Annotated in this window: 51 protein-coding genes and 20 tRNA genes (2 of these 71 only partly in view); 25 read left to right on the top strand and 46 right to left on the bottom strand. The window is 46.0% G+C overall.

Annotated features, from left to right (window positions below; genetic code table 11):
- The 3 genes from flgK to GT360_RS10560 form a co-directional block, all read left to right on the top strand.
- On the top strand, positions 1-1,220 hold the 3' portion of the coding sequence (gene flgK, locus GT360_RS10570) for a flagellar hook-associated protein FlgK (RefSeq protein ID WP_164648817.1). Its footprint begins 655 nt before the window's first position; 1,220 of the gene's 1,875 nt are visible here — the last part of the coding sequence; the start codon falls outside the window, past its left edge; its stop codon occupies positions 1,218-1,220.
- Positions 1,221-1,232: 12 nt separating this feature from the next.
- Positions 1,233-2,426: a flagellar hook-associated protein FlgL gene (flgL, locus tag GT360_RS10565; protein ID WP_164648816.1), complete on the top strand. Its 1,194-nt coding sequence runs from the start codon at positions 1,233-1,235 to the stop codon at positions 2,424-2,426.
- A 310-nt stretch (positions 2,427-2,736) separates the two neighbouring features.
- A complete protein-coding gene (locus GT360_RS10560) occupies positions 2,737-3,882 on the top strand; it encodes a flagellin (RefSeq protein ID WP_164648815.1) in 1,146 nt (381 codons plus the stop codon).
- Between the two features lie 680 nt (positions 3,883-4,562).
- Here the strand turns inward: GT360_RS10560 and GT360_RS10555 are convergent.
- The 22 genes from GT360_RS10555 to fur form a co-directional block, all read right to left on the bottom strand.
- Positions 4,563-4,647 (bottom strand) — tRNA-Leu (locus GT360_RS10555).
- A 50-nt stretch (positions 4,648-4,697) separates the two neighbouring features.
- Positions 4,698-4,772, bottom strand: a tRNA-Gln gene (locus tag GT360_RS10550).
- Between the two features lie 52 nt (positions 4,773-4,824).
- Positions 4,825-4,909 (bottom strand) — tRNA-Leu (locus GT360_RS10545).
- A 50-nt stretch (positions 4,910-4,959) separates the two neighbouring features.
- Positions 4,960-5,034 (bottom strand) — tRNA-Gln (locus GT360_RS10540).
- A gap of 36 nt (positions 5,035-5,070) precedes the next feature.
- Positions 5,071-5,155 (bottom strand) — tRNA-Leu (locus GT360_RS10535).
- A gap of 54 nt (positions 5,156-5,209) precedes the next feature.
- Positions 5,210-5,286, bottom strand: a tRNA-Met gene (locus tag GT360_RS10530).
- Between the two features lie 29 nt (positions 5,287-5,315).
- Positions 5,316-5,400: transfer RNA gene (locus GT360_RS10525), tRNA-Leu, on the bottom strand.
- A gap of 81 nt (positions 5,401-5,481) precedes the next feature.
- Positions 5,482-5,556: transfer RNA gene (locus GT360_RS10520), tRNA-Gln, on the bottom strand.
- A 36-nt stretch (positions 5,557-5,592) separates the two neighbouring features.
- A tRNA-Leu gene (locus GT360_RS10515) sits at positions 5,593-5,677 on the bottom strand.
- A gap of 54 nt (positions 5,678-5,731) precedes the next feature.
- Positions 5,732-5,808 (bottom strand) — tRNA-Met (locus GT360_RS10510).
- 29 nt (positions 5,809-5,837) lie between these two features.
- Positions 5,838-5,922 (bottom strand) — tRNA-Leu (locus GT360_RS10505).
- Positions 5,923-6,003: 81 nt separating this feature from the next.
- Positions 6,004-6,078, bottom strand: a tRNA-Gln gene (locus GT360_RS10500).
- Positions 6,079-6,130: 52 nt separating this feature from the next.
- Positions 6,131-6,215 (bottom strand) — tRNA-Leu (locus GT360_RS10495).
- An 82-nt stretch (positions 6,216-6,297) separates the two neighbouring features.
- Positions 6,298-6,372: transfer RNA gene (locus tag GT360_RS10490), tRNA-Gln, on the bottom strand.
- A 36-nt stretch (positions 6,373-6,408) separates the two neighbouring features.
- Positions 6,409-6,493: transfer RNA gene (locus GT360_RS10485), tRNA-Leu, on the bottom strand.
- Positions 6,494-6,547: 54 nt separating this feature from the next.
- Positions 6,548-6,624, bottom strand: a tRNA-Met gene (locus GT360_RS10480).
- A gap of 79 nt (positions 6,625-6,703) precedes the next feature.
- Positions 6,704-6,778 (bottom strand) — tRNA-Gln (locus tag GT360_RS10475).
- 52 nt (positions 6,779-6,830) lie between these two features.
- Positions 6,831-6,915 (bottom strand) — tRNA-Leu (locus tag GT360_RS10470).
- Between the two features lie 102 nt (positions 6,916-7,017).
- Positions 7,018-7,094, bottom strand: a tRNA-Met gene (locus tag GT360_RS10465).
- A gap of 276 nt (positions 7,095-7,370) precedes the next feature.
- Positions 7,371-8,462, bottom strand: a complete 1,092-nt coding sequence (gene ychF, locus GT360_RS10460; protein ID WP_164648814.1) for a redox-regulated ATPase YchF — start codon at positions 8,460-8,462, stop codon at positions 7,371-7,373.
- Positions 8,463-8,472: 10 nt separating this feature from the next.
- Positions 8,473-9,063 (bottom strand): aminoacyl-tRNA hydrolase, encoded by a 591-nt coding sequence (gene pth / locus GT360_RS10455; protein ID WP_164648813.1) that lies wholly within the window; start codon positions 9,061-9,063, stop codon positions 8,473-8,475.
- Positions 9,064-9,252: 189 nt separating this feature from the next.
- A complete protein-coding gene (fur, locus tag GT360_RS10450; protein ID WP_164648812.1) occupies positions 9,253-9,699 on the bottom strand; it encodes a ferric iron uptake transcriptional regulator in 447 nt (148 codons plus the stop codon).
- Between the two features lie 196 nt (positions 9,700-9,895).
- Here fur and GT360_RS10445 point away from each other — a divergent pair, with 196 nt between their 5' ends.
- Complete coding sequence (locus GT360_RS10445; RefSeq protein WP_164648811.1) at positions 9,896-10,369, top strand: DUF4442 domain-containing protein; 474 nt, start codon at positions 9,896-9,898, stop codon at positions 10,367-10,369.
- A gap of 89 nt (positions 10,370-10,458) precedes the next feature.
- On the opposite strand, the gene fldA is transcribed toward GT360_RS10445, so the two are convergent.
- The 3 genes from fldA to GT360_RS10430 all read right to left on the bottom strand — a co-directional run bounded on the left by fldA (position 10,459) and on the right by GT360_RS10430 (position 12,165).
- Positions 10,459-10,992: a flavodoxin FldA gene (gene fldA, locus GT360_RS10440; protein WP_164648810.1), complete on the bottom strand. Its 534-nt coding sequence runs from the start codon at positions 10,990-10,992 to the stop codon at positions 10,459-10,461.
- Between the two features lie 76 nt (positions 10,993-11,068).
- Complete coding sequence (locus GT360_RS10435; RefSeq protein WP_164648809.1) at positions 11,069-11,287, bottom strand: DUF2788 domain-containing protein; 219 nt, start codon at positions 11,285-11,287, stop codon at positions 11,069-11,071.
- A 104-nt stretch (positions 11,288-11,391) separates the two neighbouring features.
- Positions 11,392-12,165 (bottom strand): alpha/beta fold hydrolase, encoded by a 774-nt coding sequence (locus GT360_RS10430; RefSeq protein ID WP_164648808.1) that lies wholly within the window; start codon positions 12,163-12,165, stop codon positions 11,392-11,394.
- A gap of 104 nt (positions 12,166-12,269) precedes the next feature.
- Between GT360_RS10430 and seqA the strand changes: the two genes are divergently transcribed.
- Together seqA and pgm are read left to right on the top strand one after the other, a co-directional pair.
- Positions 12,270-12,824 (top strand): replication initiation negative regulator SeqA, encoded by a 555-nt coding sequence (seqA, locus tag GT360_RS10425; RefSeq protein WP_164648807.1) that lies wholly within the window; start codon positions 12,270-12,272, stop codon positions 12,822-12,824.
- Positions 12,825-12,913: 89 nt separating this feature from the next.
- On the top strand, positions 12,914-14,560 hold the full coding sequence (pgm, locus tag GT360_RS10420) for a phosphoglucomutase (alpha-D-glucose-1,6-bisphosphate-dependent) (RefSeq protein WP_164648806.1): 1,647 nt from the start codon (positions 12,914-12,916) through the stop codon (positions 14,558-14,560).
- Positions 14,561-14,700: 140 nt separating this feature from the next.
- Here the strand turns inward: pgm and GT360_RS10415 are convergent, their stop codons facing one another.
- From GT360_RS10415 to GT360_RS10380, 8 genes are all read right to left on the bottom strand, one after another.
- Positions 14,701-15,672, bottom strand: a complete 972-nt coding sequence (locus tag GT360_RS10415; protein ID WP_164648805.1) for a D-2-hydroxyacid dehydrogenase — start codon at positions 15,670-15,672, stop codon at positions 14,701-14,703.
- A 9-nt stretch (positions 15,673-15,681) separates the two neighbouring features.
- Positions 15,682-17,211: a tripartite tricarboxylate transporter permease gene (locus tag GT360_RS10410; RefSeq protein ID WP_164648804.1), complete on the bottom strand. Its 1,530-nt coding sequence runs from the start codon at positions 17,209-17,211 to the stop codon at positions 15,682-15,684.
- A gap of 12 nt (positions 17,212-17,223) precedes the next feature.
- Entirely contained in the window at positions 17,224-18,075 is an 852-nt protein-coding gene (locus tag GT360_RS10405; RefSeq protein ID WP_164648803.1) for a hypothetical protein, read from the bottom strand.
- Positions 18,076-18,150: 75 nt separating this feature from the next.
- Positions 18,151-19,164, bottom strand: a complete 1,014-nt coding sequence (locus GT360_RS10400; RefSeq protein ID WP_164648802.1) for a Bug family tripartite tricarboxylate transporter substrate binding protein — start codon at positions 19,162-19,164, stop codon at positions 18,151-18,153.
- 70 nt (positions 19,165-19,234) lie between these two features.
- Positions 19,235-20,203, bottom strand: coding sequence for a sugar phosphate isomerase/epimerase family protein (locus GT360_RS10395; RefSeq protein ID WP_164648801.1), 969 nt, complete (start codon positions 20,201-20,203; stop codon positions 19,235-19,237).
- A gap of 33 nt (positions 20,204-20,236) precedes the next feature.
- Entirely contained in the window at positions 20,237-21,202 is a 966-nt protein-coding gene (locus tag GT360_RS10390) for a transketolase family protein (protein ID WP_164648800.1), read from the bottom strand.
- A gap of 19 nt (positions 21,203-21,221) precedes the next feature.
- The gene (locus tag GT360_RS10385; protein ID WP_164648799.1) at positions 21,222-22,046 is read right to left on the bottom strand and encodes a transketolase; all 825 of its coding nucleotides are present in this window, start codon (positions 22,044-22,046) and stop codon (positions 21,222-21,224) included.
- Between the two features lie 54 nt (positions 22,047-22,100).
- Positions 22,101-22,754, bottom strand: coding sequence for a GntR family transcriptional regulator (locus GT360_RS10380; RefSeq protein ID WP_164648798.1), 654 nt, complete (start codon positions 22,752-22,754; stop codon positions 22,101-22,103).
- A 417-nt stretch (positions 22,755-23,171) separates the two neighbouring features.
- Between GT360_RS10380 and GT360_RS10375 the strand changes: the two genes are divergently transcribed.
- Genes GT360_RS10375 through GT360_RS10355 form a run of 5 tightly spaced genes read left to right on the top strand, consistent with a single transcriptional unit; the run spans position 23,172 to position 26,925 of the window.
- Complete coding sequence (locus tag GT360_RS10375; protein WP_164648797.1) at positions 23,172-23,627, top strand: RpiB/LacA/LacB family sugar-phosphate isomerase; 456 nt, start codon at positions 23,172-23,174, stop codon at positions 23,625-23,627.
- Positions 23,628-23,644: 17 nt separating this feature from the next.
- Positions 23,645-24,646, top strand: coding sequence for a dihydroxyacetone kinase subunit DhaK (locus GT360_RS10370; RefSeq protein ID WP_164648796.1), 1,002 nt, complete (start codon positions 23,645-23,647; stop codon positions 24,644-24,646).
- Positions 24,647-24,648: 2 nt separating this feature from the next.
- Positions 24,649-25,284, top strand: a complete 636-nt coding sequence (gene dhaL / locus GT360_RS10365; RefSeq protein ID WP_164648795.1) for a dihydroxyacetone kinase subunit DhaL — start codon at positions 24,649-24,651, stop codon at positions 25,282-25,284.
- Positions 25,281-26,069, top strand: a complete 789-nt coding sequence (locus GT360_RS10360) for a triose-phosphate isomerase (RefSeq protein WP_164648794.1) — start codon at positions 25,281-25,283, stop codon at positions 26,067-26,069. The genes dhaL and GT360_RS10360 overlap by 4 nt, the downstream gene beginning before the upstream one ends.
- Complete coding sequence (locus GT360_RS10355; protein WP_164648793.1) at positions 26,062-26,925, top strand: sugar phosphate isomerase/epimerase family protein; 864 nt, start codon at positions 26,062-26,064, stop codon at positions 26,923-26,925. The genes GT360_RS10360 and GT360_RS10355 overlap by 8 nt, the downstream gene beginning before the upstream one ends.
- A gap of 67 nt (positions 26,926-26,992) precedes the next feature.
- Here GT360_RS10355 and GT360_RS10350 read toward each other — a convergent pair whose 3' ends face one another.
- Positions 26,993-27,742 (bottom strand): DUF1853 family protein, encoded by a 750-nt coding sequence (locus GT360_RS10350; protein ID WP_164648792.1) that lies wholly within the window; start codon positions 27,740-27,742, stop codon positions 26,993-26,995.
- An 88-nt stretch (positions 27,743-27,830) separates the two neighbouring features.
- Between GT360_RS10350 and GT360_RS10345 the strand changes: the two genes are divergently transcribed.
- Complete coding sequence (locus GT360_RS10345; protein WP_164648791.1) at positions 27,831-28,589, top strand: Nif3-like dinuclear metal center hexameric protein; 759 nt, start codon at positions 27,831-27,833, stop codon at positions 28,587-28,589.
- An 84-nt stretch (positions 28,590-28,673) separates the two neighbouring features.
- On the opposite strand, the gene GT360_RS10340 is transcribed toward GT360_RS10345, so the two are convergent.
- A complete protein-coding gene (locus GT360_RS10340; protein ID WP_164648790.1) occupies positions 28,674-29,963 on the bottom strand; it encodes a citrate synthase in 1,290 nt (429 codons plus the stop codon).
- A 397-nt stretch (positions 29,964-30,360) separates the two neighbouring features.
- Here GT360_RS10340 and sdhC point away from each other — a divergent pair, with 397 nt between their 5' ends.
- From sdhC to sucD, 8 genes are all read left to right on the top strand, one after another.
- A complete protein-coding gene (gene sdhC, locus GT360_RS10335; protein ID WP_164648789.1) occupies positions 30,361-30,753 on the top strand; it encodes a succinate dehydrogenase cytochrome b556 subunit in 393 nt (130 codons plus the stop codon).
- Complete coding sequence (gene sdhD / locus GT360_RS10330) at positions 30,747-31,094, top strand: succinate dehydrogenase, hydrophobic membrane anchor protein (protein WP_164648788.1); 348 nt, start codon at positions 30,747-30,749, stop codon at positions 31,092-31,094. Before sdhC ends, sdhD begins: the two co-directional genes overlap by 7 nt.
- A complete protein-coding gene (gene sdhA / locus GT360_RS10325) occupies positions 31,095-32,861 on the top strand; it encodes a succinate dehydrogenase flavoprotein subunit (protein WP_164648787.1) in 1,767 nt (588 codons plus the stop codon).
- Positions 32,862-32,874: 13 nt separating this feature from the next.
- Positions 32,875-33,585, top strand: a complete 711-nt coding sequence (locus tag GT360_RS10320; protein ID WP_164648786.1) for a succinate dehydrogenase iron-sulfur subunit — start codon at positions 32,875-32,877, stop codon at positions 33,583-33,585.
- 96 nt (positions 33,586-33,681) lie between these two features.
- Positions 33,682-36,507: a 2-oxoglutarate dehydrogenase E1 component gene (sucA, locus tag GT360_RS10315; protein ID WP_164648785.1), complete on the top strand. Its 2,826-nt coding sequence runs from the start codon at positions 33,682-33,684 to the stop codon at positions 36,505-36,507.
- Positions 36,508-36,534: 27 nt separating this feature from the next.
- Positions 36,535-37,740: a 2-oxoglutarate dehydrogenase complex dihydrolipoyllysine-residue succinyltransferase gene (gene odhB / locus GT360_RS10310; RefSeq protein WP_164648784.1), complete on the top strand. Its 1,206-nt coding sequence runs from the start codon at positions 36,535-36,537 to the stop codon at positions 37,738-37,740.
- A gap of 216 nt (positions 37,741-37,956) precedes the next feature.
- On the top strand, positions 37,957-39,123 hold the full coding sequence (gene sucC, locus GT360_RS10305; protein WP_164648783.1) for an ADP-forming succinate--CoA ligase subunit beta: 1,167 nt from the start codon (positions 37,957-37,959) through the stop codon (positions 39,121-39,123).
- The gene (sucD, locus tag GT360_RS10300) at positions 39,123-39,995 is read left to right on the top strand and encodes a succinate--CoA ligase subunit alpha (protein ID WP_164648782.1); all 873 of its coding nucleotides are present in this window, start codon (positions 39,123-39,125) and stop codon (positions 39,993-39,995) included. The genes sucC and sucD overlap by 1 nt, the downstream gene beginning before the upstream one ends.
- A 98-nt stretch (positions 39,996-40,093) precedes the next feature.
- On the opposite strand, the gene GT360_RS10295 is transcribed toward sucD, so the two are convergent.
- Together GT360_RS10295 and rnt are read right to left on the bottom strand one after the other, a co-directional pair.
- Positions 40,094-41,419, bottom strand: a complete 1,326-nt coding sequence (locus GT360_RS10295; protein WP_164648781.1) for a Na+/H+ antiporter family protein — start codon at positions 41,417-41,419, stop codon at positions 40,094-40,096.
- 23 nt (positions 41,420-41,442) lie between these two features.
- Positions 41,443-42,084 (bottom strand): ribonuclease T, encoded by a 642-nt coding sequence (gene rnt / locus GT360_RS10290; RefSeq protein ID WP_164648780.1) that lies wholly within the window; start codon positions 42,082-42,084, stop codon positions 41,443-41,445.
- Between the two features lie 269 nt (positions 42,085-42,353).
- On the opposite strand from rnt, the gene motY reads away from it, so the two are divergent.
- A complete protein-coding gene (gene motY, locus GT360_RS10285; protein ID WP_164648779.1) occupies positions 42,354-43,235 on the top strand; it encodes a flagellar protein MotY in 882 nt (293 codons plus the stop codon).
- A gap of 52 nt (positions 43,236-43,287) precedes the next feature.
- Here motY and gloA read toward each other — a convergent pair whose 3' ends face one another.
- Positions 43,288-43,704, bottom strand: coding sequence for a lactoylglutathione lyase (gloA, locus tag GT360_RS10280; protein ID WP_164648778.1), 417 nt, complete (start codon positions 43,702-43,704; stop codon positions 43,288-43,290).
- Between the two features lie 883 nt (positions 43,705-44,587).
- Between gloA and GT360_RS10275 the strand changes: the two genes are divergently transcribed.
- The 3 genes from GT360_RS10275 (at position 44,588) to GT360_RS10265 (ending at position 49,830) form a co-directional block, all read left to right on the top strand.
- Positions 44,588-47,296 carry a cation-translocating P-type ATPase gene (locus GT360_RS10275; RefSeq protein WP_420825447.1) on the top strand — a complete coding sequence of 903 codons (2,709 nt, stop codon included), beginning with the start codon at positions 44,588-44,590 and terminating at the stop codon, positions 47,294-47,296.
- Positions 47,297-47,502: 206 nt separating this feature from the next.
- Positions 47,503-49,116: a methyl-accepting chemotaxis protein gene (locus tag GT360_RS10270; protein ID WP_164648776.1), complete on the top strand. Its 1,614-nt coding sequence runs from the start codon at positions 47,503-47,505 to the stop codon at positions 49,114-49,116.
- A gap of 117 nt (positions 49,117-49,233) precedes the next feature.
- Complete coding sequence (locus tag GT360_RS10265; protein ID WP_164648775.1) at positions 49,234-49,830, top strand: glutathione S-transferase family protein; 597 nt, start codon at positions 49,234-49,236, stop codon at positions 49,828-49,830.
- Positions 49,831-49,880: 50 nt separating this feature from the next.
- Here the strand turns inward: GT360_RS10265 and nth are convergent, their stop codons facing one another.
- The 8 genes from nth to GT360_RS10225 all read right to left on the bottom strand — a co-directional run bounded on the left by nth (position 49,881) and on the right by GT360_RS10225 (position 56,796).
- Entirely contained in the window at positions 49,881-50,516 is a 636-nt protein-coding gene (gene nth / locus GT360_RS10260) for an endonuclease III (protein WP_164648774.1), read from the bottom strand.
- A gap of 25 nt (positions 50,517-50,541) precedes the next feature.
- A complete protein-coding gene (locus GT360_RS10255) occupies positions 50,542-51,231 on the bottom strand; it encodes an electron transport complex subunit E (protein ID WP_164648773.1) in 690 nt (229 codons plus the stop codon).
- Positions 51,224-51,859 (bottom strand): electron transport complex subunit RsxG, encoded by a 636-nt coding sequence (rsxG, locus tag GT360_RS10250; RefSeq protein WP_164648772.1) that lies wholly within the window; start codon positions 51,857-51,859, stop codon positions 51,224-51,226. The genes GT360_RS10255 and rsxG overlap by 8 nt, the downstream gene beginning before the upstream one ends.
- Before the next feature lie 2 nt (positions 51,860-51,861).
- Positions 51,862-52,914 (bottom strand): electron transport complex subunit RsxD, encoded by a 1,053-nt coding sequence (gene rsxD / locus GT360_RS10245; RefSeq protein ID WP_164648771.1) that lies wholly within the window; start codon positions 52,912-52,914, stop codon positions 51,862-51,864.
- Positions 52,914-55,352: an electron transport complex subunit RsxC gene (gene rsxC / locus GT360_RS10240; RefSeq protein ID WP_164648770.1), complete on the bottom strand. Its 2,439-nt coding sequence runs from the start codon at positions 55,350-55,352 to the stop codon at positions 52,914-52,916. The genes rsxD and rsxC overlap by 1 nt, the downstream gene beginning before the upstream one ends.
- Positions 55,353-55,361: 9 nt before the next feature.
- Entirely contained in the window at positions 55,362-55,949 is a 588-nt protein-coding gene (gene rsxB, locus GT360_RS10235) for an electron transport complex subunit RsxB (RefSeq protein WP_164648769.1), read from the bottom strand.
- Entirely contained in the window at positions 55,949-56,530 is a 582-nt protein-coding gene (gene rsxA / locus GT360_RS10230) for an electron transport complex subunit RsxA (protein WP_164648768.1), read from the bottom strand. The genes rsxB and rsxA overlap by 1 nt, the downstream gene beginning before the upstream one ends.
- Before the next feature lie 190 nt (positions 56,531-56,720).
- A tRNA-Asn gene (locus GT360_RS10225) sits at positions 56,721-56,796 on the bottom strand.
- 520 nt (positions 56,797-57,316) lie between these two features.
- Between GT360_RS10225 and uvrB the strand changes: the two genes are divergently transcribed.
- On the top strand, positions 57,317-57,671 hold the beginning of the coding sequence (gene uvrB / locus GT360_RS10220; protein WP_164648767.1) for an excinuclease ABC subunit UvrB. 1,676 nt of this gene lie beyond the right edge of the window; only the first 355 of its 2,031 coding nucleotides appear in the window; it begins with the start codon at positions 57,317-57,319; its stop codon lies beyond the right edge, outside the window.

The following is a 57,671-nucleotide window of genomic DNA, read 5'->3' as shown; positions in this document are numbered from 1 at the left end:
ATGGCGAAGGCTTCAACGTGCTGATTGGCAACGGCCACACCCTAGTTTCTGGCACGGAAGCCAGCGAATTGAAAGTGATTGATGGTCATCCCGATGTGCATCAACGTCGACTTGCTATGGTGGAAGGAAAAGGCATTAAAGCCATTTCTGAAAAAGATATTGATGGCAAAATTGGCGCGATCTTAACCTCTCGAGATGAGCACATTCCTTTGCTACTCGATGAAATTGGTCGTGTCGCAGCCGCATTTTCATATCAAGTTAATGATCTACAAAGCCAAGGCTTAGATCTGAAAGGGCAAGTCGGTAAACCTTTGTTCACTGATGTGAACAGTGAGGCAGCAGCCAAAGCTCGTGTGGTGGCTGCAAAGGATACGCAATCAGAGCTGGTGGTGTTTATAGACGATATCTCGCAGCTGCGAGGTGGTGAGTATTCGGTGCAGTTCAGTAATGGACAATACCATGTGATTAACCCGCTAGGAGAAGAGGCAGTCATCGCTCCTATCGGTCAAGAGTTACACTTTGATGGATTGAGAGTGGAAGTGAGGCAGGGCATGGCACAGGGTGAAAAGTTGTTCATTCGACCAACACGTCATGCTGCGGGTGAAATCAAGATGACCACCTCGGATCCTGGTGATATTGCCGCACAGAGTTTCCAAGCATCAACGACGAATGCACAGGGTCAAGCTGACTTCAAAATTGTCAACGTGGGCACGATAAAAGAATTTGAAGTTGTCGTCTCACCACAAGGTAATGAGTTTGCCGTGACAGACACGAGAGGGCATATTTTGCTGCCTCCACAGGCTTATCCGCCAGGTGGTCAAGTGACGGTAGGCGGAACCGTGTTTGAACTTACAGAAGGAGCTTTACCGAATGATAAGTTCACCGCGAATTTGAACGCTGCGGAAGGTGACAACGGCAACTTGCGTAAAATCCAGAATCTACAGACAGAAAAGGTGATGGATGATGGAGAGACAACGCTGATTGGTCTTTATCACAACCTGAACACAGATTTGGCGATGAAGAGCTCGATGGCATCAAGTGAAACGGATATGGCGCGAATGGAAAAGCAGGCAGCTGAAGAGCGTATTGCAGCGATTTCTGGGGTAAACCTGGATGAAGAGGCGGCAAATATGATGAAGTTTCAGCAAGCCTATATGGCTTCATCACGCGTTATGCAGACCGCAAACGACACCTTTAATACCATTTTGGCATTGCGCTGATAGGAGAGAGTCATGTTGAATCGAATTTCAAGCTTTCACAACTACCAGTCAGTGCAAAATGATATGCGCCGCCAAGAGGGAAAGATTCATCAGAATCATGCTCAACTTGCGTCGGGCAAGCAGTTGGTTCAGGCAAGCGATGATCCGCTTGCCTCGCATTACATTCAGAGTATCTCTCAACAAGATACTCAGCTTGGCCACTACATAGAAGGGATCACGCTGTCGCGCAACCGTCTTAATCATGAAGAGGTGCTGTTAGACAACGCAGAGCAATTTACAGACTCTGCGAAGCGCAGTGTGATGGAGATGATTAATGGTGCGTATTCCCCTCAAGATCGAACGGCCAAAAAGCAGGACCTCCAGGAGCTAACAAGTAACTTTCTCAACTTGGTCAATGTGCAAGACGAGTCGGGTAACTATATTTTTGCGGGCACAAAGCCTCGCTACCAACCTTTTTATCGAGATGCCGATGGGCGAGTCACTTACGTGGGTGATGACTATCAGCGCAAAATGAAGATCTCCAACAATATGGAGATAGCGATGAATGACCCCGGTAGCAAAGTGTTCATGGAGATACCGAATCCCTACGGTCATTACTCAGCGAGCTACAACTTGGTTTCTGGTTCTGAATTGTTATTCGAGCGCGCTGAAAACACCAATAACAGTGATTTGTCGGTGTATAACGTGACGTTTGTGGATATGGGTAATGGGCAATTTGGTTATCAGCTTGAGCAGAATGGCGTTGCGGTCAAAGCTGATATTTACGACCCAAGTGCCGGTATTGAGTTTAATGACCTTACTATCCAGTTTCGTGGTCAGATAGCTGCTGGCGATCAAGTCGAACTTGGACGCCGTGAAGCCTTCAGCGTGTTCGATGCGCTGCAAGACGCCATTGATTATGCCGAAGGTTCTGTCTCAGATGCATCAAATACAGCGCATCTACACCAAGCGACAGAAGAGCTTTCTGCCGCATTTGTTCATTTGGGACAAACGCGAACAGAAGTGGGTACTAGATTGAGTACACTCGATATTCAAGAAGACCAGCATAAAGATTTTCAAATGTCGCTCGCGAAATCCAAAAGTAACTTTGAAGACTTGGATTATTCAAAAGCGGTGATTGAGTTTAGTGAAAACTCCCGAGCATTACAGGCCTCACAGCTTGCATTCGGTAAGACAAAAGACTTGTCTTTGTTTAACTACCTATAGCGAATAGTGAAAGTAAAAATGAAGTTCGTTTCTAGCCCTTTGTGCGATGCCAAAGGTGCAACAAAGCGGCAAAGTTCGTCCTCACTCGATCTTTTGCTATAGGGAATTAAAAGAAAAGCAACATTAAACTGTTGTTTAATGACAAAAATAAAATTGGCATACAATGTGCATTGTAAGTCGGACGATGAATAACTTGACCGATATTTTTGATATCAGGTTTAGCAAGTAATTTTACGGTCAGTGCTTCCAATTGAGATAAAGCTGACCGCTTCGCAATCAAGAGTTGCGAACTCACTCGGAGAGCAAAAATATGACCATTACGGTGAACACCAACGTTTCTGCCATGACGGCACAGCGTTACCTAAACAAGGCATCGAATGACCTTAATACGTCAATGGAACGCTTGTCTTCTGGACATAAGATCAACAGTGCTCGTGATGATGCTGCAGGTCTTCAAATTTCAAACCGCTTGACGGCTCAGTCGCGTGGTTTGGACGTTGCGATGCGCAACGCGAATGATGGTATTTCTATCGCACAAACGGCGGAAGGAGCGATGAATGAATCGACCTCTATTCTGCAGCGTATGCGTGATCTATCGATCCAATCAGCAAACGGTACCAACACGGGTGCGGATCGTATTGCCATCAATGATGAAGTAGAAGCACTACAAGCAGAGCTGAACCGTATTGCAGAAACGACCTCTTTCGGTGGGCGTAAACTGCTAAATGGTCACTTTGGAGAGGCATCATTCCAGATTGGCGCAGCTTCTGGTGAAGCGGTTATCATGGGGATGACAAGTATTCGTGCAGATGATCATCGTATGGGCGGTCAATCGTATTTTGCGACCAATGGTAAAGACGCATTGTGGGGGGTTGACCCTGCTGCGAGTGACATCAAATTTGACTTCAATGATAAAGAAGGCGACCCAGTGTCTATCGAAATCTTCGCTAAAGGTGGCGATGATATCGAGCAACTGGCGACCTACATCAATGGTCAAACCGACCAGCTTCAGGCGTCAGTAAGCGAAAATGGCGAGCTGCAGGTTTTCTTTGCAGAAGCAGAGGTTGAAGATCTTGGTGCGGTGACGATTTCGGGTGGTCTAGCGACGGACCTTGGCCTAAATGGTGCACCTAAAGTCGATACAACAGTACATGACATTGACGTACGTACGGTTGCTGGCTCACAAAATGCAGTCGGTATTATTGATTCAGCGTTGAAGTATATTGATTCACAACGCGCGGATCTTGGTGCGAAACAGAATCGCTTCGAACATACGATCAATAACTTGGCAAATATCCAAGAAAATGTTGAAGCGTCGAATAGCCGAATTAAAGACACGGACTTTGCGAAGGAAACGACGCAAATGACCAAGAGTCAAATCTTGCAACAAGCAGGGACTTCTATCCTTGCTCAAGCAAAACAGTTGCCAAACTCTGCAGTAACGTTGCTGCAGTAGTAGTAGTATTGACCAGTATGCCCAGACGTGGGTTGGTTTTTGCTACGGCAAAGTAGCTTAACAGAAGCTATCAAAGCTCTCTCTCTCACTCCTGCTTTGGTGTGCCGAGTTGAGTTACTAAAGGTCAGTCGGAAGTGTGTTCATTTCTCAAGATCTCCACACAGGCTCTGACTGCCACCACTAGCCCCGGTTCTCTCAAAGGAAAAGGGGCTTTTTCTTTTCTGTATCCTCTAAAACCCTGCAATACTCCCTGTTGATTTATCCCTCCTGTTAAATCATATATCTAAGTAGCCTAATAGAACTCTCTGTTGCGTTATATTACTCATCATATTACTAGTGAAATTCCAAATCGGAGGTTTCTAGCAGTGAGAACGTCACTGTAGATCAGTTGTGTTTTAAAGCAGGGAAATGATAGCAGCCGTTGGCTCGCTACGTTCGCTTTAAGGCAGAGAGGATAACTAGTTAAGTGCCGTTATTATCCTCGTTTTATTTGAATAAGGGTGAGTCTACATTGAGCTTCGTAAAGGCTGAGCTATTCACTTTGGATAACTGTTATCGATTGACCCACAAACGTATCGGTAGGAGCGGCTTGGAGCGCGCGTGGTGGTAAGGGTTAGTCAGGCATACAAAGGACAGGAAAGAAAAAAGGCCCAACGATTTCTCGTTGAGCCTTTGAATGATGGTGCGGAAGGAGAGACTTGAACTCTCACACCTTGCGGCGCCAGAACCTAAATCTGGTGCGTCTACCAATTCCGCCACTTCCGCATCAATTTATAGTCTTAGCTGATGATTGGTGAATCAACTAGACATTGTGTTGGCTGGGCTACCTGGATTCGAACCAGGGAATGGCGGCATCAAAAGCCGCTGCCTTACCGCTTGGCGATAGCCCAACAGGATTGTTTAAAGTGTCAATCACACTACTCTTTATTTCTAAAGAAAATATGGTGCGGAAGGAGAGACTTGAACTCTCACACCTTGCGGCGCCAGAACCTAAATCTGGTGCGTCTACCAATTCCGCCACTTCCGCATCAATTTGTAGTCTTAGCTGATGATTGGTGAATCAACTAGACGTTGTGTTGGCTGGGCTACCTGGATTCGAACCAGGGAATGGCGGCATCAAAAGCCGCTGCCTTACCGCTTGGCGATAGCCCAACAGGATTGTTTAAAAGTGTCAATCACACTGAATAATGGTGCGGAAGGAGAGACTTGAACTCTCACACCTTGCGGCGCCAGAACCTAAATCTGGTGCGTCTACCAATTCCGCCACTTCCGCAACAAATCTTTAGCTAAGCCGACAATTGGTAAAGTCGGAATAGCATTGTATGAATGGTGGCTACGACGGGATTCGAACCTGTGACCCCATCATTATGAGTGATGTGCTCTAACCAGCTGAGCTACGTAGCCATTTTTACTAACTTAGTAGTAAAGAATGATGGTGCGGAAGGAGAGACTTGAACTCTCACACCTTGCGGCGCCAGAACCTAAATCTGGTGCGTCTACCAATTCCGCCACTTCCGCATCAATTTGTAGTTAAGAGAGCAATTGGTAAAGCTCGATCTTAACGTTGTGTTTTGTCTTAAAGACAAGCCACTGTAATAGTGGCAGGGCTACCTGGATTCGAACCAGGGAATGGCGGCATCAAAAGCCGCTGCCTTACCGCTTGGCGATAGCCCTGCAGATAAACAACGAGTAAACGTCATTATCAAATAATGGTGCGGAAGGAGAGACTTGAACTCTCACACCTTGCGGCGCCAGAACCTAAATCTGGTGCGTCTACCAATTCCGCCACTTCCGCAACAAATCTTTAGTTAAGCCGACAATTGGTAAAGTCGAAATAACATTGTATGAATGGTGGCTACGACGGGATTCGAACCTGTGACCCCATCATTATGAGTGATGTGCTCTAACCAGCTGAGCTACGTAGCCATTTTTACTAATTTAATAGTAAAGAATGATGGTGCGGAAGGAGAGACTTGAACTCTCACACCTTGCGGCGCCAGAACCTAAATCTGGTGCGTCTACCAATTCCGCCACTTCCGCATCAATTTGTAGTTAAGAGAGCAATTGGTAAAGCTCGATCTTAACGTTGTGTTTTGTCTTAAAGACAAGTCACTGTAATAGTGGCTGGGCTACCTGGATTCGAACCAGGGAATGGCGGCATCAAAAGCCGCTGCCTTACCGCTTGGCGATAGCCCAACAGGATTGTTTAAAGTGTCAATCACACTACTCTTTATTTCTAAAGAAAATATGGTGCGGAAGGAGAGACTTGAACTCTCACACCTTGCGGCGCCAGAACCTAAATCTGGTGCGTCTACCAATTCCGCCACTTCCGCATCAATTCTGTAGTTAAGAGAGCAATTGGTAAAGCTCGATCTTAACGTTGTGTTTTGTCTTAAAGACAAGCCACTGTAATAGTGGCAGGGCTACCTGGATTCGAACCAGGGAATGGCGGCATCAAAAGCCGCTGCCTTACCGCTTGGCGATAGCCCTGCAGATAAACAACGAATAAACGTTATTATCAAATAATGGTGCGGAAGGAGAGACTTGAACTCTCACACCTTGCGGCGCCAGAACCTAAATCTGGTGCGTCTACCAATTCCGCCACTTCCGCAACAAATCTTTAGCTAAGCCGACAATTGGTAAAGTCGGAACAGCGTTGTATAAATGGTGGCTACGACGGGATTCGAACCTGTGACCCCATCATTATGAGTGATGTGCTCTAACCAGCTGAGCTACGTAGCCACTCTTGAGAGCCGAAGAATATAATACAAACTCCGCTCTAGTGCCAACTCTTTTTTCAAATAATTGCCACTTTAATGTATGGCTGGGCTACCTGGATTCGAACCAGGGAATGGCGGCATCAAAAGCCGCTGCCTTACCGCTTGGCGATAGCCCAACAGCGAACAACTTATTTAGACATATAGTCAAAAACAATCCGTTCTGAATAATGGTGCGGAAGGAGAGACTTGAACTCTCACACCTTGCGGCGCCAGAACCTAAATCTGGTGCGTCTACCAATTCCGCCACTTCCGCATCGCTGTTTAGTCTCTAGCTAAGAGTATAGTTATCTAAGATGATTGGTTAATCTTAGTAACGTTGTTTTTCTAAAGGCTCTTTAAAAAAGCACTTAGAAAATGGTGGCTACGACGGGATTCGAACCTGTGACCCCATCATTATGAGTGATGTGCTCTAACCAGCTGAGCTACGTAGCCATTTATTTTTCTCTGCGGTATCGCTGAGAACGGAGCGGATTATGCGGATATCACTGCAAGCCGTCAATAGTTTTTTGGAGAAAATTTGCGTAAATCAATCGTTCGCTTTCTTTTTAAACAAAGAGGCGTATTTGTGATCTAAAACTGTCGTTATTCTTGCAGATAAATCTCAGTTAAATGTTTGAAGGTTGATAGTAAATTACGAACGGATATTTTGAGCACATATAAAAACAGCCAGCAATTGCTGACTGTTTGATGGTATTTTAAACGCTTAGCTTAAACGTTGAAGCGGAAGTGAATCACATCGCCATCTTTTACAATGTAATCTTTACCTTCTAGACGCCATTTACCAGCATCTTTAGCACCACTTTCACCGTTAAATTCGATAAAGTCGTCATAACCGACAACTTCAGCGCGGATAAAGCCTTTTTCAAAGTCTGTATGGATCTTACCCGCTGACTGAGGCGCTGTTGCACCGACAGGGATAGTCCATGCACGTACTTCTTTTACGCCTGCAGTGAAGTATGTTTGCAGTGTAAGTAGATCGTAACCAGAACGGATAACACGGTTAAGGCCTGGTTCTTCAATACCCATGTCAGCAAGGAACTCTTCACGATCTTCGTCATCAAGCTCTGAAAGCTCAGATTCGATAGCTGCACAAACTGGAACAACCACATTGTTCTCTTTCGCTGCGAACTCACGCACTGCATCTAGGTATGGGTTATCTTCAAAACCATCTTCGTTCACGTTAGCGATGTACATTGTTGGCTTTAGCGTTAGGAAGTTAAGGTAACCAACGGCTGCTAGCTCTTCTTTAGCAAGCTCAACCGTACGTGCCATGCCGCCTTCAGTTAGAACAGGTAGTAGCTTTTCAAGGACTGTTAGCTCAAATTTAGCGTCTTTATCGCCACCTTTTGCTTTCTTAGCATTACGCTGGATAGCACGCTCACATGAATCAAGGTCAGCCATAGCAAGTTCAAGGTTGATCACCTCGATATCTTCGATTGGTGACACTTTACCTGCAACGTGAACAATATTCTCGTTCTCGAAACAACGAACAACGTGACCAATCGCATCAGTTTCACGGATGTTTGCTAGGAATTTGTTACCCAGACCTTCACCACGTGATGCACCCGCAACCAGACCAGCGATATCCACGAACTCCATCGTTGTCGGAAGAACCTTCTGTGGGTTAACGATCTTTGCTAGAGCATCTAGACGTAGATCTGGCACAGGTACTACGCCCGTGTTTGGCTCGATAGTACAGAAAGGGAAGTTAGCGGCTTCGATACCCGCTTTAGTGAGTGCGTTAAACAGAGTTGACTTACCTACGTTTGGTAGACCAACGATGCCACATTTAAAACCCATGATAGTAACCTTATTCAGCTTTGAACGTGTGTAAGCGGTTTTGTGCTTTAGTTAGGCCATCCTTAATAAGGATATCTAAGCAGCGAACGGATTCGTCAACAACAGCGTCAAGACACTCTTGTTCTTTTGCTGGTGCTTTGCCTAACACATAACCTGATACTTTATCTTTGTGTCCAGGATGGCCAATGCCAATTCTGAGACGGTAAAATTCTTTGTTATTCCCGAGTTTACTGATGGTATCACGCAGACCATTATGGCCTCCGTGTCCCCCCCCTTTTTTGAACTTAGCGACTCCTGGCGGAAGATCAAGTTCATCGTGTGCCACCATGATCTCTTCAGGCTTGATTTGATAAAACTTAGCAAGTGCTGCGATTGCTTTACCAGATAGGTTCATAAAAGTGGTTGGGATCAGCAGGCGGAGATCTTCACCATTGAGCATAATGCGTCCAGTGTATCCAAAGAATTTCGCTTCATTCTTTAGGATCACATTGTTTGAGCGCGCTAACTCTTCAACTACCCACGCCCCAGCATTGTGACGTGTCTTAGCATATTCAGGTCCAGGGTTCGCTAGACCAACGAGTAATTTAATCTGTTGACTCAAGGTAAGATCTCTTCGGGTATTTTGAAAGCGCAGTATGATAGCACAGAAATAATAAACCGTGCATTTTCGAGAAAAGATAGCGCTTCCTGGGATGTAAAGGGCAATGTTTTACCTAATTATTAGCGCCACTACGTAAAAAACCAGCATTGCTGCTGGCTTTGTCACTCGGTCTACCTTGGGAAAGAGAGGTTATTTCTTTTTGTGGTAGTTTGGATCAGTCTTACAAGCACTGTTATGGCTTTTGCCGTAGAGATATAAGCTATGGTTCGTCAACGTCATATTGTAGTTCTGAGCGATTTCATTTTGACGCTGCTCAATGACTTCATCTGAAAACTCGATGACTTCACCACAATCAAGACACACAAGGTGATCATGGTGGTGTTGTGTTGCCAGTTCAAAGACAGACTTTCCGCCTTCAAAATGGTGACGCGTTACGATACCTGCATCATCAAATTGGTTAAGTACGCGATAGACGGTAGCGAGGCCAATCTCTTCGCCTAAATCGATGAGCTTTTTGTATAAGTCTTCAGCGCTGATATGCTGACAATCTGGTTGCTGCAGTAGTTCTAATATTTTTAACCTAGGCAGGGTGACTTTAAGACCTGCATCCTTTAAGGCTTTATTATTGTCCGGCATATACGTTCCTGTTGACGATCTTCATCTTTCACATGAATTTAGTTATGTCTCGATTATATGGCAAGCGAGGAAAACAATAAACCTTGAACTTCAAAGGGATAAACCGAAGTCTAAAATTCGAGTAGATAAAAGTGCGACAGCTGGTCTGATGAGTTACAATTGTGTAACAAATGTAGACAGTTAGATTTATCTCGATATGTTCGACAAGATTTATAAACCCAATGTAGTTCGCTTCGCTCTAAACATATGGCCACCTTTTTGGGGGGCAGGCATTAAAATCATTTCGATCAGTGATGATTTTCGCCAGGTAAAAATGCGTTTAAAGCTACGTTGGTGGAACAAGAATGCCAATCGAACACAATATGGCGGCAGTATGTTTTCTCTTACCGATCCTGTTTACGCTTTGATGTTAATGGGGATTTTGGGGCCAAAGTATTATGTTTGGGATAAAGAGGCAAGCATCAACTTTATTAAACCAGGTGGCACAGATCTGTACGCGGATTTTGAGTTGAGTCAGCAGCAACTCGATGAAATTTGGGCGCTAACTTCGACAGGTGAAAAGTGCTTTCCAGAGTTTGTCGTACATGTAAAAGATCGCTCAGGTGAGGTTGTCGCCGAGGTAGAACGCAAGCTTTATATTCGGAAGAAACCGCAGCATAGGGAAGCCTAACTATGACTAAATTGTGAATGGTCATACACAGTTAGATACAAAAAAACCCAAGCAGTGAGGCTTGGGCTTTTAATGCAATCTAAGTCAGATTAGTCAGCTAGCTCTGCTAGGCACATCTCTTCAAATAGTTGCTTACACCAGTTGTTAACGCGCTCTTCAGTCAGCTCTGGTTGACGATCTTCGTCGATACACAGACCAACAAACTGAGAATCGTCGCCTTCAACAAGTGCTTTAGATGCTTCGAACTCGTAGCCGTCTGTTGATGTTTGACCAAGGATAGTACCGCCCTTCGCTTCAACAATATCACGCACTGTGCCCATCGCATCACAGAAGTACTCAGCGTAGTCTTCTTGGTCTCCACAACCGAAGATAGCCACAAGTTTAGTAGAGAAATCCACTTGCTCTAGCTCTGGGAAAAAGTCGTCCCAATCACACTGAGCTTCACCGTAGTACCAAGTCGGGATACCAAGTAGCAGTAGGTCGAAGTTATCGACATCTTCTTTACTACTCTTCGCGATATCTTGTACGTGAATCAGTTGTTTACCTAGTTGCTTTTGAATCATCTTAGCAACAGCTTCAGTGTTACCTGTATCGCTGCCGAAAAAGATACCTACACTTGCCATAGATTCTCTACCTTTGTTTGTTTAGTGTTGGCTAAATAGGGCCACATTGGAATACATCTGCAATGTGTTGATGAACTCAGAGTCCAGTCCCTTCCCAGCTGATTTGGATAATCCCTTTTGCGATAAATCCAGCACAACCCAAAAAGAGCACAAGCCAGACAATACGACGACCAAAGGGTGGAACATTAGCCTGTTTGAGTACGTCCTTTATTGCCATACCGATCAAGAAGAAGATCGCTGCAAATAGGAGGTCTAAACCAATGGATTCCAACACGTTCATGTAGTCGTAGAGCATACTTTCCCTTTATGCCAAATTGCTTGGGCGCACTATACCACTGTTATCCACTAAAGTTAATGATTCCTGTTTAACAATAATACATAGATTAAAAAGGAAAGAAGTTACTTTGATTTATCTAGGAACTTGGTGATTGCTCTAAGGACTTCCGCAGGTTTCTCTGCATGCAGCCAGTGTCCTGTGTTGGCGATAATGTGAGCTTTTGCCAAGGGGAACTGAGCTTTGATTTGTGGTTGGTGCTCTGCAGAAATATAGTCAGAGTCAGCTCCTTTCATAAACAAGGTAGGTTTAGAATAGGGCTGACCTTGTGACCAACCGACGATGTCTTGGTACTGCTCCAGTAATGTATCCACATTGAAGCCCCAGACTATAACGCCATCTTGGGTGTACATCGATTTCGAGAGAAACTGCCGTACGCCATCAATCTCGATATGTTGTTGAAGAATCACCATCGCTTCTTTTCGAGATTTTGGACGCCGCTCATTGACGGCCTGAAGGCCGGAAAACACATTGTCGTGACGATGCGTTTGGTAGGCGACGGGAGACATATCCATTACAACCAGCTGTTTCACACGCTCTGGTTGCGTACTTGCCAATTTCATCGCCACTTTGCCGCCCATTGAATGGCCAACGACAATGCACTGATGAATGCCGAGATGATCTAAAAGTGCGCTAATATCGCCCGCCATGCTGGCATAAGAGTGGTCTTTTGAATGGAATGATCGTCCGTGATTTCGCAGATCAACGCTGATCACTTGATAGCGTTCTTGTAGACCTCGTGCTAGTAGCCCGAGGTTATCAAGGCTACCGAACAGGCCATGTACAAGAAGGAGGGGTTCGCCGTTTCCTTGAATTTTGTAGTTGAGCAGTTTATCCATAGTTTTCTTTTTATGATGGTGTTATTTGCAGGATCATCCCTAGCATCTTGGGTTGACTTGGGTATAATTCCTCAGAGTTTAAACATTGAGATTGTGAAAAGCGAATGAAAACAATTGAGGTTGATGAGGATCTTTACCGCTACATTGCTAGCCAAACCCAACATATCGGTGAGAGTGCGTCAGACATTTTACGACGTCTGCTAAAAGTCGATGGGGAACAACAAACTGCACCGATTGTGCAGGTAGCAGCTGAGCCGGTAGAGCAGCCACAAGGTATCGTAGTCAGTAAGGATGCTGGGCGCGTCAACGGTGTAGATAGCATCAAGGAGATGCGCTCACTGCTTATTTCAGATGAGTTTGCTGGCCTGAAGAAAGCGATTGATCGCTTTATGCTAGTTCTATCAACGCTATATACTCTCAATCCAGCTGACTTTTCGGAAGCGATGCAGGTTAAAGGCCGTAAGCGAGTCTACTTTGCTGAGAACGAACAAACTTTGCTGGAAGGTGGCAAGACAACCAAACCGAAAGCGATTCCAAACACACCGTTCTGGGTGATAACCAACAACAATACCAGCCGCAAACGTCAGATGGTTGAGCAGTTGATGGTGAGAATGAGTTTCCCAGCAGACTTGATTGAAAAAGTCACACTGTCAATTTAAAGAAATTGGACACAAACCTCATAATACGATTATAAACATCAGTATTATGAGGTTTTTTGTTTTTTCGTTATTAAAGAAAGGATGTCGAAATGGCTATGCACCCTCGTGCGGGACAAAAGGCTTTGCAAGAAGACCTGCACAACATTCCTGCCCTAGTTTCTAACTACTACTTACTTCAACCAGAAGCCGCTAACCTAGAACACAAGGTTCAGTTCGGTACATCTGGTCACCGTGGTACGGCAGATAAATCTACATTTAATGAAAACCACATTCTGGCGATCGCACAAGCGGTAGCGGAAGTGCGTGCTGAACACGGAACAACAGGTCCAATGTTTGTCGGTAAAGACACTCACGCCCTATCCGAGCCAGCATTCTCAAGCGTGGTTGAAGTTTTAGTAGCCAATGGCGTTCAAGTTATCGCTCAAGCTGATAATGGTTACACACCGACCCCAGGTGTCTCTCACGCTATTCTTACTCACAACCTAGAGAGTGATGCTAAAGCCGATGGTATCGTGATTACTCCATCCCATAACCCGCCGCAAGATGGTGGCATCAAGTACAACCCTGTACACGGTGGCCCAGCTGAAGGTGAGTTAACTCAGGCGATTGAGGACCGCGCTAATCAACTGATTGCTGAGGGCCTGCAAGGCGTGAAGCGCATGAAGCTTGCTGATGCAAAAGCATCAGAGTTGTTCGTTGAGAAAGACCTTGTTGCACCATACGTGGCGGATTTGACCAATGTGATCAACATGGAAGCGATTCAGAATGCTGATCTAAAAATTGGTGTTGACCCACTAGGTGGCAGCGGTATCGATTATTGGCGTCAAATTGCGAAAGCGTACAACTTAAACCTGACGCTAGTGAGTGAGGCAATCGATCCTAGCTTCCAGTTTATGTCGCTAGACAAAGACGGTGTGGTACGCATGGACTGTTCTTCGCCATACGCGATGGCAGGCTTGCTTGCACTAAAAGATGAATACGACTTGGCATTCGGCAACGACCCAGATTACGACCGTCATGGTATCGTGACACCGAAAGGTCTGATGAACCCTAACCACTTCCTAGCGGTGTGTATTGATTACCTATACCGTCATCGTGAAGGTTGGGCGAAAGATGTCGCAGTAGGTAAAACCCTGGTATCAAGTGCACTTATTGACCGCGTTGTCGCTGATCTAGGCCGCGAACTGTGTGAAGTCCCAGTGGGCTTTAAATGGTTTGTTGATGGTCTTTACTCTGGTAAGTTCGGCTTTGGTGGTGAAGAGAGCGCGGGTGCATCATTCCTGCGTAAAGACGGCACGCCTTGGTCAACGGACAAAGATGGTATTATCTTATGTCTACTGGCTGCAGAAATTACAGCAGTAACCGGTAAGAACCCACAAAAGTACTACGAAGAGCTGGCTGCTAAGCACGGTGAATCTAAATATAACCGCATTCAAGCTGTCGCTAATGGCCCGCAAAAGGATGTTCTTAAGAAGCTATCTCCAGAGATGGTATCAGCAGAAACGCTTGCTGGTGATGCAATCACTGCGCGCCTAACGCATGCTCCAGGCAATGGTGCTGCGATCGGTGGCCTTAAAGTAACTACCGAAAACGGTTGGTTTGCTGCTCGTCCATCAGGTACAGAAGACATCTACAAGATCTACTGTGAAAGCTTTAAAGGCGAAGACCACTTGAAGCAGATCGAAGCGGAAGCGCAAGAAATTGTGAATCAGGTATTTGCTGAGGCTGGCCTCTAGTAGCCTTACCGCAGAAAATGCATACGAGTGAAAGGGTTGAAGCCTAGGCTTTAACCCTTTTTTATTATCTAGGCGTCTCAGACTTCGATACGGTCAAAAAAGTCAAAGATAATTGAGTGCTGATAAGGCATCACGGGTGCCTATGCGGGGTTGACGACATTGACTGGGGTACCGTCAAGGTAGCTTTGGATATTACCAGCAACCATCGACATGATACGCTGTCTGGCATCGAGTGTAGCCCATGAGATGTGTGGCGTAATGACACAGTTGCTTGCTGTCAGCAACGGGTTGTTCTTCGCCGGAGGCTCTTGCCATAACGTATCCAACGCAGCGCCTGAAATCGCGCCCTGGTTGAGCACCTTTGCCAACGCCTCCTCATCAACCAGCTGCCCGCGAGAGGTATTGATCAAAAACGCACTCTGCTTCATTTTTTGTAGCGTGGCTGAATTGATCATGTTCTCTGTGGTGGGCAGGGCGGGGCAGTGCAGTGACACGAAATCAGATTGAGTTAATAACGTCTCTAGCGCTACCTTTTGATGAGGGTAGCTAGGATCTTGGCGATTAAACTCATCATGAGCGATGACGTTCATACCAAAAGCCGAGCCAATCGCCCCTACTTGCTGACCAATATTGCCAAAGCCGACGATCCCCAGAGTTTTACCCGATAACTCCAGTTGTGGTGTTAGCCAGTAGGTCCAATCTTGGTTTCTACTCCAGCCAAGATTTTGCTTCACATCATCACTCATCGCGCTAACGTTTCGAGCGAAGTTGAAGATATGAGCGAACACCATTTCAGCGACCGTTTGTGTGCCATAGACGGGCACGTTCAGTACTGGGATACCCTTCTCCTTGGCATATTCGGTGTCGACAACGTTGTAGCCGGTGGCAAGCACCGCAATACACTCAAGCTCTGGACACGCGTCAATCACTTGCCTACAAATCGGTGTCTTGTTGGTCAATATAATGCTCGCGTTTTTGGCTCTTTCGATGACTTCTTCAGTGCCACCTGTGCTGCGGTCATAGGCTTTAAATACACCCAGAGCCTCAATCGGAGCCCAAGGGTTATCACCTGGGTTTAGTGTGTAGCCATCTAAGCAGACAATGGTTTTCATACAATTTCCTTAAGATGTCGCAAGTCGGTTTTTGACGGTGCTAAATAGTGTTCGTATCCCACGGTTAACCGCTGGGATTTGGCTACAGATGATCATCACAATCACACACACCAAAATAAGAGAAATAGGGCGCTCAATCATGGGCATCAAACTACCGCCGGTGGTTTTAAGGCCGGTTCTAAGCGAGGTATCTGCCATAGGTCCAAGAATCACACCGATGACCAGTGGCGCGATAGGCACTTTTAGTTTCATAAAGAAGTAGGAGATGATGCCGATAATGCCCATCAGATAAAGGTTGAAGACTCGCATCCCTAGAGCGAATGAGCCGATAACACACAGTACCGCGATGAGAGGCATAAACAGCGTTTGCGGGATACGAAGAATATGGATGACCTGCTTAGACAGAATCATGCCGCATACCCACATCGCAATTGCTGCAGCGAAAAGAATCGCCGTTACTTCTGGAATAAACGATGGGTTGGTTTTCAGAAGCATCGGGCCTGGCGCGACGTTATGTAGCATAAGAGCGCCGAGTAGCATTACCGCTGGTGGAGAGCCTGGGATGCCGAGACTGAGTAGTGGGATCATTGCGCCGCCTACACAGGCTTGGTTCGCCGTCGAGGTGGAGATGACTCCCTCAGGCGCTCCTTTACCAAATGTTTCCGGCTTTTTACTGGTTTTGCGGGAAATACCATAGGCTACCCACGCAGCAATGTCCTCACCAATGCCGGGCACTGCACCTATGCCAACACCGGTAAGCGCAGATGCGATGATATTGCGTGTGTTTTTGAACATGGTTTTAAAGTCGGGAAGCAGCTTACCAATCGATTTGGCGTTCATCGATTTCATCTTCATCTTCGACTCTAGCACCGACATGATTTGCGGGATACCAAAGGCACCGATCAGTACAGGTACGACATCGATACCGTTATCGAGTTCGTGGATACCCATAGTAAAGCGGGGGTACATCTGCATATGGTCTTGGCCAATGGTCGATAACCAAATACCGAAAAGACCCGCGATCCAACCTTTAATCGCCAGCTCTGGTGACGTTAAACTGCCTGAAATCAAGATACCGAATAACGCCAACAAAAAGTATTCGTATGAGGTGAACTGTAGAGCGGCCTTAGCGATAACGGGTGACAGTAGAGCGACAAACACCATACCAATGGCCGAGCCTATCAGTGACGAGGTAGTGGCTAAACCAAATGCGCGCCCAGCTTGTCCTTGCTGGGCCATAGGATAACCATCCATTGCAGTCGCCGCGGAAGCGGCGGTGCCCGGAATATTGAGCAAGATTGAGGTGTACATACCACCGTAAACGCCGCCGACATAGATTGAAAGCAGTGCTAGCAACGCGGTTTGGTTGTCCAAGCCATAGGTAAGTGTGGTAAGCAGTGCCACACCCAACGTCGCCGTTAGACCGGGCATTGCCCCAAAAATAATCCCCAAAAATGTACTGCCAACGAGAATTAAGATCAGCAGTGGCGAGGTGAAAATATGCCAAAACATACTTCCGAATGTAGATAGAATATCCATGTTCTTCACCTTTTAGAATGCATCTTCGAGCGCTTGCATGTCTTCATCTGAAAGCTGCATTGCTTCTGTCTGTTTCGGTGGTGCTAAATAGGTGTAATAGGTTTGGTTGAATACTTGCTCAACGATCAGGCCTTCATTAGGAAGTGGCACCAACAAGAAGTATCTGAAGATCGGGCAAAGTACAGCCGGGAAGACGATGCTGATAATGAGTAATCTCCTCACTTTTGCCGTCATATCCGCAGTTTGTTGCTTCGCTGCATGGAAAAGGTAACCCGACATTACGATCGCACTGATAACCAGCACGACATCGGTTGTATATGGGTAGGCCGTGTTAACATATTCAGAGGCTCCCGATCCGAACAGCATCAGCGAAATGACAATGGTCGTTGAGTAAATTTTCAGTAGTTGCTTCGTGATGTTTTCCGTGTCTAAGTAATAAAGGCCAATGTAGAATATTAGAAATACGGCCGATGCAAGGAAGAAGTCATACCAAGTGATCAACACGTAGATGTAGGTGATGATGCCGCCACCGGAGATAAGAAAACCAGTAGGGTTAATGTTTTTGTAATGTTTTGCTAGCAGCGCTTTACCCTGCTCTGCTTTACTTTTTAAGAATACTGACAGCCCAGCAGCAAACAGTGAGCAGCCAATAAAAAGAGGCAGAAGCCCAGGTGATTCGTACCATTCAGTCGTTACACCGCCAACCGTACCAGAGAAAGGCATGGTTAAAGAGTTGGCAACTACGATTAATGCAAACACCATAACCACAAGTGAGAACGCGAAGTCCCATCCATGCATCTGCTGTTGCTCTAACGTCTCTTTGTCCTGTTCTTCGTGTTCTGATAGTTCATTTTGAGAAGACATCTTTGCCCCCAAATAGCAAATCGTCAATTAAGAAAAGGCAGACCAGCCACACTCGGTGACTGGCCGATGAGTGCATTACTCGGGCTTAGGAATCCCCAATGTTTCTGGGCTAATCTTCGCGGCCTCTAAATCCCATAGTGTCCAGCTAAATAGCGACTCCAGACGAGCCATGCGCTCATTCGCTTTTTTGCCGAACTCACCCACGAGTTCATAGTGGTTTTCATTTGCGTAGGTCTGTACTTCTTCGCTTTGCATTGCACTTGCAAATGCCTTCGCAACGGTTTTCTTAATCTCTACCGGCGTTTCTTTCTTCATCGCGAAGCCGATGGCCTGTGAGATAGGTAGGTATTCTTGTAGAACTGGATAGGTTTGCAAGCCAGATGGAATCTCTATATCACCAACGGTAAATGGGTTTTCAGTTAGGGTTGCTAGTGCTTTAAAGTCGCCCGATTGGATTAACTGGTTTTGCTCGGCTACAGACGTAATCACCACATCGACTTCGCCACTTAGGGCCGCGTTTTGGCTTCGAGATGATCCTGGGAATGGGATGAAGTTCATCTCTCCATTAATGCCTTTCTCAAACGCTAAGTAGTTGATATGGTGAAGTGAACCAGCCGATCCTGCGCCCACCCGCACTTTTCCTGGGTTCTCTTGAACGTGCGCAACAAGCTCTTCGATGGTATTAAATGGGGAGCTTTTAGACACGGATATCACATCAGGTGAGCTGGCTACGATAAAGTAGTCAAACACGTCCATGCGATTGTCCCAACCACCCATTACCGCAGCCGCCACGTTCGACTCAGATAGACCGACGAAGGTATAGCCATCAGGTGCTGAATTATAGCCTTCCAACAAGCCGACTGAGCCAGATACGCCGCCAGGTTTGTTAATCACATTGATATTCGTTCCGAGGTACTTGGCCATCGACGCAGTTGCAACACGGTTAATAACGTCAGTACCACCCCCTGCAGACCAGGTAACAACGTCAGTAATGTTGCGCGTAGGGTAATGCTCAACGGCGCTTGCACTTGTTGTACTAAGGGTAAGTGCAGTGGCTAAAACACTTGTCAGTAGAGTTCTTATCTTCATTTGTTTCACCTTGTTTGAATGCAGTATCTGATCTTGTGCCAGACTATTACTGCTGGTTACTCGACTGGGGTTAGATTTTGATGAAATAGCTCTCTAAATCGGCCCAGATATCCATGTACTCTTTCTTTCTCAAACTTTCGCCAAAAGTCTCCATACCGATCGTGTCGATGCGCGAGGAGATACGATTAGTCATTCGAATGTTCGCTTCAAACATCTTTACAATATCCCATCGAGTCGGAGAGGTATCTGATGTAAGCCAACCTTGGTAGTTAAACTTCTTCAGATAGTAAATAAATTCAATATATTGCATTAAGCTTCTGCTTCCACAGAAGTAATCCCAGTCCCACTTACCGTCGTTATCGTTGATATGGATGTAGTACTTCATATCGAGAGAATTGAGCAGGGCGAGCTCTTCGGCCGGGTTGTTGTCTCCATAAAGCGAATGACCGTAGTCTAGAGTGACGCCAATATTGGGATTGCCAATGTCTTTGATTAGACAGATGGTCTTGGCGGCATTATCGAGGTAACAACGCCCACGTACTTCGTTGGGTTTGTACTCAATGAACAGAGGGATGTGCGGTTTGTAGTCGCCAGCTTCGCCAAAGGTTTCGCACAGACGCTGCCATGTTTCAACATAGTCTGCTTGGAAGCTAAACTCATAGCCATCGCTTAAAGGGCAGCACTGAACTTTGTCTGCTCCCACTTCTTCTGCGTAGTCTTTTGCCTCTTTGATAAAGCTAACCGCTCGCTCGCGTACGGCCTTATCTGGGGAGGTCAACCCACCAGAAATGAATTCTTTCTCCACCTTAACATTGACGTTGATACACGCCACTTTCACATCATATTTGACTAATAACAGCTTGAGCTCGGCCAGATTGTCGTAGTTCACTTCGTAGGGGTACACCAACTCGGCCCCCGTCATACCGTCGATAGTACGAAGTGTTTGTAGTTTCTGTTCCAGCGTTTTGGGTTCGTTATATTCAGAGAAACGATCCCTTTGCTGGCCTAAAAACGGGGTAATTACAGCGTGCTTAAACATAAATCTCCTTAGGCACTTGCCTAAATTTCATTGCTAAACGGTAGGTTCGGCCAACACCAACATGGCACTGGCGCAGTCGATGATGTGTTTGGAAGACAACCCATACTTGTCTAGAAGCAGTGGATATGCTCCGGATTCAGCGAAGGTGTCGTCTAGCCCTAGGTGATCGAACTGTGCGTGAATCTGCTCTTTTGCCATCCGAGTAGCGATGTCATAAGCCATACCGTTACGTTTTTGATGACCCTCAGCGACAATGACGCGACCTGTTTTTTTGATAGAAGCACTGATGGTTTTCCAGTCCAATGGCTTGACACTGTAGGCATCGATAAGCTCTACGTTGATTCCAGCCGCTTTGAGTTCGTTGGCCGCGTCAAGCGCTTGGAATAGGATGTCACCATAGGAAATAAGGGTGATATCAGCCCCTTTCGATAAGGTATTGCTGCCGCCACACTTAAACTCTGCGGTTTCATCGTAGAGCTCATAGTAGGCATCGCGCATTAGGCGGCAGTATACTGGGCCTTGCGTTTCCATAGTGACATCGAACAGGGCTCGGCTAGACGCACTATCACATGGGGCAAAAACATGCATATTCGGTAGCGTTGACATTAACGCCATATCTTCAGAGGCTTGGTGCGTGACACCATCAATAGCGGCTGTTGTGCCGCCGTGAGATGACATTAATTTAACGTTGAGGTTCGGATAGCAAATGAAGCTTCGTACGCTCTCTAGTGCTCGCATAGTCAGGAACACGCCGTAACCTGCTACTACAACAGGTCGACCATTTGCTGCCATACCTGACGCTGAAGCCATCATGCCAAACTCGGCGATGCCCATTTGAAAATAGCGGTCAGGGTATTTGTTGTTGAAGAGATAAGAGTTGGTGGAATAACCAATGTCAGCTTCAAAGACCGCAAAATCAGTGTTTAGTTCGCCGTACTCAACCATTCGCTCGGCGAAGGCAAGACGTGTCGGTGTATTGGATTTAGTGACTGTAAGCATGTGAATACCTTTCCTTAAATTAAGCGATCAACTCAGCTCGAGCAGCTCGGAACTCGTCATCGCTTGGCGCTTTACCGTGCCAATTGCGAACGTCTTCCATGAAGTTAACGCCTTTACCCTTGACGGTGTTGGCGACGATACAGGTAGGTTTGCCTTTATATTCGCGCGCTTCATTAAGCGCACTCAAAATCTGTTCGATGCTGTGACCGTCGATCGTCATCACATTCCATCCAAAAGAAGCAAACTTATCCTCAATGCTGAGAAGCGGCATGATTTGGTCGCTAGTGCCATCCATCTGTAGATTGTTTTTGTCGACAAAGAAAACCAGATTGTCGAGCTTGTACTTAGCTGCTGCCATCGCGGTTTCCCAAACGACCCCCTCATTTAACTCACCATCACCGAGAAGGGAGTAAACACGGCGCCCGTCTTTTGCAAGTTGGCCTTCCAATGCCATACCGGTAGCGGCGGCACAGCCGTGGCCTAGTGAACCTGTGGTAATGTCGATCCCTGGAGTGCTCTTCATGTCAGGGTGTCCCTGCAAAATGCTATTAATCTGCCTTAGTGTCTGAAGGTGTGACTTATTGAAATAGCCAAGACGCGACAGGCAGGCATACCACACTGGACATGCGTGACCTTTGGAGAGAACGAAACGGTCGCGATTGCTCTGCTTTGGATTAGTGGGGTCGAGATTGTTCATTTCAGAAAAATAGAGCGTCGTGACAATTTCAGCAGCCGAGAACGAACCACCAATGTGACCAGATTGGGCTTGATAAACCATATCGAGAATATCAATCCTGACGTCATTCGCTATTTTGTATAGCTCGTCTACACTTATTTTGGACATAAGTGCCCCTCCTTAAATAGGATATAATTCAAAGGTTAGTTATTTGGTTTTATGCTACTTATCTAAGAAGTGGTAATTTTCTAAGAATTCAATAAATTGCTTAGATACCTGATCCCAGTGTGTTAAATGCATTTCTCTCGCTTCGTCAATATTGCCAGACTGTAGAGTGTCAATTAATTTGTTATGTTCGATAATCGAATCCCAAGGTAAGGGCCTAAGTTTAATGACAATATCTTTGCAGCGCTTATTTTGTTCGTTATATTTCCTGGCAGTTTCTATAAGTCGAGAGTTTTCAGTATATTGAAAAATCTGGTCATGAAACGCAAAGTCATGTATCGCCCATTTTTGAATGTCGTTATCATCAAGTGCTTGTTCCATTTGGGCTGTGTAGTTACGAAGTATATTCAATTGCTCTTCGGTTAGCCCCTTTGATATGCAAATATCGAGTGCCATCACTTCCAAATGAGCGATCAGCTCGTAAAGCTCTTCTACGTCACGTCTTGACAATGCACATATCTTTAGTCCGTGCCTTGGGTGGAGTTTTATCAGCCCATCTTGTTGTAGCCTTAGCAGAGCTTCTCTCACAGGAGTTCTGCTAAAGCCACAGATTTCGACCGCCTCATCAACCAGTAATTGCTGATTTATTCTGAATTTGTTCTCTAAAATCATACATTTAAGCTTGTTGTAAGCTTGCTCTGATAGTTTCATAGTGATTACCACTGTCTCCATTCAAAAACCAAGGTTTGAGCCAAATCAATTAATTTACTACCGCATTCAATAAAAAATTTATTAAAACATCCGTTAATTGCTACTGAGTATAAAATATACAGTGCACTTCAAACGCGACCTGAGTCACGGTAATTAATAAAAATTAACATATTTTGCTAGTGAATTAATGTACAAAAAAAGAATATTAAAACACTAGGTTGGTGAAATAATTTATTTTGCAAATACGCAAACTTACAGAAAGAAAATATAAAAGAATTTTATTTAATGGTTAATTTACAGAATTAATAAGAAATAAATTAATAAATTCTTTGTGACTCAATTCAAATATGGCTTGTGAAAAATGAAGTACTTTAATAATGAGTGTTGTTCAATCCACTTTATTAATTGGGGGGTTATATGAGTATTGCAATTGGCTGCGATGACGCGGCAGTGAATTTAAAATATGAGCTTTGTAATCATTTAGATAAGTTAGGTTATAAATACATCGATTATAGTGAGGCTCCAAGAGGTGTGTCTAACTTATACGCAGATATCGCTGAACGTGTCGCTAAAAAAGTGGCCGATAATACTCATGAGCGCGGAATTATTGTTTGTGGTACCGGTATCGGTGTGTCTATTGTCGCTAACAAGGTGCCGGGTATACGTGCTGCATTATGTCATGACGTTTTTTCTGCAGTGAGAGCAAGAAAGAGTAACGGTGCGCAGATCATCACGATGGGGGAGCGAGTGATTGGCGTCGAGCTTGCTAAAACCATCTTGGAGGCATGGCTAAATGCTGAAGAAATTGATGAATCCTCCAAGCCCAAAGTGCAAAGAATCTGCGAAATCGAAGCAGAAATTCACGCGGACTAGTGACGAAGGAGAGTGCGATGAGAAAACCAAAGAAATTGATTAACGACAAAAACGTTGTTGCGCGTGAGCAATTCGAAGGCTTTGTGGCGGCGATGCAAATTGACCTGGAGCCTATCTCACAGTTTACCTGCGCAATCCGTAAGGCACCACTCAATGGCAAGGTTGCCGTGTTTACAGGAGGCGGTGCTGGTCACGAGCCTATGTATGGTGGCTATGTTGGTGAGGGTCTAGCGGATGCGGTTGCCATTGGTGATGTATTTGCGGCACCGACACCTGATGCCATTTTCGAAACCGCTATGGCGCTCAATGCCGAAAATGGTGTGGTGTTTATTTACGGCAACTATGCCGGTGACAACATGAACTTCGATATAGCTGCTGAACTGTTGGAAGACGAGGGTGTTAGAACTCATACAGTCAGGGTCAATGATGACGTTATTTCAGCACCAATGGACAACCAAAAGGAGCGTCGAGGCATAGCCGGGGCGTTATTTGTTCTCAAAATAGCCGGTGCCGCAGCGGCACGAGGAGACAGTTTTGAACAAGTCGTTGCTGCTGCCGAGTATGCACTAAAACGAACCAGCTCTATTGGTGTTGCTCTCGGTCCATGTGCGATTCCAAGGAATGACGAGTTTAATTTCCAGATCGCCGACGATGAGATTGAGGTTGGAATGGGCCTGCATGGTGAGCCGGGAGTGGGTAAATCGCCGCTCTCTAGCGCAGATGATGTGGTATTGGACGTGATGTCCAAACTTGAGCATGAGGCTGGCCTTCAAGCAGGTGATGAGGTCGCTGTGTTAGTCAATAACCTTGGAGCTTCGACTCAAATGGAACTGCTTATCGCCAACCGAACTGTTCATCGATTCCTAAATGAAAAAAGGGTGACCGTGGTTGATAACCTGATTGGTGGATATTGCACGTCGCTGGAAATGTCGGGTTGGTCTATCTCACTTCTTAAACTCGATGATCAACTGAAGTCACTCTATCAAGCCCCTTGTCAATCGTTCGCGTTGAGGAAATAACCATGAATCAAAATGAAACTAAACAGATGCTCAAGTATATGTCATTGAATATGGTAAAGAGTGAACCGTTACTAACTCGAATGGATCAGGCCATTGGCGATGGTGACCACGGTCTTGGTATCGAACGCGGTTTTCAAAATGTCTATGACATGATTGAACTCGATTTTGAAGCCAGCAATGTCGGCGAAGTATTTACCAAAGTTGGCACCAAACTTTTAACTACGATGGGAGGGGCTTCAGGAGCGATCTTTGGCACCCTGTTTAGAGCGGGTGGAAAAGCAGTAGCTGGAAAGTCAGAACTCACTACCTCAGGGATCGCACTATTTTTGGCTGCTGGACTTGAAGGTATTTGCAAGCGCGGTGGCGCGGATGAAGGTGCAAAAACGATGATTGATGCTTTAGCTCCGGCCGCACGAATGGCACGTGAAGTGTCACATTTACCGTTAGTAGAATCGATGCCACTGATTGTTCAAGCGGCAAAGAATGGGGTTGAAGAGACAAAATCAATGATTGCCACCACGGGTAAAGCCAAAACGTTAGGTGAACGTTCTCTGGGGTATCCAGATCCCGGGGCCATATCTATGTCACTGATCTTGCAATTTATGCATGAATCGATGCTAGTGGGAGAGCCAGCATGAAAAAGATTTGGCTAGGCTCTAGTTGGAAAATGAATAAAACCCAGAGTGATGTGGTGAGATATTGTGAGTTTATAAAGCCTTATTTATCGGCCGTTGACGTCGAACTACAGACATTTTTAGTCCCGCCATTTCCGTATGTAAAGCAGGTGGGTTCATCGCTTGCCGAAACAGGGTGCTTGACGGGTGTTCAAAATGTGGGCTTTGAAAGTGCAGGTCCTTTCACCGGAGAGATATCGGTAGGAATGGCAAAAGACATAGGAGCAACGCTAGTCGAAATTGGTCATTCAGAGCGGAGAGAATGGTTTGGAGAAACGGATGCGACGGTAAATAAAAAGGTTAAGCTTTCGCTATTGGAAGGTCTAAAACCTTTGATTTGCGTTGGAGATACGATAGACGAAAAGCGTTGGGGCGTAACCGCGGAATCAATATCCCGCCAAGTAAAAATAGCACTCCACACAGTATCAGCTGATCTGGTAAGCCAAGTCATCATTGCGTACGAGCCTGTTTGGGCAATTGGAGAGCGGGGGTTACCTGCGACAACAGAAGAGGCTGAACATGGGTTATCGGCAGTTCGTCTTGCTCTTATTGAGCTCTATGGCAAAACAATCGCTGAAAAGGTACCACTGCTGTATGGAGGAAGTGTCAATATTCACAACGCTAAGATGTTACTGCGGCAGCAGAATATCGACGGATTGTTTGTGGGTAGAACAGCATGGCACCCAGAGGGGCTCTTACGATTAATTCGACTGGCTAGCGAAGTGATTGAGGAGCAAGCGTATGCTTGAAAACTATTCAGTAAGCACAGTTGCTTATGCTGGGCATAGTTTTGAAGATGCAATCAAGTCATTGGCACGGATAGGCGTGAGAAATGTCGAAGTCGCTCTAATTCAAGGTGCGATACATGAGTTAGATGAGTCAATGATTAATTCAGATTATGCGATTCAGATTCGTTCAGTTCTTAGTTGGCACAACATGAAATGTACTTCAATCGCTGCTCATTGCGAGATGACAGGCGAGAACTGCGCCGATCTCTTGTTAAGACGTGTCGAACTGTGTATCGCATTGTCTTGCTCTAGGCTAATTTTGTATGCTCCAAGAGAGGTGAGCTGGTCGAAGTTTTTCAGTGAGGCGAGACGAGCATTTGAGTTGGCTCGAACGTCAGGGATTAAGATACTGATTGAAAATGTGGGGGATAGAAAAAGCTATTTACTCAATGATGCGCGTGACTTTACTCAGTTTCTTAGCGATGTAGACACATCTGTGGTGGGTATTAATTTTGACCCAGGTAACTTTCTATCACATCGCCCCGAATTAGACGTTTTGGAGCACTCAATAGCGAGTTTGTCCGTTGCAGAGCATCTTCATTTAAAAGATCTTACCCTTAAAGAAGGGGTTTGGCAGTGCTGTGATATTGGCTATGGGCAGGGAAACTATCGTCGGTTACTTGTTCATGCGTTCACGAACAAGTGTATGCCTTTTTTTAGTCTGGAGCAGCCTTTGATGCTGGAGCGAGACCTTTACGGCAGAACGCGATTGAAATCTCAAAAGCAGTTAATGAGTATCGCTGACATTGAGAGTCGGCTAAAACGCTCCATTCAAACAATCAATGAGTGCTACGAACTGTCATCAGTGCAGAGCTAGTGATCGTTGGCGATAGCACAACATTAACGGAAGTGGTTTTAACAGCGCCACTCTATTCTCAAAATCCTTACAAAGGCCAGCCGTCTTTCACGATAAACCAAAATTGCCCAGTTTTCGTTTGTGTATGTGCAAAATTACCGTGAAGGTGCTCGAATATGCTGGAATAACTCGATGTACCTGCAGCCCATTCGACTTTTTCAAGAGTAAAAAGCTCTTCGGTTACTCGATGACGTTGGCTCTCATAGCACCAATAACCACTAATTTGACTTTGGTTTAGTTTATATCCTAAACAGTTGTCCGGTATAGGCTCCCCGTTAAATGGGTTGATGTAGAGTCGACCTTGCAACAGCAGATGTTCAGAAACTTGTGCTAGGCGAGGGTATTTTTGTAAAAAGGGAGAGGAGCGACACATTTTGAGCTGGTGGTTGAGCATGCGGCTCAGCTTTTTATCCAACTGATCATGGGCATTGGGTCCATACCAAGTGCCCTGATGTAGCAGGTAGAACTTTACAGCAACTTCCCAGTGTTCATGCTGATGGGTACGGGTATTTAGCAAAACAAGGTCAATGGCTCCCAGCGTTTTTCCTTGCTCATCATTGAGCTGAAGTTCCTCGATCTCAACAACATATTGTTTGGAGGCTTCCAATTGCTTGGTGCACAGGTACTGGTAAATGAATCCTAGCCTCGGGTTACCACTATAAGACGTTTGTAAATGGGCTTTTGAACTCAGGTGCCTCAGTGATGTGAATGGGGGAACCTCCTCAAACAGTGAAGGTGCTGAATGCACCCAATCACAGAAGCGTTGTAGCTTATCCATCCTTGGTTTCTCATTAACTTATCTTACACTAGCATCACTATACGGCTTGGAATACACTTTGCCAAAAGCAAATGATATGGAAGCAAGTATGAACATTCTCGCGCTGGAAAAACTACTGAATGAAAAGTTATCACCACAGCTTATTAAAGATTATGCGCCAAATGGTCTTCAGGTTGAGGGTAAATCGAACGTTAAACGAATCGTCACGGGGGTAACAGCCTCGCAAGCGCTGATTGATAAAGCCGCTGAATTAAATGCAGACGCACTGCTTGTTCATCATGGTTATTTCTGGAAAGGTGAACCAGAGCCGATCAGAGGAATGAAAGGTAAACGTATTCGCACGTTAATCAAGAATGATATTAACTTACTAGGTTATCATTTGCCTCTAGATATTCACCCTGAACTGGGTAACAACGCTGAGTTAGCCAGATTACTCAATATTGTTGTAGAGGGTGGTTTAGAAGGTCATCCTCAGTCAGTGGCGTTGTTTGGTCGCCTATCAGAGCCGATGACTGGCAAGGCATTTGCACAAAGAGTTCATCAGGTGCTGAATCGTGAACCCCTGCACATCTCACCAGACAATGCAGATAAGCTTATCGAAACGGTAGGTTGGTGTACTGGTGGCGGGCAGGATTATATTGAGCTAGCGGCACAACACGGGCTGGACGCCTTTATCTCAGGTGAGATCTCAGAGCGCACAACCTATTCTGCGCGCGAGCAAGATATCCACTATTTTGCAGCTGGTCACCACGCTACCGAGCGTTATGGCATCAAAGCTCTCGGTGAGTGGTTGGCGCGAGAGCACGGTTTTGATGTTGAGTTTATCGATATAGACAATCCGGTATAGGATCAATCTCTCACAAACAAAAAAGGCTTGAATGTTAGATTCAAGCCTTTTGTCGTTTTGGTCGTTAGAGTTTAGTTGAAACGATTATTCACGCTCATGGATCGGGCGGAAATTACGTTGCTCTTGACCAGTATAAAGCTGGCGAGGGCGGCCAATACGGTTACCAGGATCACTGTGCATCTCGTTCCAGTGAGCAATCCAACCGATGGTGCGCGACATAGCGAAGATAACCGTGAACATAGACACAGGGATACCGATCGCTTTGAGGATGATACCGGAGTAGAAATCTACGTTCGGGTAGAGTTTCTTCTCAACAAAGTATTCATCTGAAAGCGCAATACGTTCGAGCTCCATCGCAACATCAAGAAGTGGATCTTTAATGTTTAGCTCGCTAAGCACTTCGTGGCACGCTTCGCGCATAACGGTTGCGCGCGGATCATAGTTTTTGTAAACACGGTGACCAAAGCCCATCAGACGGAATGGGTCATCTTTGTCTTTTGCACGTTCCACGTATTCTGGGATCTTATCAACGCTGCCAATCTCTTCTAGCATACGTAGACAGGCTTCGTTTGCACCACCGTGAGCAGGGCCCCAAAGGGATGCGATGCCTGCGGCAATACAAGCGAATGGGTTAGCACCGGACGAACCTGCCAAACGCACTGTCGATGTTGATGCATTTTGCTCGTGGTCTGCGTGTAGCGTAAAGATCTTATCCATCGCACGCGCAACAACAGGATTAACTTCATACTCTTCACATGGGTTAGCAAACATCATGTGTAAGAAGTTTTCCGCATAGGTTAAGTCATTGCGAGGGTAGATGAACGGCTGGCCGATAGAGTACTTGTAACACATTGCTGCCAACGTCGGCATTTTAGAAAGTAGACGATAAGCGGCAATTTCACGGTGTTCATCGTTATTGATATCAAGTGAGTCATGGTAAAACGCTGCTAGAGCACCAACAACACCACACATAACAGCCATTGGGTGCGCATCTCTACGGAAGCCGTGGAAGAAGCTTGCGATCTGCTCATGGACCATTGTGTGACGAGTGACTGTCACTTTGAATTGTTCGTATTGCTCTCGGGTAGGGGCTTCGCCGTAAAGAAGGATGTAACAAACTTCTAAATAATCAGCGTTATTGGCTAACTGATCGATAGGGAAGCCACGGTGCAATAGCACGCCTTTTCCCCCATCAATATAAGTTATTTGGGATTCACAAGATGCAGTAGCAAGAAAACCAGGGTCGAAAGTGAAGTAACCACTTGCTCCTAGTTTACGAACGTCGACTACTTGGGGACCAATTGATCCGTCCATAATCGGCAGCTCGATTGGCGCTTTTCCTTCAATGTGAAGGATCGCATTCTTATCCGCCATAACAATCTCCTTTGTTTATTATTTAATCCATCCAGGATGTTTGTGTGCCATTTTTTTACGTGTCTTGAGCAGTAAAGTCAATTTTTCTCCACTGTTGTGTGCACTTGTTACGATTTTTTATATCAATTTGGTTAAAAGTCTGTGCTATGTAGCAAAATTTGTTACATCAATTGTATTACAATGTTGCCAGTCGTATATTGACGACGTTGAAATATCCTTAGCCCATACATATCAAGGCGATAAGCATAGATATAATTTATGCCTTGAAGTAAAAAATTGTCTATTTGTCACAAAAAATTCACCCGCTAATTCAGGGGTTTTGTTTATCAAATGTTAATTTTGAGGGCTTTGGTCAAACAAATCGTAAGATAACGATAAAGCTTAACAACAGAGCTAAGTGAGCAAGCCCGTGAAAGAAAGAAAGTCAAGACCAGTTAATTTAGACTTGCAGACTATACGCTTTCCTATCACTGCAATCGCGTCAATCCTACACCGAGTGTCAGGAGTGATTACGTTTGTCGCGGTAGGGATACTGCTATGGTTGCTATCCACATCATTACAATCTCCAGTCGGTTTCATGCAAGCCACCGATATCGTCAATGGTTTCTTTGTCAAATTGATCCTTTGGGGCATTTTGACCGCTTTGGCCTACCACATCGTAGGTGGTATTCGCCATTTGATTATGGATTTCGGTTATTTTGAGGAGCTAGAGTCAGGCGCAATGACGGCGAAAGTGTCATTTGTTGTTACTGGTGTGCTAGCACTCCTTGCAGGAGTATTGGTATGGTAAAACATGTTTCTTCATTCGGTCGTAATGGTGTCCACGATTTCTTATTGATTCGTGCCTCCGCCATTATTATGACCTTGTACACCATTTATATCGTCGCCTTCTTCATGTTCTCTGGCGATATCTCCTATTTGGAGTGGACCCAATTCTTCGGTGGAACCTTCACCAAAGTATTCACTATGTTGGCGCTAGTCTCTGTCCTTATTCACGCGTGGATTGGGTTATGGCAAGTTCTAACGGATTACATCAAATGCGCAAAATTGCGTGGTGGCCTACAGCTGGGAGTGATTGCTGTGCTTTTCGGTTACCTGTTTTCTGGTCTGTTTATTTTGTGGGGTGTATAAGTGTCTATTCCAGTAAGAGAGTTTGACGCCGTTGTTATCGGCGCAGGTGGTGCAGGCATGCGTGCAGCACTACAAATTTCAGAGCAAGGCTTGACCTGTGCTCTGCTATCCAAAGTTTTTCCAACACGTTCTCATACAGTATCAGCGCAAGGTGGTATCACCGTTGCACTTGGCAATTCGCACAAAGATAACTGGCAATGGCATATGTATGACACGGTGAAAGGGTCTGATTATATTGGTGACCAAAACGCCATTGAGTACATGTGTAAGAATGGGCCAGAATCCGTGATTGAGCTTGAGAAAATGGGCCTACCATTTTCACGTTTTGATGACGGTAGCATTTACCAACGTCCATTCGGCGGGCAGTCAAAAGAGTTTGGCGGTGAGCAAGCGGCACGTACTGCGGCGGCAGCTGACCGAACAGGTCACGCACTTCTTCATACTTTGTATCAACAAAACGTAAAGCACAAAACCACGATCTTCTCTGAGTGGTATGCGCTTGATCTCGTCAAAAACCAAGATGGCGCCGTTATGGGTTGTACCGCGCTGTGTATGGAGACAGGTGAGATTTGTTACTTCAAATCCAAAGCAACCATTCTCGCGACGGGTGGTGCAGGTCGCATCTACGCATCAACGACGAATGCTCATATTAACACTGGCGATGGTGTGGGTATGGCGCTACGTGCTGGCGTACCGATGCAAGATATGGAGATGTGGCAATTCCATCCAACAGGCATTGCAGGTGCCGGTGTTCTCGTAACAGAAGGGTGCCGAGGTGAAGGTGGGTATCTCCTTAATAAAGATGGTGAGCGCTTTATGGAGCGTTATGCACCTAACGCGAAAGACTTGGCTGGCCGTGATGTTGTTGCTCGTTCGATGATGATTGAGATACGAGAAGGTCGCGGTTGTGATGGCCCTTGGGGACCTCATATCAAACTGAAACTGGACCATCTAGGAAAAGAGGTTCTTGAATCTCGTCTGCCGGGTATTTGTGAGCTTTCTCGTACCTTCGCGCATGTCGATCCAGTGAAAGAGCCAATTCCAGTTATTCCTACCTGTCACTACATGATGGGAGGCGTGCCGACTCAAGTGTCAGGTCAGGCAATCAAGCAAACAGCTGATGGCGCAGATGTCGAAGTGCAAGGCTTATTTGCTTGTGGTGAAATCGCTTCTGTTTCAGTGCATGGTGCAAACCGTCTCGGTGGTAACTCGCTGCTTGACCTTGTGGTATTTGGCCGAGCAACAGGTTTACATCTGGGGGAAACGTTGGCCGCTCAAAGTGAAGCACGCCCTGCCACGGAATCTGACATTGAAGCATCCCTTGCTCGTACGATGCGCTGGGAAAACAGCACTAGCGGCGAAGATCCTGTGCAAATTCGCAAAGACCTTCAGCAATGTATGCAAAATAGCTTCTCTGTATTCCGCGAAGGAGAGGCGATGGCAACGGGTCTTGATGAGCTTAAAGCGATTCGCGAGCGTCTGCAAAACGCACACTTGGCAGATAAGTCTACAGAGTTCAATACGCAACGCATTGAGTGTTTAGAACTAGATAATTTGATGGAAACGGCATTCTCGACAGCTGTTGCGGCGAATTACCGAACAGAGAGCCGTGGCGCACATGCTCGTTTTGATTTCCCAGAGCGTGATGATGAGAAGTGGCTATGTCACTCAATCTATAACCCGGAAACGGAGCAGATGAGCAAGCGCGATGTCAATATGACGCCGGTTCATCGTGATGCGTTCCCACCTAAAGTACGTACTTACTAGAGGAGGATAGACTATGAAACTGAACTTCTCTTTATATCGCTATAACCCAGATGTTGACAACAAGCCTTACATGAAAGACTACGTGTTAGAAGTCGAAGAAGGCTCTGACATGATGGTACTGGATGCGCTGATATTGCTCAAAGAGCAAGACCCTTCTATCGCATTTCGTCGCTCGTGCCGTGAAGGTGTGTGTGGTTCAGATGGTTTGAACATGAATGGTAAGAATGGTTTGGCATGTATCACGCCGCTGTCTGCTTTGGAAGGTGACAAGCTAGTCATTCGCCCACTTCCTGGTTTACCGGTTGTTCGTGACCTGATCGTGGATATGACACAGTTCTATGATAACTACGCGAAAGTGAAACCATTCTTGATTGATGACGGTGCACAGCCGCCGTCAAGAGAGAACCTTCAATCACCTGACGAACGTGCACATTTAGACGGATTATACGAGTGTATTATGTGTGCGTGTTGTACGACATCTTGCCCGTCTTTTTGGTGGAACCCAGACAAATTTATCGGTCCGGCAGGGCTGCTAGCGGCCTATCGTTGGCTAATTGATAGCCGAGATACAGCAACTGATGAACGTTTGTCCGATCTTGACGATGCATTTAGCGTTTTTCGTTGCCATGGCATCATGAATTGTGTAAGTGTTTGTCCTAAGGGACTAAATCCGACGAAAGCGATTGGTCACATTAAGACAATGCTTGTGAATCGTTCGATTTGATAATGGATAAAAATTGACTGACTCCTCTACGGGGTCAGTCTTGATTAGCTCGGCGAAGACCGCAGCAAATGTGAAAACTACTGGTTAAGGGAAAATATGCACAACGGCGTGATGAAGGCATGGCTCGAGTCTTCACACTTGGCTGGCGCCAATGCAACTTACGTAGAGGATCTCTACGAACTGTATCTAAGTGACCCCGATTTGGTAAGTGAGGAGTGGAAACGTGTATTTGAGGAGCTACCTGCTCTGAAAGAAGAGGCAAATGAACAGCCTCACTCACGTGTCCGTGACTACTTCCGACGACTCGCTCAAGAAACAAAGCATTACAATGTCCAAGTTAGTGACCCAGATGTCGATGCAAAGCAAGTAAAGGTTCTACAATTAATCAATGCGTACCGCTTTCGCGGTCACGAAGCCGCTGCACTTGACCCTCTCGGTCTGTGGCAGCGTCCCCCTGTGGCTGAACTCGATCCAGCCTTCCACTCTCTCAATGAAGATGACCTTGAAGAGACCTTCAACGTAGGTTCTTTTGCGATTGGTCAAGAAACCATGAAACTGAGGGACATCTATTCCGCACTAAAGAAAACCTACTGTGGTTCTATTGGTGCTGAATACATGCATATGACAGATACTGAACAAAAACGCTGGATTCAGCAGCGTTTAGAGTCGGTCGTCGGTCAGCCTTCATTTGATTTGGATGAAAAGCGTACCTTCCTAGAAGAGCTAACTGCTGCTGAAGGTCTTGAACGTTATCTAGGCGCTAAGTTCCCCGGTGCAAAACGATTCTCACTTGAAGGCGGTGACGCACTGATCCCGATGACCAAAGAGCTCATTCGCCATGCTGGTAAATCAGGCATGCGTGAGGTTGTTATCGGTATGGCCCACCGTGGTCGTTTGAACATGTTAGTTAACGTACTCGGTAAAAAGCCGCAAGATCTGTTTGATGAGTTTGCGGGTAAGCACGATGAGACATGGGGTACTGGTGATGTTAAGTACCACCAAGGCTTCTCAGCAGACTTTGCTACTGTCAACGGTGATATTCACTTAGCTCTGGCGTTTAACCCTTCCCACCTTGAAATTGTAAACCCTGTTGTTATTGGCTCCGTTCGCGCGCGCCAAGACCGTTTAGGGGATAAAAATGGTAGTACAGTACTGCCGATCACGATTCATGGTGATTCAGCGATTGCTGGCCAAGGTGTTGTAGCCGAGACGTTTAATATGTCAGCGGCACGTGGCTTCCAAGTGGGTGGCACGGTTCGCATTGTGGTGAATAACCAAGTAGGTTTTACCACTTCTAATCCTCGCGATACGCGTTCAACCATGTACTGTACTGACATTGCCAAGATGGTTCAGGCACCGATATTCCATGTCAATGCCGATGACCCGGAAGCCGTGGCGTTTGTTACTCGTATTGCTCTTGATTATCGCAACGAGTTCCGTCGTGATGTCGTGATTGACTTGGTATGTTACCGTCGTCATGGTCACAATGAGGCGGATGAGCCGAATGCGACGCAGCCTTTGATGTATCAAAAAATCAAGAAGCATCCGACCCCTCGTAAGCTCTATGCCGACGTTCTGATCGAACGTAACGAATACGATATTGAGTTCGCCACACAACTGATCAACGAATACCGAGATGGTCTAGACCGTGGCGAAGTGGTTGTGAAAGAGTGGCGTCCAATGGCAATGCACTCTGTTGACTGGTCTCCTTATATCGGCCATGACTGGGACACATCATGGGATAGCACTTATGAGATGCAACGACTGGTTGAACTGGGTAACAAGATATGCCAATACCCAGAAAGTCATAAACTGCAAAGCCGAGTAAACAAGCTCTATAACGATCGACGTGCCATGATGTCTGGTGAGAAGTTGCTAGACTGGGGTATGGCGGAAACTCTCGCTTATGCAACCTTGGTTGATGACAGCAAGCGTATTCGAATTTCTGGCCAGGACTCCGGTCGTGGTACCTTCTTCCATCGTCACTCTGTACTTCATAATCAAAGTGATGCCAGTACTTACATGCCACTGGCAAATATCCATGATAAACAAGGGCCATTCCAAGTCTTTGACTCCGTTTTGTCGGAGGAGGCGGTATTGGCATTTGAATATGGATATGCGACTGCAGAGCCTGGTGGTTTGACAATCTGGGAAGCGCAGTTTGGTGATTTTGCCAACGGCGCGCAAGTTGTTATCGACCAGTTTATCTCTTCTGGTGAGCAAAAGTGGGCGCGCTTATGTGGCCTTACTATGCTGCTTCCGCATGGTTACGAAGGCCAGGGACCTGAGCACTCATCTGCACGTTTGGAGCGTTATCTGCAGTTGTGTGCGGAGCAAAACATGCAGGTGGTTGTTCCATCAACGCCAGCTCAAGTCTATCACATGCTCAGACGCCAAGTGGTGCGCCCTATGCGTCGTCCGCTCATCGTGATGTCTCCGAAGTCATTGCTTCGTCATCCTTTGTGTGTTTCTTCGTTGGAAGATTTAGCTGAGGGTACATTCCAGGCGGCGATCCCAGAGGTAGACGAGTTAGAAGCGAGCAAGGTGAAACGGGTTGTGTTCTGTTCAGGTAAGGTTTATTACGACCTCCTAGAGCAGCGTCGCTCGAATGAACAAGATGATGTAGCCATTGTTCGTATTGAGCAGCTGTATCCATTCCCAATGGATGAAGTGCAAGCTGCCATTGCCCAATATACCAATGTTGAAGACTACATATGGTGTCAAGAAGAGCCACAAAACCAAGGTGCTTGGTACTGTAGTCAACATAATTTCCGAGCTGCCATCCCAAGTGGCGCTGATTTGAAATATGCGGGTCGTCCTGCTTCAGCATCTCCAGCCGTAGGCTATATGTCTGTGCACTTGAAGCAACAAAAAGCGTTGATTGAAGACGCCCTGACCGTTAACTCAAAATCTTCGGATTAAGAACTAGAAATTAAGGAAGAAACAACTATGACAATTGAAATTCTGGTTCCAGATTTGCCTGAATCAGTCGCTGACGCAACCGTTGCTACTTGGCACAAAAAACCGGGTGAAGCGGTTGAGCGTGATGAAGTCCTTGTTGATATTGAAACTGACAAAGTGGTCCTTGAAGTTCCTGCACCAGAAGCAGGTGTGCTTGAGGAAATCATTGAGCAAGAAGGCGCTACTGTTTTGTCTAAACAGTTGATTGCTAAACTGAAACCGGGTGCAGTTGCGGGCGAGCCGACAACAGACACAACGGAAGACAAAGAGGCATCCCCAGATAAGCGCCATAAAGCGGCTTTGACGGAAGAGTCGAATGATGCGTTGAGTCCTGCCGTTCGTCGTTTATTGGGCGAGCACGGTCTTGAGCCGAGCCAAGTGAAAGGCACTGGCGTTGGTGGTCGAATCACACGTGAAGACATTGATGCTCACCTAGCGAATGCCGAGAAAACCAAAGCGGCAGCGCCAGCTGTACCAGAAGCACCAGCAACCGCTCGTAGCCAAAAACGTGTTCCAATGACTCGTCTGCGCAAAACGGTTGCGAACCGTTTGCTAGAGGCGAAGAACAACACGGCGATGCTCACTACCTTTAATGAAGTGAACATGAAACCGATTATGGATCTGCGTAAGCAGTACAAAGATCAGTTTGAAGAGCGCCATGGTATTCGTCTTGGCTTTATGTCTTTCTACGTAAAGGCTGTGACGGAAGCACTCAAACGCTACCCTGAGGTGAATGCGTCTATCGATGGTGACGACATTGTTTATCACAACTACTTTGACATCAGCATGGCAGTGTCAACACCGCGTGGGTTGGTAACGCCAGTGTTAAAAGACTGCGATACGCTAGGCTTTGCTGATATCGAAAAAGGCATTAAAGACCTCGCGATTAAAGGTCGAGATGGCAAATTGACGGTTGATGAGTTGATGGGGGGTAACTTTACCATTACCAACGGTGGCGTATTTGGTTCTCTCATGTCGACGCCGATCATTAACCCACCACAATCAGCAATTTTGGGTATGCATAAAATACAAGAACGCCCAATGGCTGTTGATGGCAAGGTAGAAATCTTACCAATGATGTATCTAGCGCTCTCTTATGACCATCGCTTGATTGATGGACGTGAGTCAGTAGGCTTCCTAGTGACCATCAAGGAGCTCCTAGAAGATCCAGCGCGTCTGTTATTAGACGTTTAATATCGCTAAAACGTCTAGCTGCACCTCTCAGCTAGACGTTATTTTTAGCTAAGGCTAGACTAGCTCAACGTTTGGCCTTCACTTGAAGGGCCGGTTTCATTATCAATGTAATCAGTCATTTATTTGAGAAGACCCTACAGATGAACAACCCAAGTTGTCATCATGGAAATAATAAATCCCTAGGGAACCCTAAGGGAAAACAAACGGAATATCGAAATGAATTTGCATGAATATCAAGCCAAACAGCTGTTTGCAGAATTCGGTTTGCCTGTGCCAGAAGGGTACGCATGTGACACGCCTCAAGAAGCTTTTGAAGCGGCTGGACGTATCGCAACGGCAAAGAAAGTCGTTAAATGTCAGGTGCACGCGGGTGGACGTGGTAAAGCAGGCGGCGTAGAACTGCACGATACAAAAGACGGTGTAAAAGAGTTTGCGCAAAAGTGGCTAGGTAAAAACCTAGTGACTTATCAAACAGATGCAAATGGTCAGCCGGTGACTAAGATTCTTGTTGAAGAAGCCTCAAATATTGCGAATGAGCTTTACCTTGGTGCCGTCGTGGACCGTTCTACTCGTAAAGTCGTGTTTATGGCATCAACAGAGGGTGGCGTGGAAATTGAAAAAGTGGCGGAAGAAACACCGGAACTGATCCACAAAGCCGCGATTGATCCTCTTGTTGGTCCTCAGGCATATCAAGGTCGCGAGCTCGCATTTAAACTTGGCTTGAGCGGCGACCAGATTAAGCAGTTTGTGAAAATCTTTATGGGTCTGGGTCAGATGTTTAGTCAATACGACCTAGCACTACTAGAAATCAACCCTCTTGTTATCACTGGTGAAGGTAAATTGCTGTGCCTTGACGGTAAAATCAACATCGACTCGAATGCGCTATACAGACAGCCTAAGTTGCGTGAAATGCACGATCCTTCACAAGAAGACGAACGCGAAGCACACGCGGCTCAGTGGGAACTGAACTATGTAGCGCTCGATGGCAACGTTGGCTGTATGGTGAATGGTGCCGGACTTGCTATGGGTACGATGGATATTGTTAACTTGCACGGTGGTAAGCCAGCAAACTTCCTCGATGTGGGTGGCGGTGCAACGAAAGAGCGTGTGGCAGAGGCATTTAAGATTATCTTGTCAGACGACAATGTTAAAGCGGTCTTAGTAAATATTTTTGGTGGTATTGTTCGCTGTGACATGATTGCTGAAGGGATCATCGGCGCTGTTAAAGAAGTGGGTGTTACTGTTCCTGTCGTTGTGCGTCTGGAAGGGACTAATGCTGATTTAGGTCGTGACGTTCTAGCGACTTCAGGTCTTGATATTATCGCAGCAGAATCACTTACCGATGCTGCACAGAAAGTTGTTGCTGCAGCGGAGGGCAAATAATGTCTGTACTAATTAATAAAGATACAAAAGTTATCTGCCAAGGTTTTACTGGTGGTCAAGGTACATTCCACTCAGAGCAGGCGATCGCTTACGGAACCCAACTCGTGGGTGGTGTTTCTCCGGGTAAAGGTGGTCAAGAACATCTTGGTTTGCCTGTATTTAACACGGTTCGTGAAGCGGTAGAGGTCACAGGCGCAACAGCTACGGTCATCTACGTTCCTGCTCCGTTTTGTAAAGATGCAATCTTGGAAGCGATTGATGCTGGTATCGAATTGATCGTGACCATCACGGAAGGTATCCCAACCGTGGATATGATCGATGTAAAAGTGAAGCTTGAAGAAACAGGCGTGCGCATGATTGGTCCTAACTGTCCGGGTGTGATTACACCGGATGAGTGTAAGATCGGTATTATGCCTGGTCATATCCACAAGAAAGGTAAAGTAGGGATTGTTTCTCGCTCAGGGACGTTAACGTATGAAGCCGTGAAGCAGACCACAGATGAAGGCTTTGGTCAGTCTACTTGTGTTGGTATCGGTGGCGACCCAATTCCGGGCTCAAACTTTATCGATATTCTGCAATTGTTCCAAGACGATCCAGAAACAGAAGCGATTGTGATGATCGGTGAAATCGGTGGCACTGCGGAAGAAGAGGCCGCTGCGTTCATCAAAGAGAATGTCACTAAACCTGTCGTCTCTTACATTGCGGGTGTGACAGCTCCTCCTGGTAAGCGTATGGGTCATGCTGGCGCCATTATCTCTGGCGGTAAAGGTACTGCAGATGAGAAATTCGCAGCATTAGAATCCGCAGGGGTACGTACTGTGAAAAGCCTTGCCGACATCGGCTCAGCGCTTCGCGAAGTCACTGGCTGGTAATTAGTTTAAAAGCTACATCGCTAAAGACTAAATGAAAGAAAGGCTTGGAAATATCCAAGCCTTTTTTGTGTTTGTTGATTTAGTTTGCGAGCAAGTGGTTATAGAACCATTGCCGCCAACCAACCAAAGGCAATCAATGGTAGGTTATAGTGCAGGAAGGTCGGAACAACGGTTTCCCAAATGTGCTCGTGCTGACCGTCGGCATTTAGGCCGGATGTTGGGCCGAGCGTCGAGTCAGATGCAGGTGACCCTGCGTCACCCAGTGCCGCAGCAGTACCAACAAGGGCAATCGTAGCCATTGGTGAGAAGCCGAACGCAAGTGCAAGCGGTACGTAAATCGTTGCAATAATTGGGATCGTAGAGAACGAAGAACCGATGCCCATAGTCACAAGCAGGCCTACAATCAGCATCAGTAGTGCCGCTAATGGTTTGTTGTCGCCGATTGACGTTGAAAGAGCTTCAACAAGTGTTTCCACACCACCCGTTTGCTTCATCACGGCAGCAAAACCTGCCGCTGCAATCATGATAAAGCCGATCATAGCCATCATCATGACACCACGGGTAAAGACATCCTGTGTGTCCTTCCAAGCGATAACACCACCAAAAGTGAACACCATGAAACCAGCGAGTGCACCGATAACCATAGAACCGGTAGATAGCTGAACAGTCAACGTCGCAGCAATCGCAGCAATCGCTACGATGATATTCTTCTTGTTAATTGCAGTCGCCGACTCTTCTACGTGAGTCAATTCTGTCTCTTTGTACTCACGAGGCTTACGGTAACTAAAGAAAATGGCAGTCAGCAGACCAAAGAGCATACCCGCTGCAGGTAGGAGCATTGCGGTTGGTACTTGGCTCGCCGTAATGCCTTCTAAACCATTGTTATTCAGGTTGGTCAGCAGGATATTATTTAGGAAGATACCACCGAAACCGATAGGCAAAACCATATAAGGGGTCACCAGACCAAAGGTGAGTACACAAGCGATAAGACGACGGTCCAGTTTAAGTTTGGCAAATACGCCCAATAGAGGTGGAATCAAGATTGGAATGAAGGCGATATGAACTGGGATAACGTTTTGAGAAGACATAGTGACCAAGATCAGCGCAACCAACACAAGGTACTTAAGACCGGTTGAAGCAGCACCATTCTCTTTACCATGAATCTTCTTAATCACACTTTGTGCAAGAAGGTCGGTAAGGCCAGAGCGCGAAATAGCGACAGCAAATGCCCCAAGCATGGCATAGCTAAGTGCAATGGTAGCGCCCCCACCGAGGCCGCTCTCAAACGCAGCAACCGTATCATTTAGGCTCATGCCAGCAACAAGACCACCAACGATGGCGCTGAATGTTAATGCAACGACGACATTAACGCGCATCAATGCTAGAGCTAGCATGATGCAAACAGAAATTACAACTGGATTCATATTATTCTCGTGTTGTGTTTGTTTTATTCTTCAATGAGTGGCCATCCACCAAGTGATTTCCACTTGTTGACGATGCCACAGAACAGCTCAGCAGTTTTTTCAGTATCATAGAGTGCTGAGTGTGCTTCCTTATTGTCAAAATCCATCCCGGCAACTTTACATGCTTTGGCTAGTACAGTTTGGCCGTAAGCTAAACCACTGAGCGTTGCTGTATCAAACGTTGCAAAAGGATGAAAAGGGACTCTTTTTAATTTGCAGCGCTCGCTGGCTGCCATCACAAAGCTATGATCAAAATTCGCATTGTGCGCGACCATGATAGCGCGGCTGCAATCCGCCGCTTTTTGCTCTTTTCTCACTAGCTTATAGATTTCCTTAAGGGCTTCCATTTCTGAGACCGCACCACGCAACGGGCTGAATGGGTCACGGATACCATTAAATTCAAGTGCTTCTTTCTCAAGATTGGCACCCTCGAAAGGCTCCACATGGAAGTGAACAGTCGATGCTGGGTGTAAGTTGCCCTCGTCATCCATTTTTAGGGTGACTGCGCAAATCTCAAGCAGCGCATCAGTTTCAGAGTTAAATCCGGCAGTTTCAACGTCAATAACGACAGGAAAATAACCTCTAAAGCGCTTTTTCAGCGTCAATGCTTCGTTTTCTACACTCATATTAAATCGATTATTCTGTTAAGGCGTTGCATTATTGCAGATTCTCCAACATATCTGAATAAGTTTTCACATTTTCACTGATGGGAAAACAGGATTGATACGCTCGGTTTGAAGTCCTATGCAATGCGACCGAAATTAAAGAGCAGGTTGGTGTTTGCTGCGACGATTACGATAACCTTGGCTAGAAAATTGCTTATTAGCTGAATAGAATAGTGAGTGTGGCAATAAGTGTCCCCATTGGGCTCAACTCAAGTAGGTAAGGTTGATTAATGAAGTTTGTTTTACGCTGTGGATTACCGGTTATATTTACCCTAGCTGCAGTGGGTGCTGAAGCTGCAGGTAAGAAATACGTCTCAACGCCGGAGCAATCGACGTGGGAGATGTTGGCAAACACACCATTAGAGTGCCGCATGGTGCATCCGATCCCCAATTATGGTGACGCTGAGTTCTCATCGCGAGCGAGCAAACGTATCAACTTGGATTTTGAGTTGAAAATGCGTCGGCCAATGGGAGAAACTCGAGAGGTTAGCCTCGTATCAATGCCGGCAAGCTGGCAACCTGGTGATCGTGCTGATCGCGTGGCAAACGTGCAGTTCTTCAAGCAGTTTGATGGTTACGTTGGTGGTCAGGCAGCTTGGGGTATTTTGAGCGAGTTAGAAAAAGGACGCTTTCCTACCTTTAGTTATCAGGATTGGCAAAGCCGCGACCAGTATATAGAAGTGGCGCTTTCTCCGGTAAGTTTTAATCAGAAGTTTGGTGTATTCAGCGATTGTGTAGCAAACCTACTGCCATACAGTTTTGAGGACATTTCATTTACCATCCTTCACTATGACCGAGACAGCGTGAGTCTAAATAAAGCGTCCTTGAATCGCTTAGAGCAAATTGCAGAGTACATCCGCCATAATCAGGATATTGATCTGGTGTTAGTCTCGACTTATACCGACAGTGAAGAGGTAAGAAGTGTGAGTCAGAGCTTGTCTGATAAACGTGCTAAAGTGTTGCGCGATTACTTCGAGTCATTAGGATTGCCCGAACACCGTATTGAGGTCCAAGGTTATGGCGACCGACGTCCTGTCGCGGATAACGCATCACCGATTGGTAAAGATAAAAACCGTCGAGTGGTTATCTCTCTCGGACGAACTCAGATTTAACAAAAAGGCTCCAGCAGGATAACTGCTGGAGCCTTTTTCAAACTTTGTTGGTTTAGCCTTCTAGACCAGCCTCACCCTGTGAATTTTGAATCAGTTCAATCATGTAGCCATCAGGGTCTTTTACGAAAGCGATTTCCGTTGAACCACCTTTCACTGGCCCCGGCTCGCGAGTGACATTACCACCCACAGCTTTAATTGCATCACACGTTGAGTAGATGTCGTCAACGCCGATGGCGATGTGACCGAATGCGCTGCCAAGGTCATACTCTGAAGTGCCCCAGTTGTACGTCAGCTCAATCACAGCACCATTTGATTCATCACCGTAGCCAACAAAAGCGAGCGTGTATTTATATTCAGCATTCTCATGCTGACGTAGTAATTCCATTCCCATCACTTTGGTGTAGAACTCAATAGAGCGATCAAGATCGCCAACACGTAGCATGGTGTGAAGTAAGCGGCCGTTTGCCATAGTCATTGCTCCCAGATGATTGTGATTAATGATTTTTATTGAGTGCATCTCGAATTAGTGTAGTGAGAGACACCTAACCTTTAGGGTTACGCCACTATACCGTTGTTTGGTTGGCAAGTAACAATAATATTAGGTTATTGAGTTAATAAGCTTGGGTCTGGTTGAGCGGTGTTGCCTCAGATAATCAACTTATTTGTAATACAATTAAATCGTGCGGCTGTATGGTTTAGTGAACGGCAATAGTCAATTTTCAGTTTGTTGAAAGTCCTTTTTTGCATAACTTTGCATAGCTGATTTTTCACCTCATTAAGTCAAAAAACTCAACTGGTTGTGCTCAAGCTGTTCAGCAAATCATGTACTCAAACCACGTTGATTGAACGAAAAACAACCGAAATTAGCTATCTTTCCATTTTTTCAATTTATGATTTCACCTTATAGTCATCACAAAATTAATGGTTATTCCGATGATTTACTTCGATAATAAGGAATTATCGATAAATACTCTGGAAAACACTGATATTTACGAAATGTGACCAAAATAACCAAAATAATATATTTTCTTTAATATCAGTTAGTTAGTTCTAATTGTTGATTTTTGTGGTCTTTTGGGTGGCGATGTGACCTCAGTTTTGTTTGATTTTTGCTTGTCAAGTGTTTCCGTAATGTTGCGGTGCGATCTTTGCTATTCGGAAATCCATTGGTATATAGTTTTTTCACTACCTCAAATCGACTAGTTATGCATTTGAAGACTTGAGGTTATTTTTGGAATAGAAACTATAAGTATTATTTTATTACCTTTGTCCACGGAGTCGGACGTTGATGTGGAGTACTCAAAGTGACGAGTAAATGGTTTACACAACAAGGTTCAGATGTGTTAAGCAAACTGAACACAGATCAAACTACAGGTCTATCTACTTCTGAAGCTCAAGCGCGCCTAGAAAAGCACGGCACGAACGAACTGACAGCACAAGAGTCAGCTTCTGCTTGGGAACTGTATATTCACCAGTATAAAAACCCCCTAATTTTCATCCTAGCGGTTGGCGCTTTAGTCTCTTGGTTTACTGGCCACGCTATCGATGCAATCGCAATCGCGGTTATTATTGTTATCAATACCGGTATCGCATTCTGGCAAGAGTTTAAAGCTCAGAAAGGTATGGAAGCGCTAAAAGAGATGGCGGCGCCTGAAGCAGAAGTGATGCGTGACGGGAAGTGGATCAGCGTACCTGCGAAAACGCTTGTACCTGGCGACATCATTAAAATTAACACAGGTGATATTCTCCCTGCTGATGTTCGCATCCTAGAGTCAAACCGTCTCACAGTAGATGAAGCTGCACTGACGGGTGAATCTGAACCGGTTAACAAGCAGTCTGAGTTAATTGAAGACGAAACGGTTGGCCTTGGTGATCAGAAGAACATGGGCTTCATGACAACGATCGTAACCACGGGTACAGGTCTTGCTGTTGTAACTAGCACGGGTATGGAAACGGAAGTTGGTCACATCGCTGATATGATGAACCAAACTGAAGAAACTAAGACTCCAATGCAAGAGCGCATGGATACTATCGCTCTAGTGTTACTTATTGTGGCTCTAACAGTTGTAGCGATTGTTTGTGCGATCGGTCTTTACCACGGTATGCCATGGTTAGAGATCCTAACGATGGGTATTTCTCTTTCAGTTGCTGCAATTCCTGAAGGTCTTCCAACGGTTGTAACTATCGTATTGACGTTAGGTTCAACTAAGATGGTTAAGAACAACGCACTAGCAAAACAGCTTGCTGCTATCGAAACACTAGGTTCGACAACCGTTATCTGTTCAGATAAGACAGGTACCCTTACTCAAAACCAAATGCAGGTGATGAAGGCATACGATGTGTCTGGCCGTTACTGGGATGTGTCTGGTAAAGGTTTTGACCCTAAAGGTGAGTTCATCGCTAAAGGTCATGACGTAGCGGCGACGAACAGCCCAGCGATGATGAAAGGTCTTGTCGTTGCAACTTTATGTAATGATGCAGAATACGTAAACGATAAAGGCAACTGGACTGTTCGTGGTAACCCAACAGAAGGTGCATTGATCGTTGCGGCTGCAAAAGCAGGCCTTAATCAAGCTGAAATGCTGAGCACTGGCGGCTACTCAATTGTTAAGAAGTTCCCGTTTGACTCTGGTCGTAAGATGGCATCGGTTATCGTTCGTGATCCTGAAGGTAAGCACTTCCTAGCACTGAAAGGCGCACCAGACGTCGTACTACGTAACTCTACAAGCTTTATGCTTGACGGTGGTTTCGTACCAACAGTAGGTACTGAGGCGACTGCAGGCAACCTTGCTCTAGATACAGCGCAAGCTCAAGAGCTACAAACGAATTTTGAAGCAGCGATCCAAAGCTTCGGTGGTGACGCACTGCGTACACTGGCTGTGGGTTTCCGTGAGCTTAAAGAAGAAGAGCTAGAGCTTGACTTCCCTGAGCTAGAGAAAGACGTAAGCATTCTTGGTATCTATGGCATCATGGATCCACCGCGACCAGAAGTACGTGACGCAGTAGAAAGCTGTTACGCAGCGGGTGTTCGTACTGTAATGATTACGGGTGACCACGCAGTGACAGCGGCGGCTATCGCGCGTGAAATCGGCATTATCCGTAGCGAAGAAGACTTAGTGGTAACTGGTGCTGAACTAGACCAAATGGATGAAGATAAGCTACGCGCTATCTGTCCTAAGGTTGCAGTATTTGCTCGTGTAACGCCTGAGCACAAACTACGTATTGTAAAAGCTCAGCAAGAGAACAACGAAGTTGCGTCAATGACGGGTGACGGGGTGAACGATGCACCTGCACTGCGCCGCGCAGACATCGGTGTGGCGATGGGTATCACTGGTACATCAGTAGCAAAAGACTCTGGTGACCTTATCCTTCTGGATGATAACTTCAGCACGATCGTGAAAGCGGTACGCCAAGGTCGTCAAATCTTCGATAACCTGCGTAAGTTTATCCGTCAAGCATTGACAGCAAACGTTGGTGAAGTATCAGTTATTTTGTTCGCATTCCTAGTGATGGGACCAGAAGTTGTACTTCCACTAACACCACTGATGATTCTTTGGGTAAACCTAGTTTCTGATGGTTTACCAGCACTAGCACTTGGTGTTGAACCAGAAGAGAAAGACCTGATGGAGCGTAAGCCAAGCAAACGTAATGCGGGCTTCTTCTCTGACGGCTTAGGTATGCGTATCTTGACGCGTGGTCTAGCACTTGGTGGTTTGAGCTTCGTGACATTCTCATACGTTCTAGGTGATGGATATAGTGCTCAATACGCACAGACAGTTGCTTTCCTAACACTGATTTTTGCACAGTTATGGAGTTTGTTTGATGCACGTACGTTCACTACGATTTACCGTAAGAACCCGTTTACAAACAACTACCTACTAGGTGCGGTAGCTGTGTCTGCAATCCTATCTCTAGGTGTTGTGTACACAAGCTTTGGTCAGCTAGTATTTAGCACAGAAGCGATTGAATTTGGTCACCTAATGTCAATCATTCTAGTGGCAGCAGTACCAACGTTCGTACTGTCTGCAATCAAAGAAGTGACAAAGGTTAAGTTCATTTAATTTGAGCTGATTTAACTAAGTAAAGAAACCCGCAACGATGGCTGTCGTTGCGGGTTTTTTATATTTAGATACAAATTTCCCAAGGGGGTGTATCAAGCACGCACGTTAGTATGATGTAAGTTAAAGAACCACAGTGAATTTTTCACTAGCATTTGCCATCAAAAATAAATTCTAAATCTAAATTGTACTTCTTGCCTTGGTGTCTGATGAGAGTCTCTCAAAAAATAATTTCAATTAGTCTCGTTGCTGTTGTTCTGTTAATCGGCGCGAGCGTGTCTAGTTTCCTACTATCTCAGCGTTTGATTGGTAATATTCAAATGATTCAAAACGAGCGTGCTATACCTTTAGCTCAGCTCAAGGGTATTTCTGACGCTTATGCTGTCAACGTAATCGATGCTTTAAATAAAGCACACCTTAGCCGTGAGCAGAATCTAGATGAAGTCTTTGAACAAATAGATAAAACCATCAGCCGCGCGAACCTTGACTGGGTTGCGTATCAACAAAATAATTTAACGTCTAGGGAGCAACGATTAGCTGAGGATACCCAGCAGCAGCTTTTCGTGGTCGTTAGTCAGTTGCAGAATAATCAATCTGAGCTTCTATCAGGGGTTATTACTTTAGAAGAGCTGATTGTAAGAACCTACCAGACGGTCGACGAACTGAGTTTACGAATCGATGATTTGATCAATCTACAACTGGATGTTGTCGATGAAGTTTATAGTCAGTCTCTGGAAACAGAAGCACATTACAATATCTTGCGCGTCGTCTATGTATTAATTGGCTCAAGCGCTTTCGCGTTTCTTTCATACAAAATAGTGAGCTCGATAGTAACGATGTTAGGTGCAGAACCCATCGTCATTTCCGAGCATTTACAAAAGATGGCAAAGGGTGAGTTTAGGAAGTTTGAGGCGACGACAGGGAAGGAGACTGGCGTTTATCTTTCGCTGATCCAGCTAGCTGAGCGACAAAATGACCTGTTAACGGATACTCACACTGTGGCAAACAGTGTTGCGGCCGCTTCAGAAGAGCTGTCTTGCGTGATGAAAGAGACAACGCAAAATGCACAACAAGAAAAAGTACAGATTGAGAGTGTGAATACCGCATTAGTGCAGTTGACCGCGACAGTCGAAGAAATGACGGATAACTCTGTAAATGCAGAGTCGGCAGCTGAGTCTGCAACCTCAAGTGTTATCGATGGTAGCCAAAAGTTGACAGCCTCCATTGAGTTGACACGTGGCATTGATTCATCAATTCAAGCAACCTCAGAAGTTCTGAGTAAACTCCAGCAGGAGACTCAAAATATTGAAGAAGTGGTTGATGTTATTCATCAAATATCTGACCAAACTAACCTTCTTGCATTGAACGCAGCAATTGAAGCAGCAAGGGCAGGCTCTCATGGCCGTGGTTTTGCGGTTGTAGCTGATGAAGTACGTAATCTTGCTGCCCAAACACAGCAATCAACGCTACGTATCCAAGAGATGATCTCGAGTTTTCAAAATCAAGCAGAGCTGGCGAATGACAATATGTTAGAAAACAAACGTATGATTGAAAGATCGGTCAATTTGTCAGGTTCCGTTGAGTCTGCGTTTAAAGAGATTCAAGTATCGGTTGAGTCTTTGTCTGCGCTCAATCGACAAGTAGCCGCCGCCGCACAAGAGCAGTTGATTGTCACAAATGATGTGTCGAGTAGTACCAATACTATTCTTGATTTGGCGAATTTGAACGCGAGTGCGGTTAATCAGACAACTCAAGCCGCTAACGAGTTAGCCGAGCTTGCCACTAAGCAAAAAGAAGACCTTTCACTCTTTAAGCTTTCTTAACTCAACTAACGTCAGACGTATGGTTCCCTGTATTCTAAGGGAGCCATAGGCATTCCCTCATACTTCGATTTAGGCTAATGTAGCTAGCTAAAATTATTACTGTACAAGGAGAGTTCAGTGGTTGTCTATGGAGACATTCAGTCGGGGAACTGTTTTAAGGTAAAGCTACTCTTGTCGCTACTCGACATTGAGCATGAGTGGCGTGTTGTAGATGTTGTCGCAAAAGAGACTCAAACGAAAGAGTTCTTGGCGTTAAGCCCTAAAGGCAAGATCCCGATTGTGGTTTTAGATGATGGGAAAGTATTGAGTGAATCCAATGCGATTCTCGGGTATTTCGCCGAGCAAAGCGACTTGCTGCCCCATGACCGATTTGAGAAAGCAAAAGTTTATGAGTGGTTGTTCTTTGAGCAATATAGCCACGAGCCTTATATTGCTGTCGCTCGATTCATAAATAAGTACTTAGGGATGCCGCGAGAGCGTGAGGCAGAGTATGAATCTTTGCAGGCTGGTGGACATAGCGCTTTAGCGATCATGGAAAAACAGTTGAACGAGACATCATTTTTGGTTGGCTCGCAATTGAGTATTGCCGATTTGTCGTTATACGCCTATACCCACGTCGCGCATGAAGGTGGGTTTGATTTGTCCCAGTATCCAGCAGTCTTAGGTTGGATTGAACGAATACAAACTCTACCAAACTATATTGGAATGGAATAAAAAAGGAGGCGCTTGCTAGCGCCTCCTTTCATTCTGAATTAGAAAGGAAACTATACCTCAGTCTTGTCCTTAAACTCGCAGAGGTCTTCAATTAAACAGCTACCACAGCGAGGCTTACGCGCCACACATGTATAACGCCCGTGAAGAATCAGCCAGTGGTGAACGTCTAACTTGAATTCTTTCGGCACCACTTTGAGTAGCTTCTCTTCTACATCATCAACGGTTTTACCCATTGCAAATTTGGTGCGATTAGAGACGCGATAGATATGGGTGTCGACGGCAATCGTCGGCCAGCCAAATGCCGTATTTAAAACGACATTTGCTGTCTTGCGACCAACACCGGGTAGCGCTTCTAGTGCCGCTCGGTCTTCTGGCACTTCACCATTGTGCTTTTCCAATAATATCTGGCAAGTCTTAATGGTGTTTTTGGCTTTTGAGTTAAACAGACCAATGGTCTTGATATACTCAGTTAAGCCTTCAACGCCCAGGTCTAGGATACCTTGCGGCGTATTGGCGACAGGGTAAAGTTTATCCGTCGCTTTATTCACACTCACATCTGTTGCTTGCGCAGAGAGGAGTACAGCAATCAACAGCTCAAAAGGGGTGGACCAATTGAGCTCTGTCTGTGGATTGGGGTTATCGTTTCTTAGCCTTTCTAATATTTCGACACGCTTTGTATTATTCATTGTTGAGCTTTTATAAAGTGAGTGATTAATTGGTGACTCGCGCACGCTCGATGGCGGCTTTCTCTTGTTTTGGTTGACGAGCTTCAATCTGTTTGTCGATGACATTTTTTAGTGCGATGAGTAAACCCACGCCAATAAATGCGCCTGGTGGAAGCAGTGCCAGTAGGAATTGACTGTCGGTTTGGAATAGCTCAATACGCAGAATGGTGGCCCATTGACCGAGCAGCAGATCAGCACCATCAAATAAAGTACCGTTGCCTAATATTTCACGCATTGCTCCCAATACCACTAGCGCGGCAGTCATGCCCATCCCCATCCAAAAACCATCTTGAGCAGCAGGTAGCCAATCATTCTTGGAGGCAAAGGCCTCAGCGCGACCGATGATGATACAGTTGGTCACAATAAGAGGGATAAAGATCCCCAGAGACAGGTATAGTTCATAGGCAAAAGCATTCATCAGTAGCTGAACACAGGTCACGAGCGAGGCGATGATCATGACGAAAATCGGGATACGTACCTCTTTGGGGACTCGGTGTTTGACCAATGATACGATGACATTTGAACCGACAAGCACGAAAAGAGTCGCGAGACCTAAGCCCAGAGCATTGGTCATGGTTGATGAGACAGCCAGCAGTGGACAAAGCCCCAATAGTTGAACAAGGGCTGGGTTATTGTCCCAGAGTCCATTTTTGATCAGCGTCTTATGTTCAGTCATTGTGAGCTCCACAGTTTGCTGGTTGAGCAAACAACTTATCTCTATTATGGTTTAAGTATAGAGTGGCGTTTTTCACTGCGCTTACTACCGCACGAGGGGTAATTGTTGCACCGGTAAATTGATCGAATTTGCCACCATCTTTGCGAACTTTCCAATCTTCTAAGTTGGCGTCAGTGACAGTTTGACCTGCAAAACCTAATATCCAATCAGAAACACGCAGGTCAATCTTGTCGCCAAGTCCCGGAGTCTCTTGATGTGAGAGAACGCGAGTGCCTAGAATGTTACCGTTCATATCACTAGCAACCAACACTCGAATAGTGCCGTTGTAGCCATCGGGTGCAATCGCCTCAATGGCAATTGCAGTCGGGTTACCGTTTAGCGATGCCAAGTAAGCGGGTTGCGGTTCAGTATTACCGAGTAGTGGATCTGAAACTAAAGTACAGGCTTCATACAGGTTATTGTCATGCATGCGTGTGGGGATCACCTGATTTAACACTCGTAGCAGTTGCTTTTGCTGTTGCTCAGCGATGGTATTCTTTGTCGCAAGGTTAGTCACCGCAACAAGCCCCGTGGAAGCACAGGCAAAAATTACAAGAATGAGCGCGTTGTTTTTGATTGCGTTTAACATGTCTATTTTTCGTGTCCGTAGGTTCTTGGTTTGGTGTAGTGGTCAATCAGAGGCACGCACATATTGGTGAGCAACACAGCAAAGGCAACACCATCAGGGAAGCCACCCCAGGAACGGATAATGTAAACGAGCACACCAATCATTGCGCCAAATATTAGGCGACCTTTTACTGTTGTTGATGCGGATACAGGGTCAGTTGCTATGAAAAAAGCACCCAGCATCGTCGCACCGGAAAGCAGGTGAAAGGCTGGAGAGGCGACCTCTCCCGGCATAATCAACATACCAAGCGTACTTGCGACAACCAGGCCACTTAGCATCCCTACAGGGATGTGCCAGTTAGTGACTCTTAGCTTTATCATCAACAAACCACCAAGCAGGTAGGCGAGGTTGACCCACATCCAACCTATGCCAGCAAAGCCATTGAACTGAGGTTGAGAGAGTACTTCAGGTAGGGTTAAACCGGTGTGTAACCCAGTTTTTACCGCGTCAAGAGGTGTCGCCATGGTGATACCATCGATACCAGAGCGGATCTGATAAAGAGACATACCCTCATTATCGAATCCAGTGAAGATAAGATTGAATGCATCACTGAAGCTGACATCGATTGACTGCAAAGCGACAGGCGCATTCCAGCTCGTCATTTGCACTGGAAATGAGATCAGCAGAACCACATAGGCAACCATGGCTGGATTAAACAGGTTTTGCCCAATACCGCCGTATAAGTGCTTGGCGATCACGATAGCAAAGATGAGACCGATCACGATAATCCACCACGGAGAGTAGGGTGGAATTGCGACAGCAAGCAGCCAGGCTGTGACAACCGCGCTGTAATCACGCAAAGCCATCATCGGTGGGCGCTTTCGAACGAGCATTACTGCACCTTCGAGCAAAACGGCGGCGACTATGGCAAAAGCGAGTTGGATAATCGTTCCCCACCCAAAGAAAAGAGTTTGAGCGATTAAACCCGGAAGAGCACAGAGTGCGAGCAGCTTCATTAGTGTCGGCGTACTTCGGCGACTGTGAGCATGAGGTGAGCTCGCAATGAAAAATGCCATTATTGTTTATCCTCTTTATCGTTCTGTTGCGCTAGCTTGCGCGCTTTCGCTCTTGCGATAGCCGCGGCGACAGCGGCTTTTTTCGGGTCTTCGCTGGTTTGCTCTGGCCCAGAGTCTTGCTCTGCCTGTTGCTCAGCTTTACGCGCTTTTGCTCGCGCGATAGCAGCGGCCACGGCGGCTTTTTTCGGGTCTTTGCTAGGCTGCTCAGGCTCAGAGTCTTGCTCTACCTGCTGCTCAGCTTTGCGTGCTTTCGCTCGTGCGATAGCCGCGGCCACGGCGGCTTTTTTCGGGTCTTCGGTGGTTTGCTCTGGCCCAGAGTCTTGCTCTGCCTGTTGCTCAGCTTTACGTGCTTTCGCTCGTGCGATAGCCGCGGCCACGGCAGCTTTTTTCGGGTCTTCGCTAGGTTGCTCAGGTTCAGAGTCTTGCTCTACCTGCTGCTCGGCTTTGCGTGCTTTCGCTCGTGCGATAGCAGCGGCGATAGCGGCTTTTTTCGGGTCTTCGCTAGATTGCTCAGGCTTAGAGTCTTGCTCTGCCTGCTGTTCAGTTTTACGCGCTTTCGCTCGTGCGATAGCAGCAGCAACGGCGGCTTTTTTCGAGTCGGCGCTAGATTCAGGCTGATCAGATGAAGCCTCATTGCCTGAAGCCTGCTGTGCTTTACGGGCTTTAGCACGAGCTATCGCAGCCGAAACCGCGTCTTTTGGGGTTTCAGAGGGTGCCTCATTTGCAGTCTGGTTGGCTTTTGCCTCTCTAGCTGCTCGAGCTTGTTGTTTACGCTCGTCACGAAGCTTCATCATTTCACTGTTGTCTGGTTCAGATTGACCAGAGGCAGCTGCCTGTTTCGCTTTAGCGCGGGCAATCGCAGCCGCAACAGCAGGTTTAGTTTCAGCTTGTTCGTTGGCTGGCTGTGCCTTTTGGGCTTTCACTCTCGCAATTGCGGCAGCGATAGCATCAGAATCACCCGAGGTTTTCATCTCTTTACGGCGATCTTGTGCGGCTTTCTTAAAGCGATTTTCACGATCGGCTTTATCGCGCTCAAGTCGCGCTTTTTTGTCTTCAAATCGTTGTTTTGCGCGCTCTGCTGAATCCGCCTCGACTTTGCGTTCTTTGATTTCGGCTTTGGCTTGACGATAGTACTGAACCAGTGGGATTTCACTTGGGCAGACGTATGCGCAAGCACCACACTCAATACAGTCTTTGAGGTTGAGCTCTTCACATTTGTCGTAGTCTTGGTCTTTTGCATACCAGACGAGCTGTTGAGGCAGCAAAGAAGCAGGACACGCTTCAGCACATTGCCCACAACGAATACACGCCATCTCACTGCCTTGATGAGGAATTTCACGTTTTTTTGGCGCAAGGATACAGTTCGTCCCTTTTGTAATCGGCACATTCTCATGTGGTAGCGTGAAGCCCATCATGGGGCCACCCAAAATCAATCGCGGATTTTTCTTTGGACGTTTGAAACCAAACTGATCGAGCAGTTGCGATACTGGAGTACCTAAACGAACCCAGACATTCTGTGGGCGAGTAAATGACTGACCTGTCAGTGTTACCACACGTTCGATTAATGGCTCACCATCAATGACTGCACGTTTGATTGCGTGGGTAGAGCCAACGTTCTGTACCAAAATGCCGATATCTGCAGGTAGGCCGTTTGCCGGCACTTCCTGATTGGTCAGGATTTTGATGAGCTGTTTCTCTCCCCCAGAAGGGTATTTGGTTGGGATGACACGAATCACAATATCTTTGTGCTGAGCGGCTAACTCCAGTGCTTTGATGGCTTCGGGTTTATTGTCCTCGATACCGATAATGGTCAGTTTTGGACACAGAATATGCTCGAGTATCTCAATACCTTGGATAATCTCTTCGGCATGCTCTTGCATTAGTCGGTCATCAGCCGTGATGTAGGGTTCACATTCTGCTGCATTGATGACTAAGATTTCAGTGCGTGACAAACCTGTTTGCAGTTTACGGGCGGTAGGGAAGGTAGCGCCCCCCATGCCTGAAATGCCCGCTTGACGTATCACTTCAATAAGATCATCAGCACTTGCTTGTTTGAAGTCAGCAACAGGTGACAGCGCACACCACTCGTCTTTACCATCTGGTTTGATAACGATAGCCATTTCGCTAAGCCCGGATGGGTGCGCAACGGTACGCGGTTCGATGGCAACGATAGTTCCCGACGTGGGTGCATGGATTGGTAGCGTGAAGCCGGCATCAAACTTAGTGAGCGCCTGGCCCTTCAAGACCTTTTGCTCAACATCTACGATAAGCGTGCCTGGACGACCAATATGCTGTTTTAAAGGCAAGACAAGTTCACTCGGCAATTCTGCGCGAGCGATATTATGCCTGCTAGATTGGGTTTTATTTTCTGGTGGATGGATACCGCCTGGAAAATCCCAAATAGCGCCAGTTCTAATTTGTTCAACTAAAGACAACATACCCACTACTTATTGGTCGTTCGTTATTGATGATGGTTCAGAGTTCGTCACGTCTACGACAGGAATCGCGTTCATTTGCCATTTCCAAGTATCCGTGGTGGCTTGCACAGGAATCATCTCGATACAGTCGGTAGGACATGGAGCAACACACAGGTCACACCCGGTACACTCATCTTTGATGACGGTGTGCAGAGCTTTAGTGCCACCCACGATCGCGTCAACAGGACAAGCTTGAATGCATTTGGTACAGCCGATACACATATCTTCATGAATGAACGCGACTGTTTTGACACTGTCACTCAGATCATGCGCAGATTCTTGTACCTCAACCCCCATAAGATCGGCGAGCTTCTCTATGGTTGCTTGACCGCCAGGAGGACACTTATTGATATCGTCGCCATTTGCAATCGCATCGGCATAGGGACGACAGCCAGGGTAGCCACATTGACCGCACTGTGTTTGCGGCAAAATAGCATCAATTTGGTCAACGATAGGGTCCGCTTCGACTTTAAAACGAATCGATGCAAAGCCAAGAACGGCACCAAACAGGGCAGCAAGCGCTGCGATAGCAAGGACAGCAATTAGAATCGTGCTCATTACAGTTTCACCAGTCCTGTAAAGCCCATAAAGGCCAGTGACATTAGCCCAGCGGTAATCATTGCGATTGATGCGCCTTTAAACGGCAAGGGTACATCAGCCGCTGCAATACGTTCACGCATAGAGGCAAACAGAACCAACACAAGAGAAAAGCCTACTGCAGCACCGAATCCGTAGATGATGGATTCGATGAAGGAGTGGTTTTCGTTGATGTTGAGCAGAGCAACCCCTAACACCGCGCAGTTTGTGGTGATCAAAGGCAGGAAAATACCGAGCAAGCGGTAAAGCGTTGGGCTGGTTTTATGTACCACCATCTCTGTAAATTGCACCACGACAGCAATCACAAGTATAAAGCTCATCGTGCGCAGGTATTGGATGCCTAAAGGTGCGAGGATGTAGCTTTCAACAAGGTAGGCACTAACCGAAGCAAGGGTTAACACGAATGTGGTCGCGAGCCCCATACCAATAGCGGTATCAAGCTTTTTGGATACGCCCATAAATGGGCATAAGCCTAAGAATTTTACCAATACGAAGTTGTTGACTAGCACGGTCCCGACTAGTAACAAGAAATATTCGGTCATGATGGTTTCTGCTTAATTATCTGATCCCAATATTATCGTGCTTTGTGACGCTAATAACAACCAAGGAAAGCTAAGGTTTTATTTTGTCGTTGGAAAAGTGGTCGATTGAGGAGAGGCAAACGAATAACTTGGTGGGGAAAAGAGGGTCAGAAACGAAAAAGCCCCAGTCTTACGACTAGGGCTAGAAATTTGGCTCCCCCTGCGGGACTCGAACCTGCGACATACGGATTAACAGTCCGCCGTTCTACCAACTGAACTAAGGGGGAATTGCTCGAAAGCGGGGCGAATATTAACGATAGCGGCAGAGGGTGTCAACAATATTTGATGGATTATTTACAATAAAATGATCTTTACATTTCTCTATGCCTTGCTGTGTAAAGGCTTGCTAAACTTATCCACTAAAATTGTGGATAACTGTGTTGATGAAACTTTGAAAACATAAAAATCGGTTCAGTGAAATGATTTGAGAAAAGAGGATCGAACAGGATCTTTATCTAAGGCGCTAATTTATGTGATATTAACCCAGCAAAAATGTAAAACGAATGAAATGGTCAAAATGCCATGTTCTGGGGAAAAGCTGTGATTAATAGTAAAAATGTGGAAAAGCTGTGTACTACTGAAGAGAGGCTTTTGAGGTAATTTCTCAAGAAGGGCTGGGACTATACCAAAATTAATTCATAGTCGCACCTACTTTGTGAAATGATTTGTTTTGCGTGCGAGCTCGCACATGTTCTTGGTTTGAGTATACTGGTGCGAGACGTTATTAGAATAAAAACGAGTACAACCATGAGTAAAGTGTTTGACCTTAAATCTGATTATCAACCCTCTGGGGATCAGCCAGCAGCAATAGAAAAGTTGCTCGACGGGCTAGACTCAGGGCTAGCGCATCAAACCTTGTTAGGGGTGACAGGCTCCGGTAAAACCTTCACACTCGCGAATGTCATAGCTAAAGCTCAGCGCCCAGCGCTGTTACTCGCCCCAAACAAAACTCTCGCGGCTCAGCTTTATGGAGAAATGAAAGCATTTTTCCCAAACAACGCGGTAGAGTATTTTGTTTCTTACTATGACTACTACCAGCCAGAAGCCTATGTCCCTACAACCGACACTTTCATTGAGAAAGACTCGTCAGTGAATGCTCATA

The sequence above is a fragment of the Vibrio astriarenae genome (genome assembly GCF_010587385.1).
Taxonomy (GTDB): Bacteria; Pseudomonadota; Gammaproteobacteria; order Enterobacterales; family Vibrionaceae; genus Vibrio; species Vibrio astriarenae.
This window is presented reverse-complemented; position numbering and strand designations above follow the sequence as displayed.

Excerpts from the sequence above, each read along its gene's own strand:
- flgL (WP_164648816.1), top strand. The coding sequence starts at position 1,233 with ATGTTGAATCGAATTTCAAGCTTTCACAACTACCAGTCAGTGCAAAAT.
- GT360_RS10560 (WP_164648815.1), top strand. The coding sequence starts at position 2,737 with ATGACCATTACGGTGAACACCAACGTTTCTGCCATGACGGCACAGCGT.
- ychF (WP_164648814.1), bottom strand. The coding sequence starts at position 8,462 with ATGGGTTTTAAATGTGGCATCGTTGGTCTACCAAACGTAGGTAAGTCA.
- fur (WP_164648812.1), bottom strand. The coding sequence starts at position 9,699 with ATGCCGGACAATAATAAAGCCTTAAAGGATGCAGGTCTTAAAGTCACC.
- GT360_RS10445 (WP_164648811.1), top strand. The coding sequence starts at position 9,896 with ATGTTCGACAAGATTTATAAACCCAATGTAGTTCGCTTCGCTCTAAAC.
- fldA (WP_164648810.1), bottom strand. The coding sequence starts at position 10,992 with ATGGCAAGTGTAGGTATCTTTTTCGGCAGCGATACAGGTAACACTGAA.
- GT360_RS10435 (WP_164648809.1), bottom strand. The coding sequence starts at position 11,287 with ATGCTCTACGACTACATGAACGTGTTGGAATCCATTGGTTTAGACCTC.
- GT360_RS10430 (WP_164648808.1), bottom strand. The coding sequence starts at position 12,165 with ATGGATAAACTGCTCAACTACAAAATTCAAGGAAACGGCGAACCCCTC.
- seqA (WP_164648807.1), top strand. The coding sequence starts at position 12,270 with ATGAAAACAATTGAGGTTGATGAGGATCTTTACCGCTACATTGCTAGC.
- pgm (WP_164648806.1), top strand. The coding sequence starts at position 12,914 with ATGGCTATGCACCCTCGTGCGGGACAAAAGGCTTTGCAAGAAGACCTG.
- GT360_RS10415 (WP_164648805.1), bottom strand. The coding sequence starts at position 15,672 with ATGAAAACCATTGTCTGCTTAGATGGCTACACACTAAACCCAGGTGAT.
- GT360_RS10410 (WP_164648804.1), bottom strand. The coding sequence starts at position 17,211 with ATGGATATTCTATCTACATTCGGAAGTATGTTTTGGCATATTTTCACC.
- GT360_RS10405 (WP_164648803.1), bottom strand. The coding sequence starts at position 18,075 with ATGTCTTCTCAAAATGAACTATCAGAACACGAAGAACAGGACAAAGAG.
- GT360_RS10400 (WP_164648802.1), bottom strand. The coding sequence starts at position 19,164 with ATGAAGATAAGAACTCTACTGACAAGTGTTTTAGCCACTGCACTTACC.
- GT360_RS10395 (WP_164648801.1), bottom strand. The coding sequence starts at position 20,203 with ATGTTTAAGCACGCTGTAATTACCCCGTTTTTAGGCCAGCAAAGGGAT.
- GT360_RS10390 (WP_164648800.1), bottom strand. The coding sequence starts at position 21,202 with ATGCTTACAGTCACTAAATCCAATACACCGACACGTCTTGCCTTCGCC.
- GT360_RS10385 (WP_164648799.1), bottom strand. The coding sequence starts at position 22,046 with ATGTCCAAAATAAGTGTAGACGAGCTATACAAAATAGCGAATGACGTC.
- GT360_RS10380 (WP_164648798.1), bottom strand. The coding sequence starts at position 22,754 with ATGAAACTATCAGAGCAAGCTTACAACAAGCTTAAATGTATGATTTTA.
- GT360_RS10375 (WP_164648797.1), top strand. The coding sequence starts at position 23,172 with ATGAGTATTGCAATTGGCTGCGATGACGCGGCAGTGAATTTAAAATAT.
- GT360_RS10370 (WP_164648796.1), top strand. The coding sequence starts at position 23,645 with ATGAGAAAACCAAAGAAATTGATTAACGACAAAAACGTTGTTGCGCGT.
- dhaL (WP_164648795.1), top strand. The coding sequence starts at position 24,649 with ATGAATCAAAATGAAACTAAACAGATGCTCAAGTATATGTCATTGAAT.
- GT360_RS10360 (WP_164648794.1), top strand. The coding sequence starts at position 25,281 with ATGAAAAAGATTTGGCTAGGCTCTAGTTGGAAAATGAATAAAACCCAG.
- GT360_RS10355 (WP_164648793.1), top strand. The coding sequence starts at position 26,062 with ATGCTTGAAAACTATTCAGTAAGCACAGTTGCTTATGCTGGGCATAGT.
- GT360_RS10350 (WP_164648792.1), bottom strand. The coding sequence starts at position 27,742 with ATGGATAAGCTACAACGCTTCTGTGATTGGGTGCATTCAGCACCTTCA.
- GT360_RS10345 (WP_164648791.1), top strand. The coding sequence starts at position 27,831 with ATGAACATTCTCGCGCTGGAAAAACTACTGAATGAAAAGTTATCACCA.
- GT360_RS10340 (WP_164648790.1), bottom strand. The coding sequence starts at position 29,963 with ATGGCGGATAAGAATGCGATCCTTCACATTGAAGGAAAAGCGCCAATC.
- sdhD (WP_164648788.1), top strand. The coding sequence starts at position 30,747 with ATGGTAAAACATGTTTCTTCATTCGGTCGTAATGGTGTCCACGATTTC.
- GT360_RS10320 (WP_164648786.1), top strand. The coding sequence starts at position 32,875 with ATGAAACTGAACTTCTCTTTATATCGCTATAACCCAGATGTTGACAAC.
- sucA (WP_164648785.1), top strand. The coding sequence starts at position 33,682 with ATGCACAACGGCGTGATGAAGGCATGGCTCGAGTCTTCACACTTGGCT.
- odhB (WP_164648784.1), top strand. The coding sequence starts at position 36,535 with ATGACAATTGAAATTCTGGTTCCAGATTTGCCTGAATCAGTCGCTGAC.
- sucC (WP_164648783.1), top strand. The coding sequence starts at position 37,957 with ATGAATTTGCATGAATATCAAGCCAAACAGCTGTTTGCAGAATTCGGT.
- sucD (WP_164648782.1), top strand. The coding sequence starts at position 39,123 with ATGTCTGTACTAATTAATAAAGATACAAAAGTTATCTGCCAAGGTTTT.
- GT360_RS10295 (WP_164648781.1), bottom strand. The coding sequence starts at position 41,419 with ATGAATCCAGTTGTAATTTCTGTTTGCATCATGCTAGCTCTAGCATTG.
- rnt (WP_164648780.1), bottom strand. The coding sequence starts at position 42,084 with ATGAGTGTAGAAAACGAAGCATTGACGCTGAAAAAGCGCTTTAGAGGT.
- motY (WP_164648779.1), top strand. The coding sequence starts at position 42,354 with ATGAAGTTTGTTTTACGCTGTGGATTACCGGTTATATTTACCCTAGCT.
- gloA (WP_164648778.1), bottom strand. The coding sequence starts at position 43,704 with ATGGCAAACGGCCGCTTACTTCACACCATGCTACGTGTTGGCGATCTT.
- GT360_RS10270 (WP_164648776.1), top strand. The coding sequence starts at position 47,503 with ATGAGAGTCTCTCAAAAAATAATTTCAATTAGTCTCGTTGCTGTTGTT.
- nth (WP_164648774.1), bottom strand. The coding sequence starts at position 50,516 with ATGAATAATACAAAGCGTGTCGAAATATTAGAAAGGCTAAGAAACGAT.
- GT360_RS10255 (WP_164648773.1), bottom strand. The coding sequence starts at position 51,231 with ATGACTGAACATAAGACGCTGATCAAAAATGGACTCTGGGACAATAAC.
- rsxG (WP_164648772.1), bottom strand. The coding sequence starts at position 51,859 with ATGTTAAACGCAATCAAAAACAACGCGCTCATTCTTGTAATTTTTGCC.
- rsxD (WP_164648771.1), bottom strand. The coding sequence starts at position 52,914 with ATGGCATTTTTCATTGCGAGCTCACCTCATGCTCACAGTCGCCGAAGT.
- rsxC (WP_164648770.1), bottom strand. The coding sequence starts at position 55,352 with ATGTTGTCTTTAGTTGAACAAATTAGAACTGGCGCTATTTGGGATTTT.
- rsxB (WP_164648769.1), bottom strand. The coding sequence starts at position 55,949 with ATGAGCACGATTCTAATTGCTGTCCTTGCTATCGCAGCGCTTGCTGCC.
- rsxA (WP_164648768.1), bottom strand. The coding sequence starts at position 56,530 with ATGACCGAATATTTCTTGTTACTAGTCGGGACCGTGCTAGTCAACAAC.